Here is a 55,021-nt window from a genome sequence, read left to right on the forward strand (position 1 = left end):
ACCTGAGCGTGGTGCCGCGCAACAGCCCGGCGCAGGTCGAACGCGCGATGGCGCGCTTCGGCTTCGACCGCACGGCCCATGTGCGGTTGCACGCGGCCACGGGCCGCAAGGCGGCGCTGCCGGTGGAGCAGGTGATCGCGGTAGACCGCCTGCTGGGCGACTATGTCGAGCTGCAGGACGTGGCCACGCGCAAGCAGATCGCCACGCTGGCGGCGTACACCGAGTGCCCTTTCACGAAACCCAGGCTGGAGGCCCTCTCGGGCAGCGACGAGGCCTCGCAGGCCGCATACAAGGCCGAGGTACTGCACAAGCGCAAGTCGCTGCTCGACCTGCTGGAAGAGCACCGCGCCTGCCAGGTGCCGTTTGCCGTGTTCCTGGAGATGCTGTCGCCGCTCTCGCCGCGCTACTACTCGATCTCGTCCTCGCCCGCAATGACGCCGGGCCGCTGCAGCGTGACGGTGGGCGTGGTGAGCGGGCCCGCCAAGTCTGGCATCGGCACCTTCGAGGGCGTGTGCTCCAACTTCCTGGCGCGCACCGAGGCCGGCGACACGGTGCACGGCGTGGTGCGCGAGACCACGGCCGAAGGCTTCAGGCTGCCGGAGGACGCGACCCGGCCGCTCATCATGATCGGCCCCGGCACCGGGCTCGCCCCGTTCCGCGGCTTCCTGCAGGAGCGCGCGGCGCAGGCCGAGGCGGGCACCGCGCTCGGCGAGGCGCTGCTTTTCTTCGGCTGCCGCCATCCCGAGCAGGACTTCATCTATGCCGACGAACTGCAGGCCTGGGCGCATCGCGGCCTGATGAAGCTGCACACCGCCTTCTCACGCGCGGGCGAGCGCAAGGTCTACGTGCAGGACCTGATCCGCGAGCAGGCCGCACACGTGTGGAAGCTGCTGGAAGCCGGCGCGGTGGTCTACGTGTGCGGCGACGGCTCGCGCATGGAGCCCGATGTGCGTCGCACGCTGAGCGACCTTGCGCGCGAGCACGGGCACGACAGCACCACGTGGATGGACAAAATGATCGCGGACCAGCGCTACGTGCTGGACGTGTGGGCGGGGAACTGAGGCGGCGGCGGAAGCTCAGGCTTCCAGCTCTGGGGCGAAGGCGTCGAGCGTGCCGCGCACGCACCAGCCGTCGGCGGTCAGCGCCATCACCCTGTCGGAGAGCCCTTCGGACCCGGCAGCCGCCCTGAGCTTTTCGGCGGCAGCGCACATGCGGCCCAACGCTTCGGCGCCGCCGCGGCTCTCGGCGAAGTAGACGACGTCGCGACTCGGCACCACCGCGATCAGCTCGCCCTCGAAGCCCTGCGCAAGCTGCTGCCAGAGATCGGGCAGCAGCAGCATGCAGGCCTCGAAGCCGTCGCCCGCGACGAGTGCCCTGTAGCAGCCGAAATCCCGCGTGCGGACGTTGGGCGCCACGAGCCGCAGCATGTTGTCGATGGCCAGTTCGTACATCGACTGCGTGTCGAGTCCTGTCTCCAGCAGCCCCTCGCGGGTCAGCGTGACGAACCGCGCCGAAGTGTCGACCACGAAGCTCACCAGCAGGTCGGAATCCGCGGCAAGGGGAAAGGCCACCGGTTCGTGCGCTTCGCGGTTGCCTCCGAGCGTCTCGATCAGGTCCAGCACCGGCCGCATCGCCTGCTCCACGAAGCCGGCATGCCTGATGCGAGGGTAGATGGGCGGGAGGCTGTGCATGGTGCGCCATTGTTTTGGGCGGACCAGCGGCGCCACAAGTGACGGAAGTCATGGCTCGCCGCAATCTTGCGCACACGAACGCAAGAACGCCGGAAATGCCCGATCTGTAGCAATCTATCGTCTTACTGGTGTTTCAGGCTCGAATTGCTACGATTTGCTTCGTCAGCCAAGAACCCAAGAACTCCAGGGAGATTCCATGTCTGTCGGCGCAGCGCAGCTTGCGCGTGTCCTTACCGCTTCCTCGTCCGCCATGCCTACGCTCGGCAATGCGCCGGCGCTGGAACCCATCGCCATCGCGGGCGACGAGGGCCTGAGCAGCCTGTTTCGCTACACGCTGACGCTGGCCACGCCCGAGCAGCAGGGCTACAACGAGCGGCAGGCGGCCAACGTCGCCATCAAGCAGCTTGTGGGCGAAATGCTGGCCGCGCACATCGTGCTCGACGGCCGCCCGGGCTCCGGGCCGCAGCAGCGCCACATCTCGGGCCTGGTCACACGCGTACGCTTCCTGCGGCTGGAGAACCGGCGCGCGCTCTACGAAGCCGTGATCGAGCCCTGGCTCACGCTTGCCACGCGCACGAGCGACTACCGCATCTTCCAGAACCAGAACGTGCTGGACATCGTCAGGACGGTGCTCGGCAAGTACAGCCTGCCCTTCGAAGTCCGGGCAACGCGCAGCTATCCGCCGCGCGAGTTTCAGGTGCAGTACGGCGAGAGCGACCACGACTTCATCGCCCGACTGCTGCACGAATGGGGCCTGTACTACTACTTCGAGCACGAGGAGAGCAGCCACAGGCTGGTCATCGTGGACGAGATGGCCTCGCACCAGCCCTTCGCCCACGAGGGCTACCAGAGCATCCCCTTCCACCCTGCGGACGCGACCGTGCGCGAGGAGCACTGCGACCGCTTCAACGCCTGCGAGGAGCTGCAAAGCGGCCGCTGGGTGACGGACGACTTCGACTTCAAGCGCCCCAAGGCCGAGCTGCAGCAGATCAGCGCCATGCCGCGCAAGACCGCGCAGAACACCTGGGAGCGCTATGGCTGGCCGGGCGACTACGTCGTCGAGTCCGAAGGCGAGCAGCTGGTGCGCACGCGCATGGAGGAGACCGGCAGCCAGGGCGAGCTCGCCAGCGGCTCGGGCAACCTGCGTGCCGTGGTGCCGGGCTGCCTCATGACGCTGGAGCGGCATCCGCAGAACGAATCGAACCGGCAGTACCTGGTCACGCATGCCCATCTGCGGCTGCAGGACGTGGGCGACGCGAGTTCGCAGCAGGAGTTCGAGTGCCGCGTCGACTTCGACGTGATTCCGTCGAACAAGGTCTTCCGCGCGCCGGCGCCGCCGGTGCCCAGGCCGCGCACAACCGGGCCGCAGACCGCCATCGTCACCGGCCCCGCGGGCCGCGAGATCTGGACCGACGAGTACGGCCGCGTGAAGCTCAGCTTCCACTGGAACCGCTACTGCACGAAGGACGAGAACAGCTCGTGCTGGGTGCGCGTGTCATCGCCCTGGGCTGGCACCAACTTCGGCGGCATCCAGATCCCGCGCATCGGGCAGGAGGTGATCGTCGACTTCGAGAACGGCGACCCCGACCGGCCCATCGTGACCGGCCGCGTCTACAACGCCGACAACATGCCGCCGTGGACGCTGCCCGACAACGCCACGCAGAGCGGCCTGCTCACGCGCAGCTCCGAGGGCGGCAGCGAGGCCAATGCCAATGCCTTGCGCTTCGAGGACAAGAAGGGTGCCGAGCAGGTGTGGCTGCACGCGGAGCGCAACCAGGACATCGAGGTCGAGCACGACGAGACCCATTCAGTGGGTCGCGACCGCAGCAAGAAGGTGGGCCGCAACCAGATGGCCACCATCGGCATGGCCTACATGCACAACGTGGGGCTGGCCAAGATGGTGAACATCGGCCTGGCCTACTCCTTCAACGTCGGCATGCTGCGCAACACCGTGGTCGGCATGATGGACAACACCATGGTCGGAAAGACGCAGACCACCAACGTCGGCGAGAAGTACCTGCTGTCCGTGGGCGGCGACAAGGGCAGCCACATCGAGATGGACGGCAAGACCATCTCGCTGCGCGTGGGTGCATCGGTGCTGCAGCTCAAGGCCGACGGCTCCATCGCGGTCACGGGCAAGAAGATCAATATCACGGCGCAGGGCGACGACGTGACCGTCAACGGCGAGCACATCTGGCTCAACCCGAAGGGCGGTGGCGCAGCGCTGCAGCCGAACGCGGTGCCCACCCCGCCGCCGGCCGAGCCTCCGGGCAGCCCGCTCGCGAGCCTGGGCGCGCTGATGGGCGGCAACCCGGCCGACCTGCTGGGCAAGGCGGGGCAGCTCGCGTCGATCGCTCAGCAGGTGGCCGGAGGCGGAGGCGGTGGTGGCGGCGCGGCGAGCCAGGTGACGCAGGTGCTGGGCACCGTCTCCACGGCCGTCTCCGCAGGTGTCGGGAAGATGGCGGCGGACGAGGGCGGCACCCGTGGCTGAGCCCGCGCCGCCCATACCCGCGCCGCGCCTCACGCAGCTGCGCAACGCGACGCCCTTTCCGCACTTCCAGTTCGACAAGATGGGCAAGGGCCGGCGCTTCCACGACGTGGTGGTGGTGTGCGCGAGCTTCGTTCTCGCGCCCGGGCGCCTGGAGCCGGCAGCGTTCCACCGCGGACCGGTCTTCGCCGACGAGCCTTGGGACGCCGACCATGCCACGCTGTCGAGCCTGCGCGCCGCCACCGACGTGCTGCTGCGCAAGCCCGGTGCCGACATCTACGTGACGGGCACCGCGCACGCCCTCGGCTGGACGCCGTCGAGCGAGTGGCATGCGCAGCTGCTGGTGCGCCGGCAGGAGGAAACGCTGCTGCACAAGGCGCTGCGCCTGACGGGTCCGCGGCACTGGAGCTGGCACGAGGACACCGCACAGCGCGGCCTGTCCGATCCGCAACCCACGCTCGCCGTGCCTCTGCGCTATGAACTCGCCTACGGCGGATGGGGCTTCGACCAGGGAGACGATGAAGCAGCCCAGCCTCGCACGCACGCAGCCAATCCCTGCGGCACCGGATGGTTCGGCAGCGCAGCCCGCGAAGACCACCCCGGAGCGCGCCATGCCGCCGGACTGCCGTTCTTCGGACCGCAGATCGAATACGCCGGCGCACCGCTGCAGCACGCCAACCAGGAGGACGCGCAGCCCGCCGGCTTCGGCCCCATCGCGCGCTTCTGGCAGCCGCGTTTGGCGCTGGCCGGCACCTACGACGACGCCTGGCTCCAGCGTCATGCCGGACAGCCGTACATGGACTACGCCGACGATTTCGACGAGCGCTTTTTCCAGTACGCGCCCGCCGACCAGGTCGTGGCCGGCGGCCTGCGAGGCGACGAGTCGGTGCGCATGAGCGGCTTCTTCGCCTCCGCGCCGCATATCGAGTTCCAGCTGCCGCAGCTGTGGATCGAGGCGCTGTGCAGGGACGGCGATGGCACGGAGCGCAGCGAAGCAATGCGGCTCGACACGGTGCACGTCGACCTCGACGAGATGCTCGTGCACCTGACCTGGCGGCTCACGCTGGACCAGGCGCTCGATACGGTAGCGGTCGACCTCTTCCACCGGCAGCTTGCCGAAGTCATCGCAACCGATGGCAATGCCCGCCAGGAAGAGGTGTCGGCATGAGCACCGAAAAACACATCGCCGACGCCGAGTCGGGCTTCATGGTGGTCAACGTCGTGCCCGACTTCTGCATCGTCGGCAAGCAGGTCGTTCCCTTCGATATCGTGTCGATCCTCCCTCCGGAGAAGGCCGCCTACTCGCACACAGTGTTCGCGCGCAGCGAAAAGGTGCTCATGGTCGACAGCATCGTCAAGGGCGTGGCAGGCAATGCGGGCAGTGGCGTGCGCTCGGGCGTCTCGCTCGGCGCGGGCAACGTGAAGATCATCTCGGGCTCGCAGACGGTCTTCGTCGAAAGCCGTGCCGTTGCCCGCCATGGCGATCTTTGCGAGATGAACGGATCGGCCTGATGAGTTCGACCCCCGACGACAAGAAGACGCTGGGACAGGTGCTGTCCACCTCCTCTTCGTCTTCGTCCCCCTTTTCGACCCCGGCCTTCAACAGCAACGGCACCCTCGGCAGGGTGCTGACCTTCGAGGTGCCCAAGGGGCCGATGCTGCGGCGCCGACCCGGCATCTGCAGCGAGCGGTACGAACGGGAAAAGGCGGAGTTCGAAAAGATTCCGTGGTACGAGCGGATGTGGATCGGCACCGGCCGCGACGCGCGCCTGGAGCCGACCGACGCACTGCAATCGGCCAAGACGTTCCAGCGGGCATGCGAACAGATGCCCGACGAGATCCCGAAGTCGGCACTGGACGAGAAGCTCCAGCAATTGAACGACCACTACAGCGGCAAGAATCCCCTGCCGCCCGAACAGTCTCTGGAGCTGAAAAGAAGGACATCCTTCTTGCAGGACGTCTATACGCCGGGGCCGCGCTGGGAGAACAGCATTTCCGGCGCCGAGAGTGCCTGGCTGAGCGAGCAGAACCTGCGCTTCGGCAATACGCTGGGCATTGCCCTGCTGGGGCCGATCTTCGGTGCGCCTGGTGCAGCAACACGTGTACTCGGAGGAAGCGAGGAGCAGGTGGCAGCGGCCAATCAGGTCGGCGCGGCCGCATTCGATGCGGCCGCTGCGCACGTGGGGCTTGGGGGCGGAAAGCGTGGTTCCGAGCCTCTGCCAAGACCCGGGGAAAGCGCTCGCGGCGCTCCCCTCGAACCAGTAGGCCGGCCCGTCGGAGGAAAGTCTTCGACGCAGAGTCCGCCACCAGAGCCCCCTGCGCAGGGCACTGTTGTTCGACGCCTTCCTCCCCCGGCACCGCCGCCCAGGCCCACGGTTCAATACGACAAGAAGCAGCTACAAGCCAAATACAAACATGCCAGAGACTTCGGCGTGAACGATCCTTGGGGCAAGAATGCTGCCGCAAACTATCAGTCGGCCCTCGATGCACACGTGCAGGGTCCGGGCACGCAGATGATCAGCGGAACGTATCGTGGCGATCCTGTCATCCACTACCTCAACCCCTCCACGGGCTTGAACGTCATGACAGATACTTCGCACAACTTTCTTTCCGGATGGCGGCTCAATCCGGCCCAGATCACCAACGTCCAAACAAGAGGCAGCCTGTGACGAACGACAAGTACGACTTCGACAAGGAAGTAAACATCACCCTGTCGCAAGCCAAGATGGCCATCCTGATGGAGATTTGCACCAAGATTGCCCGGTTCGGGCTCGCCCCGGAAGAGGAGCACGTCCTGAGGGAGATCGAATCTGCAGCCGAGTCGGAGATCGACTTCATCTTCGACCCGGACTACAAGTCGATGATGGAAAGTATCAGGAGCAAGCTCCGAGCCGAGCTAGACCTTTAGAGCTCGGACATCGGCCGCGCTGGGCCGAGTGGCAGCGGCATAGTTCGGACCGGATGGATTTTGAAGACGGGTTCGGATGTTCCCGAACTCGCAACCCTGTTCGTAAAGTAACGCCATGAAGTTCCGTATCAACGAGTCAATTCGATTGACCGCGCCGATCCACTCGGCATTGCTGGAAGCTGGCGCGATCGGCTTGATCGTCGAGATTTTTCTCGAACCTGAAGAAACATACGAAATCGAGTTCTCCGATGAACGCGGTGCGACCACCCACCAGCTGCTGCTTCATCCTCATGAAATCCAGCGCCTCGAATCCTGATGTGATTTTGCAATGACCTGATCAAAATCGGTCGCACGCTATTCCACCGGTCATGCCGCACAAAACGTCCACGGCCCATGGCTAACGCGGACTCGCTCGGATGCAAACAGGGCCTTGAGTATCTGGAGACTTGGACAATGATCTGGTTTGACGCTGCGCTGGAACAGGATGTTGGCGCAGAACCCCTGCGCCGCGGTCTGTCGACCCTCCTTGAGGTCAATTGCGACGCCGTGAAGGTGGTGCACGACATCACCGAGATGAGAAGTGATGATCCTGCTACGTGCCTGGTCGATTCGCGATCAGGAGAAGCGTTCTCCCAGATCATTTCTATCTATCTGACGATCCCCATCCCCGAGCGCGGCATTCTGGATGGTGCCAGTCGTCTGGCGAAACTGCTTCAGGTCCGACTGCTGCTGGCCGATGACGAGAGCCAGGATCCGTACGCGTTCATCCTCGTGTCAACGGCAGGATCGATGACCAAGGTTGAAGTGGATGCAGAGGAACTGGATTTGAACAACCGCTACGCCCAATGGCAATTCAGCCAGCACGTGACAGCGCAGTCATTGGCCGCACGTCCCGAACCTGACAAGAGCCACCAGCCAGGTCTTGTCAGGCGTCCCGATCCGGATCCGGATAAACCAGCGGCCCCAGCACCCCGCGATTGAACGGCTTCCACTGCCCCTCCGGCTGCGCCAGCCGGTCCGCCACCGCATAGAGCACCGCCGGGTGCGCGCCCAGCCCCAGGTGGCTGGCGATGACTTCGATGTTCTCCGACCGCGGGCCGGTCTTCTCGATGCTGCAGCGCCATGCGACGACGCCGTCGGTGCGGCTGAAGATCGAGGTGGTGGGCACGGGCGGCGTGGGCTGCACGAACTTCATGCGGCGCGGGTCGTGCGAACTCTGGCCGCTCACGCCTTCGTACACGCGCCATGCGTTGGTGGCGCGCGGGCTGCCCGAGAAGGGGCTGCCCAGGGTGATGACGTCGCGGATCATGTGCGAGTAGGACGAGGCCAGCATGCGTGCATACACGCCGCCGAGGCTCCAGCCGATGATGCTGACCTTCTGGCCGCTCTCACCGTGCAGCTTCTTCAGCAGCTCGACCATGCCCTGCTCCACGCCGTCGCGCGGGCCGAAGTTGCGTCCCTGGCCCCATCCGTGGGCGTCGTAGCCGCGGCTGCACAGGTAGCGGCGCAGCAGCAGCGTGGAGCCGTCGCCGGCCACCAGGCCCGGCAGCACCAGCACCGGGTGCCCGTCGCCGCGCGGCGTGAGCTGCAGCAGCGGCCACATGGCGAGGCCCGCCCCGGTCTCCCACAGCGCGCGGCCCTCGGCCAGCAGCAGCAGGCGCGACGGCGGGGTGAGGTCTTCCTTGGCGTAGGTGGCGGTAGCGCTGGTCATGATGGATGGCTCCTTTGTGGTTCTTGTATCTGCTTCAGAACGAAGGTGAGGTCGGCAAAGCGAATGCCCCGTCGGACGGCAGCGACATTTATCCGAGGTATTTGGCCCTCAGGTAATCGAGGTAAGCCCTCGATTCGCCGGAAACATACGGGGAAACCAGCGTAAGCGTGTAGAAGGCCGCAAGGCCCGGGTCGGCCTGCGCCAGCGCCTCACGCCCAGGCACCAGCCGCTCGAACGAGAGCCAGCAGGTGGTGGTGAAGACCATCTGCAGCGCCAGGATGCGGGCCTGCTCGGCACTGGTCTCGATGACGCCCGAGGCCACGAGGCTCTCGCACAGCGTCTGCGCGGCCAGCAGGTTCTGCGCGGTGAGGGCCTGCGCGCGCTGGCCCAGGGCCGGGTATTCGCTGGCCAGGAAGGCCATGTCGCGGTAGATGAAGCGGTATTCGTCGATGGCCTCGAAGCGCAGGTGCAGCGCGAGCCAGAGGTCGTCGATGGCCGCGATGGAGGCCGACGAGCCGTTCAAGGCCTCCAGCCGCTGCTCGAAGCGCCGGAACAGCCATTCGACGATGAGCTGCTTGGCCTTGAAGTGGTAGTGCAGGTTGCCCGGGCTGATGCCCAACTCGGCCGCGATCTTGTGGGTCGACACGGCCGCGAGGCCTTGCGCATTGAAGAGCGCCAGGCTGGCCTGCAGGATGCGGTCGCGCGTGGTGTTGGAGCTGGCCACAGGCGGCTTGCTGCGTTGCCTGCCGTTCAGCGCTTGCCGCGCCCGCGGGATGTGCCTGCGCCCGCGCCCGTGCCGGTGCCGGCTTCGAGCTGCGCCACGCGCTCGCGCAGCCTGGCCACCTCGTCGCGCAGGGCCCGCACCTCGGCCGCGTCGGGCATGCCCAGGCGTTGCATGGCGGTGGCGACGCGCTGGTCGAACACGTCCTCGAACTTGCGGATGCCGAAGCTGTCGAGGCCCAGGCTCGGCACCTTGCCCTGGCCGATGCCGAGCAGGCCTTCGATCACGTTGGCCTGGCGCTTGGCGACGTCGTTGCGCACGTTGTCCAGCGCCTTGAGGCCGGCGCGCAGCAGGCCCTCGGCCTTGCTGCCCGTCTGCTCCGCCGCCTTCTTCGCGGCGGGGGCCTTCTTCTTCGCGGCCGGTGCCTTCCTGGCCGCCTTCGCGGGCGCCGCCCTCTTCTTCAACCTTGCAGTTTCGTCGGGACGGTTGGCCATTCGGTGCTCCAGATGCCGGAAGAAAAATGAAAAGGGGCGCCAGGCGCCCCAGGATCAGGCCGCCTTGCGGGCAGCAGCGCGGCGAACCGGCTTCTTGGCGGCGGCGGCCTTGGCCTTCACCGTGCGGACCGGCCTGGCGGCTTCTTCGGCGCCGTTCACGCGGGCTTCGATCTGCCTGGTGCCGGCGGCGATGCGGTCGGCGATCTGCACCGAGACGGTGGCCAGCGGCTGGTTCAGCGCGCCGAGGGCGTTGATCACCGAGGTGGCGACCGGCGATTCGACGCGGGCCACGCGGCCGGCGACGGCTTCGATGCCGCTGGTGGTGCCGGCGGCGACGCGGTCCATCACCGAGACGATGCGGCCGGTGTCGATATCCACGCGGTTGGCCAGGAAGCCATTTATCTTCTCCTGCGCGCCGATCAGGTTGGCCTTGACCTGCTCGCTCACCAGCGGAAGCTGGCGGCTGCCGAGGAATTCGCTGTAGCGCGAAGCGGCGCCGCCCAGCAGGCGGTGCACGCCGGCGCGATAGGCGCCGACCAGGGTCTTGCCCGCGTCGTTGTACTGGCCGACGACGTGGACGGCAGCGGAGGCGATGGAGGTTTGCGTGGACATGATGAAGATTTCCTTGAAGTTGATGGGCTTCGCGAAGGAAACAGAGGGACTGGATCAGTCGCGATGGGCCTATCTTCTTCCAGGGAGCCTAGGCCTGGAAAACTAGAACAGTCGGAAAACTAGTCCAACTGCCCCAATTTTCTTTCCGGGCCTGCCCTTGTGCCGGTCAGGCCGCGGCGGCCCTGGGCGCGGAGCCCGAAGAACGCTTGGCCGGGGCGGCCTTGCGGGCCGGAGCCTTGGGCGCGGCCTTCTTGGCAGGGGCCTTGACCGGTGGCTTGGCGGCCGCCTTGGCAGCCGCTTTCACGGGTGCCTTCTTCGCCGCGACCTTGACCAGGGCCCTCTTGCGAGCGGCTGGCTTCTTCTTTGCGGCGGCAACGGGCATGGCTTCGGCCTCGTCGTCCGAGGGCTCCGCCACCGTCTTCGGCGGCACCGGAGCGGGCGCGGCGCCGGCTGCGGCCGGGTGCTTCTGCGTGAGCTCCATCAGCAGCTTGTGCTCGGCCAGCATGTAGTCGCCGATCTCCGTGATGTCGGGCACGGCGCGGCGGCAGGCGATCAGGCCGTAGTCCATGCGGCCGTTGTAGCTCTGCACCGTGACGTTGAGGGCCGTGCCGTGGCTGGCGATGGACACCGGGTAGTAGCAGGTGACCAGCGCGCCCGCGAAGTACATCGGGAAGGGCGCGCCCGCCACGTTGGAGATGGCGACGTTGGCCGCCGGCGGCAGCAGGTTGACGATGCCCGAGCGCCCCACCATCGACGCGATGCCCGACACCAGCCAGGGCGCGGCGAAGGTCGGAAAGTCGTCGAGGATCACCGCCTTGAAGCGGTTCATGGTCGACTTGGAGCTGGTCGACGAGGCGTTGATGGCCTTCAGCCGCTGGATCGGGTCGGTGATGTCGCTGGCCAGGCTCACCAGGATCATGCTGGCCTGGTTGTTCGCCGTGTCGTCGCCCGCCTCGCGCAGGCTCACCGGCACGCCGGCCACCAGGGGCTTGGCCGGCAGCTCGTTGTTGTCGGCCAGGTAGTGGCGCAGCGCGCCCGACACGGTGGCCAGCACCACGTCGTTGAGCGACACGCCGAAGTGCTTGGCGATGTACTTGGTCTCGGCCAGCGAGATGGTGCGCCCGGCGAAGGTGCGCTGGTTGGTGATCGACACGTTGAGCGAGGTGCGCGGCGCGAAGAGATTGAACTTCTTCGGCGCGGCGGCCGCATCCTTCTCGGCCGCCTTCTCGTCGGGCTTCGCAAGCCCGCTGATGGCCCGCGCGATGGCGGGCGCCATCTTGAAGAGCTTCACGTACTGCTGCGCGGTGTTGCGCAGCGCCGCGGTAGCGAGTTCGGCCATGCCCAGCTGGTAGTTGTTGCCGCGCGGGCGCGAGCGCGGCGGCTTCACCACCCGGCCCGTGGCCTCGAGGTCGAAGATGGCCTTGCCCACTTCCACGCCGGCCTGCCCGTCGATGCCCGCGTGGTGCACCTTGGTGTAGAGCGCCACCTGGCCGCTCTTGAGGCCGTCGATGATGTAGAACTCCCACATCGGGCGGCTGCGGTCGATGAGCGACGAATGCAGCCGCGCCACGTACTGCTGCAACTGCCGGTTGGTTCCGGGCTTGGGCAGCGTGATGTGACGCACGTGGTAGTCGAGGTCGATGTCGTTGTCTTCCACCCAGACCGGATTGGTCATGTCGAAGGGCATCAGCGCGAGCTTGCGCGTGAACACGTCGGCCAGGTGGATGCGGCTGGCCATGAACTTCTTGGCGTCCTCGTAGAAGTCGCCCGTGTAGCCCTTGGGCAGGTCGAGCACGTTGAGCGAACCCACGTGCATCGGCATTTCCGGCGTTTCCAGGTGCAGGAAGGTGGCATCAAGACCGCTCAGGTGTTTCATGTGTAGTGTCTCCTTGGTGGGGCATGAGCCGCTTGGCAGGATACCGTGCGCATCGCGTTCCCGGGCCCTCGCTTATTCAGTGTTTCCACCGAGGGCAGGCACCGGCGCGACAGGGGTTTGCCCCAGTAATTCCAAAGTACGGATACTGAAAAAGGCACCGCAACAACTGCTCACAAGACGCGGTGTCTTTCACGGCGCCTCCGTACACTGGGGCCATGACATCCAGCCTCCCCCCGCAGCAGCATCAGCAACAGGACGAAGACGAGAACCTCTGGCTAGAGGACATCGATGGCGAGAAGCAACTGGCCTGGGCGCGTGCCCAGAACGCCATCACGGTTCAGGCCTACGCGCAGTCGCCCGCGTTCGAGGCGCTCCAGCAGGGCATCCTCGAGGTGCTCGACTCCGACGAGCGCATTCCGATGGTCCGCAAGATCGGCCCGCGCTTCTTCTACAACTTCTGGCGCGACAAGGAAAATCCGAAGGGCATCTGGCGCCGCACCACGCTCGACGAGTACCGCAAGCCCCGGCCCGAATGGGAGACCGTGCTCGACATCGACGCGCTGGCAGCGGCCGACGGCGAGAACTGGGTCTGGCACGGCGCCGACTGCCTGGAGCCCGAGTACAGGCGCTGCCTGATCTCGCTGTCGCGCGGCGGCGCCGACGCCGACGTGGTGCGCGAGTTCGACCTGGAGGCCAAGCAGTTCGTCGAAGGCGGCTTCTCGCTTCCGGAGGCCAAGAACCATGTCGGCTGGAAAGACATCGACCACCTCTACGTGGCCACCGACTTCGGCCCCGGCTCGATGACCAGCTCCAGCTACCCGCGCATCGTGAAGGAGTGGCGGCGCGGCACGCCGCTCGAAGGCGCGGTGACGGTGTACGAAGGCCTGCACGAGGACATGTCCGTCAGCGCCTGGCGCGACAACACGCCCGGCTTCGAGCGCGACTTCGTCTCGCGCCAGATGGACTTCTACGAAAGCGAGACCTGGCTGCGCGGCGCCGACGGCAAGCTGGTGAAGATCGACGTGCCCGACGATTCCAACTCCGACATCACGCGCGAGTGGATGCTCGTCGAGCCGCGAGAAGACTGGACCGTGGGCGGCGCCACCTACAGGTCGGGCTCGCTGCTGGCCGCGAAGTTCGACGACTACATGGCCGGGCGGCGCGAGCTCACGGTGCTGTTCGAGCCCGACGACACCACCGCGCTCGACGACTATTCGTGGACGCGCAACCATCTGGTCCTCAACGTGATGCACGACGTGGTGAACCAGCTCGAGGTGCTCACGCCGCCCGCGGACGGCAAGGGCCCGTGGAAGCGCGAGAGACTGGGCGGCGCGCCCGCGCTCTCGACCATCGCGGCGGGCGGCATCGACGAGGACGAGAACGACGACTACTTCCTCACCGTGAGCGGCTTCCTGCAGCCGACCACGCTCTACATCGGCACCATCGGGCAGGGAGAGCCGCAGGTGATCAAGGACAGCCCCTCCTTCTTCGACGCCTCGCGCCATCGCGTAAGCCAGCACTTCGCCACCTCGAAGGACGGCACGCGCGTGCCCTACTTCGAGATCGCGCCGAAGGACCTGAAGGCCGACGGCACCAACCCCACGCTGCAGTACGCCTACGGCGGCTTCGAGATTCCGCTGCAGCCCGCCTACAGCGGCAGCATCGGCCGCGCATGGCTGGACCAGGGCGGCGTGTACGTCGTCGCCAACATCCGCGGCGGCGGCGAGTACGGCCCGCGCTGGCACCAGGCCGCGCTGCAGGAGAACCGGCTGCGCACCTGCGAGGACTTCGCGGCCGTCTCCGAAGACCTCATCGCCCGCGGGATCACCTCGCCCGCGCACCTGGGCGCCATGGGCGGCAGCAACGGCGGCCTGCTGATGGGCAACATGCTCACGCTGTACCCGCACCTGTACGACGCCATCGTGAGCGAGGTGGCGCTGCTGGACATGCGCCGCTACACGCACCTGTCGGCGGGCGCCTCATGGATCGCGGAGTACGGCGACCCCGACCAGCCCGAGGAGTGGGAGTTCATCCGCACCTTCTCGCCCTACGAGAACGCGAAGCCAGGGCTGGCCTGTCCGCCGGTGCTCTTCACCACGTCCACGCGCGACGACCGCGTGGGCCCGGTGCATGCACGCAAGATGCACGCGAGGATGAAGGCGCTGGGCTACGACAGCAGCTTCTACGAGAACCTGGAAGGCGGCCACAGCGCGGCCACGGACAACAAGGAGTCCGCCTTCATGGACGCGCTGGGCTACGCCTACCTGTGGCGACACCTGAGGAATTGAAATGAGCAATGCCAACGTCACCCTCGAACTGATCGGCGCGCCCACCGACGTAGGCGCCAGCGTGCGCGGCGCGGGCATGGGCCCCGACGCGCTGCGCGTGGCGGGCCTGCCCGAGGCGCTCGCGCGGCAGGGCTATGCGGTCGTCGACCGCGGCAACCTCGCGGGGCCGGCCACGCCCTGGACGCAGCCGCCGAGCGGGCTGCGGCATCTCGACGAGGTGATCGCCTGGAACCGCTCGGTCTACCAGGCCATCGACACGGCGCTGGGCGCCGGCCACGTGCCGCTGATGATGGGCGGCGACCACTGCCTGGCCATCGGCTCGATCAGCGCGGTGGCATGGCATGCGCGCAAGCGCGGCAAAAAGCTGCGCGTGCTGTGGCTCGATGCGCATTCCGACGTCAACACCGAGACCACCAGCCCCAGCGGCAACCTGCACGGCATGCCGGTGTCATGCCTGCTGGGCCACGGGCCGGCGGTGCTCACGGGCTGGAGCGGCGAGCGCGCGGCGCTGCAGCACGACGCGATCCGTTTCATCGGCATCCGCAGCGTGGACGGCGACGAGAAGGAAGCCATCCGCACGCTGGGCCTGAACGTGTTCGACATGCGCCACATCGACGAGCACGGCATGCGCACCACCATGACCGAGGCGCTGCAGGACGTCGACGAGGACACCCACCTGCACGTGAGCTTCGACCTCGACTGCCTCGACCCCGCCGACGCGCCCGGCGTGGGCACCGGCGTGCGCGGCGGGCCCACCTACCGCGAGATGCAGCTGTGCATGGAAATGATCGCCGACACCGGGCGGCTCGGTTCGCTCGACGTGGTGGAGCTGAACCCGGCGCTCGACGTGCGCAACCAGACGGCCGAGGTGGCCGTGGAGCTCATCGAGAGCCTGTTCGGCAAGTCGACGCTGGTGAGGTAGAAAAGCTCAGGGCCGCTCGACCTGCGCCGCCTTGGCGCGCGTGGTGTAGCCCTGGTAGGCCGGCAGCGCGACGGCAGCGAGGATGCCGAGCACCGTGATCACCGGCAGCAGCCATGCGCCGATCAGCACGCCGATGCCGTTGGGCGGCGGCGGCGCGCCGAAGCGGTTGCGGCCCTTGGTGCCCGACTTGAAGACCCAGATCAGGGCGACGAACGGAATCAGCGCCAGGAACAGCATCCAGCCCGACCAGTCCATGTCGTGCGAGCGCTGGATGCCGGTCAGCACGTAGAAGACCAGGTACGGAATCGCCAGCAGGAAGGTCAGCCCGCCGATCACGCCCTCGGAGCGCGCGAGGCCGGTGAAGCCGAGGATGCCGCCCATCACCGCGGCTGCGATGATGAAGATGATGTACGAAAAAAGCGTGTACGCCAGGAAGCGTGCCCGGCCGATGCGGCCCTTGGCGGACCACAGCTTCACGGGCTGCACGGCATCGGAGCCGCCCTCGTACACGTCGGCCACCGTGGAGCGGGGCGCGGCGTACGGATTGGGATTGGTGAAATCGGTCGTCATGTGCTTCTCTCTCCTCTGATTTATGAAGAACCCATTGTGGGCAAAGACCTTTACAAAAGGCCAGCCCTTTTGACCGCGTGGTAACGATTCACCAGCGCCACCGCAAGGTCGGCCGGCTCCACGTCGACCGACAGCGGGTCGTTGCCCACAACGCGCGCGAAGGCGTCGCGGCGCGACTGCTCGAACAGGTGCGCCGCCGCCACGTCGACCGCGTCGCGCGCATGCACCAGCGGCTGGCTGGCGATGCGGCCGAGCACGCGCTCGCGCAGGCTCGCGACCAGCACGAGATGCTTGCGGCGCAGCAGCTTGATGGCGGGGCGCAGTTCGGCCGCGTCCTCGTCGCGGAAGTTGGTGAGCACTATGACCAGCGCGCGCCGCTTCTGCACGCGCAGCAGCTCCTGCGCGGCCAGCAGGTAGTCGGAATGGGTGGCGCCGGGCTGGATGTCGTGCAGCCGGTTCATCAGCGCGTTGAGCGTGGCGCTGCCCTTGCGCGGGGCGAAGTCGCGGCGCTCTTCGGGCGGGCAGCCGAAAGTCATGGCGCCGACTTCGTCGCCCTCCTTCAGCGCGACGTAGCTCAGCAGCATCAGCGCGTTGAGGGCTTCGTCGAAGTGGCTGTTGCTGCTGCTGTTGCTATCGGCCTGCTGCGCCGGCGCGCCTTCGTCGGCGCGCATGCGACGGCCGCAGTCGAGCAGGAACAGCACGCACTGGTCGCGGTCGTCCTGGAACTCGCGCACGATGGGCCGGCGCTGGCGCTGCGTGGCCTTCCAGTCGATGTGGCGCAGCGAGTCGCCGGTCTTGTAGTCGGCCAGCTGCCGGAAGTCGGTGCCCAGCCCGCGCTGCGCATAGGTCTTGATGCCGATCTGCGCCAGCCGCCGGTCGCCCGAGAGCCACGCATAGCGCGCGAGCGCGGCGAAGTTCGGGTACACGCGCAGCCGGCGCGGCTCGCCGAGCGTCTGCCGCACTTCGAAGCAGCCGAGGCGGGTACGCCAGCGCAGCTGGGTGGCGCCGAACTGCGCCACGCCGCGCTGCGTGGCGGTGGCCGTGTAGCGGATCGCGACGCGCGAGACCGCCGGCACCGCGTGCTCCTGCGGCAGGCCCTCGAAGGCGAAGTGCGTGTCGAGCTCGTCGAACACCGACACCCGCCAGGCCTGCGCGCCTTCGTTCACCAGCGTGAGGGTGAGCACCGTGGGCACGCCCAGCGAGAACGCGCCCGGCAGGTTGCGCTCGATGCGCAGCGGCGCGGCGCGCCAAAGCCGCAGGCTCTGCCAGAGATCGGCGCCCGCCAGCACGAAGCCGAGCGCCAGCAGCACGCCCGCCACGACGGCGACGTAGTCCACCGGCACGCCCAGCAGCAGCGCCACCGTGGCGGCGACACCGAGGCCGGCCAGCGCCAGCACGGGCGCGCGCGCGGGGATCGGAATGGCAGCTCGCATCCGCGCTGGGCTTACAGCCTTGGAGCTTCCACGCTGTCTCGCGCGGCACGCAGCAGCGTGTCGACGCTCAGGCCTTCGAGCTGCGCATCGGGCGAGATCATCACGCGGTGCCGCAGCGCCGGCAGCGCCTGGCGCGCCACGTCGTCAGGCGTGATGAAGTCGCGCCCGGCCATCAGCGCGGCGGCGCGGGCGGCGCGCACCAGCGCCATGGTGCCGCGCGGGCCGGCACCCGACGAAAGCCCCGGCCAGTCGCGCGTGGCGCGCGCGATGCGCACCGCGTAGTCGATCACGCGCTCGTCGGCCTGCACCAGGCAGGCCAGCCGCTGCAGCTCGAGCACCTGCGCCTCGTCGAGGCAGGGGCGCACGGCTTCCAGCGGAAACTGGTTGCCCGCGCGCTGCCGCGTGGTGAGCTGCACGATGGCGTTCTCTTCGCTGTGGCTCGGAAAGCCGATGTCGATCTTCAGCAGGAAGCGGTCGAGCTGCGCTTCCGGCAGCGGATAGGTGCCCTCGGTGTCGATCGGGTTCTGCGTGGCCATCACCATGAAAGGGCGCGGCAGCGCCATGGCCTTGCCTTCGAGCGTGACCTGGTACTCCTGCATGACTTCGAGCAATGCGCTCTGGGTCTTGGCCGGGGCGCGGTTGATTTCGTCCGCCAGCAGCAGGTTGGTGAACACCGGGCCCTGGTGCACGCGCAGGGTGCCGAGGCTGCCGTCGCCGCGCGATGCGATGTCGAGCACCGCGTGGCCGGTGACGTCGGAGGGCATCAGGTCGGGCGTGAACTGCACGCGCGAGTAGCGCAGCGTCATGGCCTGCGCGAGCGCCCGCGCGAGCAGGGTCTTGCCCAGCCCCGGCACGCCCTCGATCAGCACGTGGCCCGAGGCCACCAGCGCGACCAGCGTCTGGTCGACCGCCTCGAGCTGGCCGACCACGGCCTGGCCGACCTCGGCGCGCAGAGTCTGCAGCCATTGGGCCGCACGCGTCAGTTCTTCGGGTTGGATGGCTTGCATGGGCGTCTCTCGGTTCAGGATGAGGATGAGGAGGAGGAAGAAGAAGGTGATGAAGAAGAAGTCCGCGGCGTGAACGGCCCGTTCGCGTCGAGCCGGCGGCGCGCGGTCTCGAGCACTTCCAGGTCGATCGCCATCGCGCTGGCGTGGCGGGTGCGGGCCCCATCCATCGCGCGCAACAGCATCGCCGGCTCCAGCCCCGTTGCCTGCGCGATGGCGGCTGCTCGCGCCGTTGCATCGCGAAACGCGTAGCCGCGCAGCTGCCGGCGAGCCGATTCGTCGAGCGCGCGCAGCTGCGCAACGTGCAGCGCGCCCGGGCCGTGCGCATGCAGGAAACCGGCGGTGCCGCGCACCTGCTCGGCCATGGAGCGCCGGTGCGTGCCGGCCGAAGGCGCCAGCGGCCCGAAGCGCACGGCCGCGCGCCAGAGCGCGGCGAGCAGCGCCAGCAGCCCCACGACCATTGCCACCCAGCCCTTCTGCCAGAGCCACAGCATGAAGGGCTCGCGCGCCTCCTCGGCGACGAACCAGATCTCGGCACCGCCGCGCGCCTGCACCGCCGCGGCGGCGAACAGCGCGTTGTCGCCGCGCAGGAGGCTGTCGTTGTGCCAGAGGCCCCAGGGCATCACGGTGACGGTGCCGCGCCCGACACCGACGCGGATCGCCTCGGTGCCGCGCGAGCCGGTCGCGGTCCACAGCGCGGGCGGCTGCCTGTCGGCGGGCCGGTAGCGCGAGGGCGACCACCATGTGCAGAGCCGGTAGCTGCGTCCGCCGGCGAAGCTCGCGGGAACCGTTGCGGGCTCGTTCACCGCGTGGCAGTCCGCGTCCCTGGCGGACGGGTCGGGAATGCGCGGGATGCCCGATTTCCGCCTCTTCTTCGGCTCGGGCGTTTCCTTCTCGTTCTTTTCTTCCGATGCAGGCGGCTTCTCGCGCACCAGCGGCAGCCAGTCTTCGAGCTGATCGCCGCCGACCAGGTAGCCCGGCATCACGAGGTGCCCGCCCTGCTCGACCCACTGGCGCAGGCGCTGCCCGCGCTCGGGAAACATGTCCCAGTGGCTGGAGCCGAGCACCAGCCGCGCCTGCGCGGGCGGCATGGCGTCGAGGCTGTCGCGCTTGACCACCTTCATGCCGAGCTCGCGCAGCATCGCCTGCGCACCGTAGAAGCGGTTCGTCCTGGCCTCTCCGCTCGCGGGCGTCGACACCTCGGTGTCGGCCCATTCGGTGGCGGAGACCAGCCAGAAGCCGGCCAGCGCCAGCACGAGAACCGTGAGGATGCGGGCCACCCATGCGTTCATGCGGCCGCGCCTTTCATCAGGCTGTCGTCCAGCTCGGCAGCGGCCGCCTTGGCGGACAGGTGCAGGTCGAACTCGCCGCAGATCGCCAGCACCTGCGCGGTGGACGGCAGCCGGCCGCCGTACGCCGCCAGTTGCCACGCCTCGATCAGCCGCACGAAGAAAGCCTGCGCGTCCGGCGACAGCCGGGTCGAGGCCAGCACCACGCACTCGCCCTCGGTGCTCGCGGCGCGCACCGGCACCGCATGCGCATGCACAAGCCGCGACAGGGCGCCGCGGTACAGCAGCGACAGCGCGGGCCGGTGCTGGCCACGCTGCCAGAGGCCGGCGGCGGCATTGCCGATGTCGTCGGGCAGGCTCTCGGGCCGGATGTCGAGGCTGCCCACGTGGCTGGGCAGCAACGCCTTGCCGGGCCGCGCGCCGCCGGCGCGCACCCTGATCCATCGATGCAAGCGCACCGCCAGCCAGGCCAGCGCCAATGCGGCCAACCCCCAGATCAGCCAGCGCGCCCCCTCGGCCACGGCCCGCACGAAGTCGCGCAGCCAGTCGAGGCTGTCGGTCTTCTTCTCGGGCTCTTCCTCTTCCTCGTCGCGCTCCTTGAAGCGCAGCTTCTTCTCGGTCCTGGTGCCGGGCATGTTCGGGTCGGCTCGGACCTTGTCGGCGGCGGCCTGCACCTGCTCGCGCGTCAGCACCGTCTCGGCCGCGGTGGCAGTCGCCGGCAGCATCAGGCTGGCAGCCCACACGGCCAGCACCGCTACCGCGACGCGAAGCCCGCGGATATCAACGGAATCCACGACGGAACTCCTGTTCGATGTCCCAAGCTTCCAGCTCGACCCGGCGGTTCAGGTACATCGCGAACCCCGCCGCCACATAGAACGGCTCCAGCACGCCGACGACCAGCGCATACGCGCCTGCCGTCAGCAGGCTCTGCACCGTCGAGTCCGACTGCGTGAGCCAGTTGAAGAGATCGCGCGAGCTGCCTTCAGGCGCGAACCAGAACAGCAGCGACAGCAGGCAGATGTCGAGCGCCATCTCGACGTTGGCGAACACCAGCTGCATGCCGGTGGCCGAACCGCGCCGTCCGCTCAGCAGTTGCGCGCGCCGCTTGCGCCGTGCGCTTCCGCGCTGGCCCTCGAGTTGCTCGATGGCCTGGGTGAACGAGCGCCAGGGCGAGAAGCGCCGCCACAGCAGCGTGCGCAGCAGCTGCCCGCCCCACACGGCTCGCCGGTTGGCCCAGAGGTCGGACCAGCGCGTCTCCTGCCCGAACACGGCGCGCGAATGCACGAAGAGCAGGCTGCGGTCGAGCCAGGGCTTGAGCCAGAAGATCAGCAGGCTGGGCAGCCAGCCGGCGATCTCGACCGTGCCAAGGGCCAGCAGCACCATGACGATGTGCACCGGCAGGAAGGTGCGCCACACCGAGCGCGCGTGGCTGCGCACCAGCTGCGCGCCGAGATCGGCGGCCTCGGCCATGGGCCGCGGCCGCAGCGCGATGGCGAGGCCGTCAACCCGCATGTTCGTCCCCTGTCTTCGCGGCGGCGCTCGGCCGGCCCTGCCAGCCCAGGTAGGCCAGCACCAGCACCCAGCAGGCTCCGCCCACGCCGTACTTCACGGCCGGCGCGATCCAGCGCGCCGACGACCAGAAGGCTTCGACCGCGGCGGCGATCAGCAGCAGCCCGATCACCCCGTAGACGATCACCACCGCGTGGCGCGCCGCCAGCCGCAGCGCCTCGAGCCGCGTGTGCCGTCCGGGCGCCACCCACGAATAGCCGAGCCGCAGGCCCGCCGCGCCCGCCAGCACGATGGCGGTGAGCTCGAAGGCCGAGTGCGTGACGACGAAGGAAAGGAAGTTCTGGGCATGCCCCGCCGCGATGAGGTAGCCGCCCACGGCCCCGATCTGCACGCCGTTGAACACCACCACCGCCGCGCTGCCCACGCCGGCGAAGATGCCCGCCGCGAAGCAGCGGAACCCGATGCCGATGTTGTTCATGATGTAGTAGCCGAACATCTGCCAGTCGTCGTCCGCGCTGCGCGTGCGGCCCAGCGACTCGGCGCTGTCGCCGTACATGGAGTCGAACTCCTGCACCGAGCTGGCGTCGAGCAGGTGCAGGATGAAGCCCGGGTCGCGCCAGGCGGCCCAGCCCGCTATCAGCAGCGGCAGCATGAACATCAGCGCCGACACCAGCAGGTAGATGCGGTGCGCGCGCACCGCCTCGGGAAAGTCGACCAGCGCGAGCCGCGCGAAGCGGGCGAGGCCGTAGTCGTGGCGGCGGTAGATCAGCCGGTGCGCGCTCTGCGTGAGGCCCTCCAGGCGCTGCGTGAGATGGATCGGATAGGCGCGCGCCTGCGCCAGCGCGAGGTGTTCGCACACGCGGCGGTACAGCGTGGCGAGCCGGGCGCCGTCGAACTTGCGCTTGGTCTCGGCCGTGCGGATGACGGCTTCGAGCTCGGCCCACAGGGGTGCGTAGGCGGCCTCGAAATCGAGCGGGGTCATCGCACCGCCCTTCCCTGCGCATCGGCACCGGAGCGCCGGCCCAGCACCCACTGCGCCACGCCGAGCAGGCGCTGCGAGGCCGAGGCGCCGGTGGTGTCGGGCCCGAGCACCGGTTCCGCGACGCGGGCAAGCTCGTCGAAGCGCTCGGGCGTGAGGCGGGTGGCGCGCCCGGCCCACGAGACGATGGCCATCTGCTCGCGCGCCGACAGCGGCCGCGCGGGCGCCTGCGGCTCGGCCGGGGGCACGCTGCCGTGCAGGCTCACCTGGTCGCTGAACACCACCAGCGTGCCGGCGGCGAGGTCGCCCAGGCGCTTGCTGTCGTGGCGCCACAGCATCGACACGATGCCCGCGCCGTAGAACGAAGGCACGAAGTCGGCCGCGCGCAGCAGGTTGCGCGTGAGCGCGGCGGCGGGCGTGACGGGCAGGCCCGAGTCCATCACCACGCGCAGGCCCATCACGCGCTTGCCGGGCGTGGCGGCCGCGCGCGTCAGCTCGAAGACCACAGGGTAGAACCACTCCAGGCAGAAGTAGGCGATCAGCAGGATGCCGAAGCCCATCTTGCCCAGCATGCCGACGCCGATGGAGATCGCGACGAAGATGCCGAGCCGGATCGCGAAGTCGATGAGGTAGGCCAGCCCGCGCGCGACCAGCCCGGCCGGGCGCAGCGAGAGCGCGATGCCTTCAGGGGTCTCGGCGGTGTAGAGCGTGTCGAGGCGCACTGGCGTCGCGCCCGGCTCAGGCTTGCAGCACGACGGTGTCGGCGATCTGGTCGTGCAGGCAGCGGCGCGACGCGCGGAAGATGAAGAGGCAGTCGATCAGCACGTAGATCGGCCCGAGCAGCGGCCAGATGCTGGTGAAGAACATCGGCCCGTCGCGCAGCGCGAGGATGCGGCCGATCTGCGCCTGCGAGCCGTCGGGCCGCGCGATGCGAATCCTGAAAAGCGCCTTGCCGATGGTCTGGCCGCGGGTGGCCAGCAGATAGCCGTGCAGCACGAGATAGAGGACGACGCCGGAGGCCGCGCTGGAGATGCGGGGCTCCCACATGCCGAGGCCATCGTCTTCCCAGAGATTGATGGGCGTGAACTTCGCGAGGAGCCAGATCGCCACGATGGAGATGCCCGCGTCGAGCATCGCGGCGAGAAAACGCGTGCCGCGCGATGCGAGCTCGCCCGACTGGCCCCCGCCCGGCTGCACCACGTCTTCCACATGGGATTGCGGAGGCGCGTAGCGCGCGTCCTGCGACTGGTCTTCCATGCCCGTCCCTCTCCGAAACGAATGAATTTTCGGAAGATTCTAGGGCGGTTCGATGCCCGCTCCGGCGGGCCGGCTAGGCCGGCGGGCGCGCGGCGAGCGTGGTTTGCAGGCGCCGCAGGTCGTCGAGCAGCAGGTTCAGCGGCGCCGCCAGCAGCGCGTTCGAGGCGCCTTCGCCCGACGAAGCCTGTGCTGCGCAGCGGGCCAGTTCGTCCAGGTCGGACGGCGCGGGCTTGCCTTCGAGTGCGTCGGCCATGCCCGCGATGGCCGCGCCGGCCGCCTGCGCGGCTTCGGCCCGCGTGCCGGGCGCCAGGCGGAACACGCGGTCGAGCACCGTGGCGTCCTGGAAGATGCGCGCCGCCAGCCGGGCCTTGTCGCGATAGCTGCCGCTCGTGCCGCCCCGGCGCCACCATCGCGCTTCGAGGTCGGCGCTGCCGGCGAGCGCCCCCAGGCGGACCAGCGCGGCGCGCGTACCTGCCTGGATGCGCTCGATCTCCCCGGCATCGGTGGGACGGCGCGAGGCAGACATGCGCCTAGCGATGCCGCGCAGCAGCGCCGCGCAGCCCTCGTCGAAACGCGCGCCCGCGTGGTACTCCGACATCACCGTCGAGACCACCAGCGCCACGCCCACGCCGATGCCGATCTGCACCATGCGCAGCAGCGCCACCTGCAGCGGCGAATGGCCGGGAATGCCGCCGGCAGACAGGATGATGAGCGCCGCCACCGGCGCGCTGCGCATGCCCGGCACCGAGGCGCTGGCGAAAGCGAGCAGTACGACGAGGGCCAGCGTGGTCGCGATCGGCTGTGCGCCGTGATGCTGCAGCCAGACGCCCGCCATGCCGACCAGCGCGCCAGCCGCGGTGCCGCGCACGCGGTCCCAGCCGGCGTCGAGCGTGGAACCGGCGCTCGGGCGCATGACGATCAGCACGCTCATCACGGCCCAGAAGCTCTCGGGCAGATGCAGCGCGGTAGCGACGCACCATGAAATGGCCACCGCCGCGGCGAGCTGCACGCCGGGACGCCAGCGGCCGTTGCGCCAGGGGTCGGCGAGGCGTTGCAGCGCGCGCGTGCCGTTCATGGCCCGGGAGGCTTCGCGCCGCCGTCGAGCGCGGCCGAAATGCCGTCGATCAGCCCGCAGGCTTCGAGCAGCAGGGCGCGCTGGCATTCATCGAGCGTGGCTCCGATCGCCTCGGCCAGCGCCGCCTCGCGCGTGCGCACGATCGCCTTCAGCCGTCGCATGCCCTCGGGGGTGAGCGACAGCAGCCACTGGCGCCCGTCGGCCGGATGCGGCGCGCGGCCGATCCAGCCCTCGGCTTCCAGCTCGGCCAGCAGCCGGGTCAGCGACTGGAGCTTGACGCGCTCGAACCCCGCCAGCGCGGTGGGCGTGCACGGCCCGTGCCGGTGGAGCTGGCCCAGCACGCTGAGCTTGGCCACGCTCGGCCCCTCCGGCGTGGCACTGCCGCCGCGAAGCTGGCGGGAGAGCAACGACACCGAGGAGCGAAGACGCGAGGCGCATTGCGCCGTATCTGGGACGGTGGAAGCCATGCCCAGATTGTAAGACGCGTCTTGGTATCCAGGCTTTTCGGCGTCAGCCCCGGTTGGGCGATGAAGTCACAGGGTAGGTGACGGCCGGCGCCGACTCGGAGGCCGGAGCGATGGCGGGCGCAGGCGCAGGCACAGAGATGGGCACCGGGGCCGGCGATGCGACCGGTGTTTCCTCGGGCTTGGTCGCGGCCTCGTCCTCGGCTTCTGCCTCCGGGCCTTCCAGGAAGCGGTCGAGCAGCGCGAAGAAGCGGTCGTAGAAGCGCTCGTCGGTCAGCGTCTCGCTCGCCACTTTCACCATCGCGTCGTCGCTGCCCGAGAACGGCAGCGAGAGCGAGCCGATAGCGCCCACGCCGAGGCTCGCCGAGTTGTTCACCTTCTTGAGCCCGTAGCGGTCCTGCAGCGCGGTGGCGAAGGCCACGGTGCTCCTGCTCGTCTTGCCGCCGCGGGTGCTCTCGCGCGCGCAGACCACGCGGAACTCGACTTCCACATGCACCTCGGCCGCCGGCTGGAAGCTCTTGCGCCCGGTCACGAGGTCGGAGTTGGCGGCCGTGATCATGTAGCCCTGGCTCAACAGCGCACGGCGCGCAGCCTCGCAGGTCTGGGCCTCGGTGGCCTCGTAGTCGCGGGTGTGGGTGGTGGTGGAGCCGAAGGCCTCGGGTTCGTAGTTGACCCGGCGGGAGCTACTGCCGCAACCGGCGAGCACGAGAACGGCGCAGAGCAGGCCCAGGGCGAGAACCGGTTTACGGACCGGGGCACGGATGGCGAACAGGGAATTGGAGTGCATGGACGGCATGAAGCGGCGAATGCTAACCGGCGGCCTTGCCGGCAAGCCTTCGAGCGCGCCCGTGCAAGCGCGTTCCCGCCGCAATGCCGAAATTTTCAGGACCAGGGCAGCACGTGATGCGCGCGCACCCGCGTCGCCGCGATCAGCCGCGCGTTCGGCGCATCGGTGCTCTCCACCCAGGCGCGCGCTTCTTCGGCGCTGCGGCCGAACTGCTGGTGGCGGCGCACCAGCCGCGCCTCGCGCACCGCGTCGTCGATGTCCACGTACCAGACCTCGTCCAGCATCGCCGCCGCGCCGGCCCATGGGCCCACGTCGTGCAGCAGGTAGTTGCCTTCGGTGATGACGAGCTGCGTCGAAGGCAGCACCGCGATCGCGCCGGCGATCGGCTCCTCGATCTCGCGGCGGAACTCGGGCGCGTAGACGATGCCCCCGTCGGGCCGCTGCTCGCGCAGGCGCTGCAGCAGCGCGACGTAACCGGCGCTGTCGAAGGTGTCGGGAGCACCCTTGCGGCCGGCGCGGCCGAGCCGTTGCAGCTCGACGTTGGCCAGATGGAAGCCGTCCATGGGAACGACCTGGGCACGCTCCGCGCCCACCGCCTGCAGGAGCGCCGCCGCGAGCGTCGACTTGCCCGCGCCGGGCGCGCCGACAAGCCCCAGCAGCCGCCGCTGCCCGCTGGCCATCAGGGCCTGCAGGCGGGCGGCGCTTTCAGGGGGAAGTGCTGGAAGCGGGGGAAGGTTCTGCGCGGGGGAAGTGGTCATCCCCCGAGCGTAGCTTTTCCTTCCGTCAAAAAAGCATCAGGGATACAGGCCGCGCTCCTGGCGAGCCATCAGGATGCGCTCGCAGGCCACCGCGTAAGTTGCGGTGCGCAGCGTGATCTTGTGCTTGTCGGCCGTGTCCCAGATGTGGTTGAGCGCGTTCATCATGATGCGGTCGAGGCGCACGTTGATCTCGTCCTCGTCCCAGAAGAAGGACGAGAAGTCCTGCACCCATTCGAAGTAGCTGACCGTCACGCCGCCGGCGTTGCAGATCACGTCGGGCACCACCAGCACGCCGCGCTCGGCGAGGATGTCGTCGGCCTGCGGCACGGTGGGGCCGTTGGCGCCTTCGAGCACCAGCTTGGCGGTGGTCTTCTGCGCGCGTTCGGCAGTGAGCTGGCCTTCGAGGGCAGCCGGAATGAGGATGTCGCAGGGCGTGTTCCAGAAGTCCTCGTTCGGCACGATGTCGCCGCCGGCCTTGAAGCCGACCACGCCGTCAGTGCGCGAGATGGGCACGAGCTTGGCGAGGTCGAGGCCGTTGCTGTTGACGATGGTGCCGGTGTGGTCCTGCACGGCGACGATCTTGGCGCCGGCTTCGGCGAAGAGTTCGGCCGCAACGGAGCCCACGTTGCCGAAGCCCTGCACCGCGATGCGCGCGCCGCGCAGGTCCATGCCGAGGCGGCGCGCGGCTTCGCGGCCGGTGACGAACACGCCGCGGCCGGTGGCCTTCACGCGGCCCAGCGAGCCACCCAGGTGCAGGGGCTTTCCGGTGACGACGCCGGTGGCGGTGCCGCCGACGTTCATCGAGTAGGTGTCCATCATCCACGCCATGATCTGCGCGTTGGTGTTGACGTCGGGCGCGGGGATGTCGGTGTGCGGGCCGATGATGATGCCGATCTCGCTGGTGTAGCGGCGGGTGACTTTCTCGAGCTCCTGCAGCGAGAGTTTCTTCGGGTCGACGCGGATGCCGCCCTTGGCGCCGCCGTACGGCAGGTTCACGGCAGCCGTCTTGATGGTCATCCAGGCCGACAGGGCCATCACTTCTTCGAGCGTGACGTCGGGATGGAAGCGGATGCCGCCCTTGCCCGGGCCGCGGCTCATGTTGTGCTGCACGCGGTAGCCCTCGAAGTGGGCGATGGTGCCGTCGTCCATCTCGATGGGCACGTCGACGATAAGCGCGCGCTTGGGGCGCTTGAGGGTTTCGACCCAGCGGGCCAGCGGGCCGAGGTACGGCACGACGCGGTCGACCTGCGAGAGATAGGTGCCCCACGGGCTGTTGGCTGTAGGACTGACGAAGGAGAGTTGTTCGCTCATATGAGTTCCCTTGCTTGGTTTGTTAGGGTGGCTGCAACGATAGACCTCCGCCGCGCGTTGCGCCATGGCTTATGCGCGCCGCGGAGGCGGTTATGCAAGAGAGGTTGGCTGGCCTGCCGGGTCGACATTGCGCCGATGTAATCGCGGCGTGCGGAGGTTGACCGGCTCGCTTCCTAGATTGGCATGGTCGCGCCATCCCGGCGACGACGGACAACCAACCAGGAGATACCGACCATGCCGCATCGCAAGCTTCTTGTTTCTTCTTCCCTTCTCGCCGCCGTCGCGCTGACTCCGCTGGCAGCGTCCGCCGCGGGCGAATACCACTTCGCCCCCAACGAGGCCGGCGTGACGCGCTATCCCGATCACGCGAAGCAGGATCCGTCGCGCGACAGGGTGGTCGCCGAACTGGCAACGGCGCAGAAGCAGCCCGCCTGGAACAACGTGAGCCGCGGCGCGCCCTGGCCCGCCGCGCGCACCGGCCAGCCCGCCACGCGCGAAGCGGTGGAGGCCGAGGCCATCAAGGAGATGCGGGCGGGAACGATCCCCTCGGGCGAGCGATAGGCATGCGCCACATCCGTAGATGACAGAAACGTCATCGACGGGTTATCGACCCAGCAGATCCGCTTCGTAGAGTTGGCTTCACCAACCAAGGCAAACCAACCGACATCACACATCAAGGAGTAACGAATGAGCAAGCAAGCTTCCGCCACCCGTCTGATCGGCACCGCCGCCCTCGCCGCCCTCGCCGCCCTCCTGGGCACGATCGCCGCGCCGAGCTTCGCCGGCAACTACGCCGAGGGCGATCCGCGTCCCGCGCCGCTGGTCTCCTCGACCACGCGCGCCGCCGTGACCGCCGACGCGGTGCAGTGGCTGAAGACCGCGCCCACGCAGGGCTACACCAGCGGCTACGAGCAGCAGGCGGTGGTGGTGTCGGCCAACTCCCGCGCCGCGGTGGCTGCCGACACGCAGCTGTGGATCCGCTCGGGCCTGGCGGCCAGGCAGAGCGGCGAGGCCGGTGCCGACACGATGAGGCCCGGCTACCGCGAGGCCGCCGCCGAGTACGCACGACTGCGCGCGAGCCCTGCCTACAGCGCGCTCGTCGACCAACTGAAGAACCAGCAAGCGGCCGCGCAACCGCAGACCCAGCTCCGCTGACGGGGACGGAATGCCTCGGCCCCCTCGCTCGTTGGGTAAGCGAGGGTAGGCCGGCGGCAGTTCCTTGGTTCTATCTCCTATAGCCTGCCTCCATAACCCGCATCTTTTGCCACGAATCGATGCCCGAGCCGGATAATCCTCCGATGCTCGACCTGGACCGCATCGATCTGCGTCTGCTGAAGATCCTTCAGGAAGACGGCCGCATCACCAACCTCAAGCTCGCCGAGGCGGTGGCGCTTTCGCCCACGGCTGTGCTGGCGCGGGTGCAGCGGCTCACGCGCGACGGGTTCATCCAGGGCTATGAGGCGCGGCTCGATCCGCACAAGCTGGGCCGCGGCTTCACCGTCTTCGTCGAGGTGCTGCTGGACCGCACCACGCCCAACGTGTTCGACCAGTTCAAGGCGGCCGTGCAGGTGCGCGACGAGATCATGGAATGCCACATGGTCGCCGGCGGCTTCGACTACCTGCTCAAGACCCGCATGGCCGACATGGCCGCCTACCGCGAGTTCGCGGGCACCGTGCTGTGGCAACTGCCCGGCGTGCGCGAAACGCGGACCTACGCGGTGATGGAAGAAGTGAAGAACAGCGCGCGGCTGCCGCTGGGGGTGTGAGCCGGGCCCGTCAGGCCGGCTTGGCGTAGTCGCGGCCGCCGAAGATCGCGGTGCCTACCCGCACCATCGTGCTGCCGGCGCTGATGGCCGCTTCGAGATCGCCGCTCATGCCCAGCGAGAGTGTGTCGAGCGCGATGCCCGCGTCGCGGATCGACTGGTACACCGCATGCGCACGCAGGCACAGTTCGCGCTGCGCCTCGAAGCCGGTCGCCGGCTCGGGAATCGCCATGAGCCCGCGCAGTCGGAGTTGTGGCAAAGCCGCCACAGCGCGCGCCAGCGCGAGCGCCTCTTCCGGAGGCACGCCGGACTTGTTCGTTCCGCCGTCCACATTAACCTGAAGGCATACATGCAGCGGCGGCAGGTAAGCCGGGCGCTGGGCCGAAAGACGCTCGGCGATCTTCAATCTGTCGATGCTGTGGACCCAGTCGAAGTGCTCGGCCACGGGCCGCGTCTTGTTGCTCTGGAGCGGCCCGATGCAGTGCCATTCGAGGGAAGAACGCAGGTCGGCGAGTGCTTCGATCTTGTCCAGCCCCTCCTGCACGTAGTTCTCGCCGAAGGCCGACTGGCCCGCCGCATGCGCCTCGCGCACGGCCTCGGGGCCGAAGGTCTTGGACACCGCCAGAAGGCGCACTCCGGCCGGGTCGCGGCCGGCCGTTACACATGCCTTCGCGATCCGGTTGTTTACTTGCTGGAGGTCGTCGCCAATCATCGTCATAATCGTCCAAAATCGTATCAAAACGTCACGAAACCCGAGCCGAGGAGCCCCGTGGACATCACCCAACTGCTGGCGTTCAGCGTCAAGAACAAAGCCTCCGACCTGCACCTTTCCGCGGGCCTGCCGCCCATGATCCGCGTCAACGGCGACGTGCGCCGCATCAACGTCGACGCGCTCGACCACAAGGGCGTGCACGCCATGGTGTACGACATCATGAGCGACACGCACCGCAAGCACTACGAAGAGTTCCTGGAGGTCGACTTCTCCTTCGAGATCGACGGCCTCGCGCGCTTCCGCGTGAACGCCTTCAACCAGGCGCGCGGCGCGGCCGCGGTGTTCCGGACCATTCCGTCCAAGATCCTCACGCTCGAGCAGCTGAACGCGCCGAAGATTTTCGGTGAACTGGCGCTCAAGCCGCGCGGGCTGGTGCTGGTGACGGGCCCCACGGGCTCGGGCAAGTCGACCACGCTGGCGGCGATGATCAACTACCTCAACGAGAACGAGTACGGCCACATCCTCACGGTGGAAGACCCGATCGAATTCGTGCACGAGTCGAAGAAGTGCCTGATCAACCAGCGCGAGGTGGGACCGATGACACTGTCGTTCTCCAACGCCCTGCGCTCCGCGCTGCGCGAAGACCCCGACGCCATCCTGGTGGGCGAGCTGCGCGACCTCGAAACCATCCGCCTGGCCATGACCGCCGCCGAAACGGGCCACCTGGTGTTCGGCACGCTGCACACCTCCTCGGCCGCCAAGACCATCGACCGGATCATCGACGTGTTCCCGGGCGAAGAGAAGGAAATGATCCGCGCCATGCTCTCGGAGTCGCTGCAGGCCGTGATCTCGCAGACGCTGTGCAAGACAAAGGACGGCCAGAGCCGCGTGGCGGCGCACGAAATCATGCTGGGCACCCCGGCCATCCGCAACCTGATCCGCGAGGCCAAGGTGGCGCAGATGTACTCCACCATCCAGACCGGCCAGGGCTCGGGCATGCAGACGCTGGACCAGAACCTGACGGAACTGGTGCGCCGCAATACCATCTCGGCAGCGGAAGCCCGCGGGAAAGCCAAGATCCCCGAGAACTTCCCCGGCTAGTCATGAGGCCCCCCGGCTTTTCACTTCGCTGCGCTGCGTGTAACTCCACCCCCCATGGGGGAGGCGCGGCCGCCTTGGGGCGGCCCGGCGGTCGGCCGCCAGCAGGTTCTATCTAAACAGATCAAGGAGCGCTCTCATGGAACGCGATCAAGCCAGCCAGTTCATCAACGACCTGCTCAAGCTCATGGTGAGCCGCAACGGCAGCGACCTGTTCATCACCGCCGACTTCCCGCCGGCCATCAAGGTCGACGGCAAGGTCACCAAGGTTTCGCAGCAGGCGCTGGGCGCGCCGCACACGCTGGCGCTGACCCGCTCGATCATGAACGACCGCCAGACGGCGGAGTTCGAGCGCACCAAGGAATGCAACTTCGCGATCTCGCCCACCGGCATCGGCCGCTTCCGCGTGAACGCGTTCGTGCAGCAGGGCAAGGTCGGCATGGTGCTGCGGACCATTCCCGCCAAGCTGCCGACCATCGACGGCCTGGGCATGCCGCAGGTGCTGAAGGACGTGTCGATGACCAAGCGCGGCCTGTGCATCCTGGTGGGCGCCACGGGCTCGGGCAAGTCGACCACGCTGGCGGCGATGATCGACTGGCGCAACGAGAACTCCTACGGCCACATCGTGACGGTGGAAGACCCGGTCGAATTCGTGCATCCGCACAAGAACTGCGTGGTGACGCAGCGCGAAGTGGGCATCGACACCGACAGCTGGGAAGCCGCGCTGAAGAACACGCTGCGCCAGGCGCCGGACGTCATTCTGATGGGCGAAATCCGCGACCGCGAAACCATGGAGCACGCCGTGGCTTTCGCCGAAACGGGCCACCTGTGCATGGCCACGCTGCACGCCAACAGCGCCAACCAGGCGCTGGACCGGATCATCAACTTCTTCCCCGAAGAACGCCGCGCGCAGCTGCTGATGGACCTGTCGCTGAACCTGCGCTCGCTGGTTTCGCAACGGCTGGTGCCAACGGAAGACGGCCTGGGCCGCGTGGCCGCGGTGGAAGTGCTGCTGAACACGCCGCTGATTTCCGACCTGATCTTCAAGGGCGAGGTGGGCGAGATCAAGGAAATCATGCGCAAGAGCCGCAACCTGGGCATGCAGACCTTCGACCAGGCGCTGTTCGACCTGTTCGAGAGCCACTCGATCAGCTTCGAGGACGCCATCCGCAACGCCGACTCGGCCAACGACCTGCGGCTGCAGATCAAGCTCAACAGCCAGCGCGCGCGCAGCACCGACCTGGCGGCGGGCACGGAGCACTTCGCGATCGTCTGAGGCCGCGGGAGGCCGGCCTCCGCCGCACGGCGCCTGCGGCGGAATGGCCTTAAGCTGTCGCCCCATGAGCAGCATCAACCCCCGCACCTACGAATCCATCCCCGCGCGGACCGTGGCCTTCCTCGGCCTCGGCGTCATGGGCGGCCCGATGGCCGGCCACCTGGCCAGGGCCGGCCACAGCGTCACGGTCTACAACCGCACCGCCGCCAAGGCGCAGGCCTGGGCCGAGGAATTCGGCCCGCCCGGCCGCCACGCCGCCACCCCGCGCGAAGCGGCCGCCGGCGCCGACATCGTGTTCTGCTGCGTAGGCAACGACGACGATCTGCGCTCGGTGGTGCTGGGCGACGACGGCGCCTTCGCCGGCATGAAGAAAGGCGCGGCACTGGTCGACCACACCACCGCCTCGGCCGACGTGGCGCGTGAGCTCTCCAAGGCAGCGCAGGCGCTGGGCCTGCACTTCATCGACGCCCCCGTCTCGGGCGGTCAGGCCGGCGCGCAGAACGGCGCGCTCACCGTGATGTGCGGCGGCGACGCGGCAGTCTTCGAGCGCATCAAGCCGGTGGCTATGGCGTTCTCGCGCGCGGTCACGCTGCTGGGCGAGAGCGGTGCCGGCCAGCTCGCGAAGATGGTGAACCAGATCGCCATCGCGGGGCTGGTGCAGGGCCTGTCGGAAGCCATCGCCTTCGGGCTGCGCGCCGGTCTCGACATGGAGGCCGTGCTCGGCGTCATCAGCAAGGGCGCGGCCCAGAGCTGGCAAATGGAGAACCGCGGCAAGACCATGATCGAAGGCAAGTTCGACTACGGCTTCGCGGTCGACTGGATGCGCAAGGACCTGGGCCTGGTGCTCGACGAGGCCAAGCGCAACGGCGCGCGCGTGCCGGTGACGGCGCTGGTCGACCAGTTCTACGCCGACGTGCAGCAGGCCGGTGGCCGGCGCTGGGACACCTCGAGCCTCATCACGCGACTCAAGTGACGCAATGAAGAAAGCCCGCATCAGCGGGCTTTCCTGTCTTGGCGTGCCGGATCTTCAGCGCACCGGCGAGGTCGTCACGCCGTTCGAGGAAGGCGCCGGCGTCGACGAGCCCGCGGGGGGCAACGGCTCCATCGGCGGCAGCGGCACGCGCGAGGTGGACGACGACGAGGGCGCGGACGGCGTTGCCGAAGTCACCGGCGCCGGCCCCGTGCCACCGCGCTGCGCGGCAGCCTGATTCGCCGCCTGGCTGGCCGCCAGATCGGCTTCGCTCACGACCTCGACCACGCGCACCACCTTCACCACGCCCGACACGCCGCGCGTGATCTCGGTCGCGCGATCGGTCTCGCGCCGCGTGGCGATGCCCATCAGGTAGACCACGCCGCGCTCGGTCACCACCTTGAAGGAATTGGCGAAGATGTCCTTGGCGTCGAGCAGCGAGGCCTTCACCTTGCCGGTGATGTAGAGGTCGTTCGAACGGTCCTGGAAGGTGCTGGAGGAACCGACGGTCAGTTCGTTGACCACCGAGCGCACGTTCACGATGCGGCTCACCTCGTCTTCGACGCGGCGGCGGTCGGCATCGCTGCCCACGGCGCCGGTCAGCAGCACCTGGCGGTTGTAGCTGGTCACGCTGACGTACATCTGGTCGTTGGCGATGTCGCGCACGCGGGCCGCGGCACGCAGCTCGATGCCCTGGTCGTCGAGCTGGGCGCCCGAGCTGCGGCGGTCGGTGGCCACCATGCCCACGCCCACCACGGCCGCGCCGCCCACGACGAGCGGCACGCAGGCGGAGAGGCCGGCAACCATTGCGGCGCCCAGTGTCAGGGCGAGAGCGAAACGCTGGGTCGATGTCGTCGTCATGGTCGTCAAGGTCATGAGGAAGCTTCCTGTTCTCCGAGTAACTGGGCGTCCACGCCGTCGCACAGGCAATGCAGCGCGATCTGGTGGATCTCGTGGATGCGCGCCGCACGCTCGTGCGGCACGCTGATCTGGACGTCGGTCTCGCGCAGCGCGCGGCCGATGGCGCCGCCGGCGCCCGATGCCGCGTTGCCCAGCAGCGCGACCACGGTCATGTCGCGCTCGTGCGCCGCGGTCACCGCCGCCAGCACCGGGGCCGACTGGCCACTGACGCTCAACGCGAGCAGCACGTCGCCGGCCTGGCCGAGCGCGCGCACCTGGCGGGCGAAGCGGTCGGCATCAGCCGCGTCGGCACTGTCGGCGGCGGGGTCGGTGGCATCGCCGGGCAGCGCGATGGCGCCGAGCTCGGGCCGCTCGCGTTCGAAGCGGCCCACGAACTGCGCGGCGAACTGGGCCGCCAGCAGGCCCGACACGCCTGCGCCGCAGGCGAGCACCTTGCCGCCGCTGGTCACGCAGGCGAGGATGGCCTGCATCGCTTGGGAGATGGGTTTGCTGAGGACCGGCCCGGTCTGGTACTTGAGGTCGGCACTGTCGATGAAGTGCTGCTGAATCCGTTGCTCGAGCATGGGGCGGGATGATAACTGGGGGCTGTGAAACAAGACGTTCGAGATGTGGAGCACTCATCGAGGCTTCAGTTCCTCGAACTGTTCGTCAACCGGCGTCGAAGGCTGCCCGCAGCCACGTGATCTTCTCTTCGAACAGCACCACGTCGAAGCGGCACGGCGGCACCGTGCGCAGCCGGCTCAGGTAGTGCTGCGCGGCGAACACGATGCGCCGCTGCTTCGGCCCGGTGATGCTGCCGCCCGCGCCGCCGTGCGTGCCGGAGCTGCGATGGCGCACTTCCACGAACACCAGCGTGCCCGTGGGCGAGGGACGCGGATCGCGCATGATCAGGTCGATCTCGCCGCCGCCGCGCCCGGGCGTCCGATAATTGCGGGCGAGCAGCACGAGGCCCGCGTCCCGCAGGTGGTCGAGCGCGGCGTCTTCCGCCGCATCGCCCCGATGCTTCGTTGTGGTGTCGGTCTTCATGGCCCTCCCTGGCCGGCTCTCGAGAGTCTTCTTTTTCTGCTTGCTGCCTGTTCGTTCCGACGGAGAAACCCCTTGGCTTCACTCGCTCCCGCCTCTTTCGGCGCAGCCCTCGCGGCAGCTCATGACGCCGCGGGTGCGCAGCATTATCCGCAGGGCACGCTCTATGTCGTCGCCACGCCCATCGGCAACCTGGCCGACATCACGCTGCGCGCGCTGCATGTGCTGCAACTGGTGGACGCCATCGCCTGCGAGGACACGCGCCACACGCAGAGCCTGCTGCGCGCCTATGGCATCGACCGCCCTGGCTCCCGGTTGCTGGCGGTGCACCAGCACAACGAGGCCGAGGCGGCGCAGGCGGTTGTCGCGCGGCTCGCGCAGGGCGAGCGCATCGCCTACGTCAGCGACGCCGGCACGCCCGGCGTGAGCGACCCCGGCGCGCGGCTCGCGGCCGCGGTGCGCGCCGCCGGACAACGCGTGCTGCCGCTGCCGGGCGCCAGCAGCGTGACCACGCTGGTCGGCGCGGCGGGGCTGGTGGCCGAGGGCGGCCACGACGGCAATGCCAGCAGCGCTTTCGTCTTCGCGGGCTTCCTGCCGAGCAAGGCCGGCGAGCGCGATGCGGCCGTGCAGGCGCTGTCGAAGGAACCGCGCGCGGTCGTGCTGCTGGAGGCACCGCACCGCATCGAGAACCTCGCACGCGCGTTGGCCACGCTGGGCGAGCGCCACGTCACCGTGGGCCGCGAGCTCACCAAGCAGTTCGAGGAAATCGCCACCGTCGCCGCGGATGCCCTGCCCGACTGGTTCGCCGCCGACCGCGACCGCACGCGCGGCGAGTTCGCGCTGGTGCTGCACCCCGTGGCCGTGAGCGGTGACGGCGGGGCCGAAGGCGAGCGCGTGCTGCGCCTGCTTCTGGCGGAGCTGCCCGTGAAGACGGCCGTGAAGCTGGCGGCGGAGATCAGCGGCGCCCCGCGCAATACGCTGTATGACGCCGCGCTGCGCATCCGCGACGAGGCGGAGCAGAACTAGCCGTCCAGTTCGGCGTAACGCCTGAAGATGCCATCTTCGTTGAACGCGATACGGCGCGGACTCTGCAGATAGTCATGCACGCGCTGGCGTCGCTTGACGTTGGCATGCAGCCTCTCCACCGCGGGCGTGGCGGCGAGTGCCCGCGCCGATGCCTTCGGAAACGCGTAGCGCAAACCGTCCACAAGCTGGAACAGCGACAGGTCGGCGTAGGTCAGCGTGTCGCCCACCAGATGCTGGCTGCCCGCAGGGTTGCGCTGCAGCACGCGCTCGAACCAGCCGAGGAACTTCGGTATGCGCTCCTCGCGAAAGGCCTTCGCGCGCTGCACGGCCGCGTCGCGCTGGTCTTCGTAATAGGCGCCGACCGAGATCGGATGGTGCGTGTCGTGCGCCTCGGCCACCGCATCGGCGATGGTGAGCTGCAGCTGGTGCGTCCAAAGCCCGTCCGATTCGCCGACGCCCGACAGGCCGAGCCTGGGGCCCAGATACAGCAGGATCGCAGCCGTCTGCCCGACCACGATGTCGCCATCGACGAGGAACGGCGGCGCGAAGGCAGGGCGCGCGGCCTCCGGGTCGTCCAGCCGCTCACCCAGAGCGGATCCGCCACCGCCCTCGCCCTCGGGCAAACGCGCCACGTCGACATAGTCCGCGCCGGCAGCTTCGAGCGCGAGCCGGACGAATTCACCTCGGCCCTGGATGGTGGGCCAGTAATGGAGTTGGTAGGGCATGCGGAAGATGGTGGCATGGGTGTGGCGATCCCCGCAATAGCATGAAGCGCAAGATACCCATTCATGGAAGCTCCGCAAATCCAAGGTCTCAACGGGCGAGCAAAAGGATGAACCTAAGGCGCACGCGTAACGGGCGGCAGGAGCACGCAGAACGCATCTTCAATATCTCGGGCGGATGGTGACGCGTCACCCGGCCTCATTTCAAAAGTCTTGATCTTTTTCCTGCCGGTTACGAAATTCATCATTTTCGGACCATTCTTTTTGGAGTACACAATGACTCCATCCAGACCTTCGTCGATCTCTCTATCGGCGTCCCTGAAAGACTTCAAAAATCGATTCAAATACTGAAGAGATTTTCGATCTTTTTCGATAAACACTTTTCTAATCAACTCATCAGTTATTCCGGGGGGACGCTTTTTCATGTAGAGCACCGACCCCCATTCATGCCAGGAAACACCGCACTCAGCATCGACCCTTCCTGACTCCACAAAATCCTTGACCATCTTATTGATCAACTCCCGGCCCGGGCTTTCATCCAAATTCACCCAGACAACGAGTCTATCGTCTCTATATCCGGCGAAGGATTGCGAAGAAGACCCCCAGAGAAGGAAAGCAGCCAAAAACGAAACGAACAGTTTATTAAAACCAAACATCGACCACCCTTTCAAGAAATGTCTTCACTCAAACCTCCCTTCCTTCTTCCAGGCTTTTCCGGAGGAATTCCCAAGATTAAATTCAGCGACACAACATTTGCCTCGCTCAACCCGGGCTCTACCAGATCCTTTTTCGCTTGCTCATAGTAAGCAATGGGAATGAAATATTTCAAATAACTCGAGCTTCCGGATTTTCTTATTTCCGCTTTTCCATTTTTATTTCTCACCATTACCTGAGTTCGTAAATTTTTGGCAAAAGCGGAAAATCTGATCTGACTCCGCTGATTGCCTCCAAGAAGGATCAAGTCCTCGTCACCGCTTTTTGCATAGACAAACCCGACGTGCCGGCCATGCCCCTGTCTCGATGTGACCATGGCGATGGCGCCATAGATCGGCCTATCCAATTCAACGAACAAGGGATTTCTGACTTTGGGCGGTGTCTTCTCCAATTTCTCTTTTGGCCCGTCGACTTCATAAAACCCATGCGCGCGTGCTTTCGCCACCTTGCGATTGGGATAGCCAAGGTTTTCAATTGGATATTTCGCCTGCATCAGGCACCAGTTCACAAACGCGGCGCACCACGCATTGCTGGGGCCGTCCATGGCCTTGAGTCCGTCGTCCACCTCGACGTGGTAATTGATCTTGTCTTGGAGCGTGATTTCGAGTTCGCCCCGCCTGAGCTTCGCTTCCGCAATCGCGACGGGCATCCACGGAGCCCGCCCCGGCACCGGATTGATCAGCGCCAGAACCTTCCCCTCGCCCTCCTTCGACCGCTCCGAGTCCGATGGCCTGATTCCGGATGGAGCGGGAGGCGGCGGAGGAGAGACCACTTTTGGCCTCGACAGCGCTGCCGGGCTTGGCGGCGCACTCGCAGCCGGTGGCTTGGCGGCGGCCATGCCGGGAGGAGGAGCAGTTGAAGGCCTGTGACCCGACTTGGTCTTACCGCTCCCCGCAATCAACAGCACCTCACCGGGATAGATCCTGTCGTGCCCCCGCTCGTTGGCCTCCCTGATGGCTTCCACGCTGGTGCGATACAGCTTCGCGATCTTCCAGAGGCTGTCGCCCGGCTGGACGACATAGCTCATGGGCTTTCTCTGCCCAAGGGTCGAGCTGTTGATCTTTTCCGAGCCGGCGACGCCCTTCCACCTCTTGAATCTCGCCAGCAGGTTGAAATCCTTTCCGACGTCGCCCTCGATGGTTCCGACCGTCACGGCCTCCCTGCTCTTCGGATCCGCCACCTTGACGTGCACGGCCGACTTGTCGGCGGGGTGAATCACAGGAGGGAATCGCCCTGCGGCATCGGACTTGACGGTTTCCTCCTTGCCTCCTCTTTGCAGAATGATCTCCGTGCCGGGCAATGGCTGGCTGCCGTCGGTCGCGTTGATCCTGCTCACGGCAACCCAAGTTTCCTTCCGCGTGTCGGCGTTGGCGTGGTAGCCCTCGATCTCGGCGATGCTGTTCACGATCTTTTCGAGTTCGGCGTCGCTGCACTCGCCGATCTTTCTGCCGGCCGGAATGCCGCTGGTCTTGAGCAGATCGCGTATGTATTTTTCCGTGTCGTTTTCGTTCTTCGGGGCATAGACGGGAATGGCTTCGGAGATCGTCCTGTCGCCATGCAGGCGCTTCAAGTTGGCCTTCAATTCCTCTCGCCCCGCGTCTTCGTCGGGAAAGATCAGGAAGGTCCTGCCCGATCTGGTGGTGGCGAATCCGATGTAGCCCTTTGCTTTCCTGGGTGCAGGCACGCCGTCGACCTTCCTGGCAGTCAGGTCGCCGGGATTGTTGATGCGCCACGGCAGCGTTCCGCCCGAGCGCAGCAGGTGACGGCCGTCTTCGCAGATGAATTCGGCGACTTCGATGTTGGGGTGGTAGGTTGCAGATATCAGTCTGGACATGCGGGTGTTTCCCTAGCTCAAGCCAAGCCGTTCAGGTGGGCTTCGATGGCGGACTCGGAAAGAAAGTGGCCGGGGTCGAAAGCGCCTGCAGCCGCTGCATACATGGAGCCTTCCGCTCCCGGCGATTCGGTCTCGCCGCCGTCATCGGCCCGGTCATCGTCTTCCGCGCTGTCTGGCTCGGAGCGGATCGTCGGAACGGGCGTCCAGTCCCACGCTTCCTCGCCCACCACCAGCACTGCCTCGTCCGGCGTTTCGAACGCGACGCGGGGCAGCCGTCCGTCGTCGGGAATGACGCCTTCGGCCAGCGTTTGGCGCTTCTCGCCGAGGATCCGGTAGGGCAGCCCCGACATGCCCGCGTGCTTGAAGATCTCGTCGCTGCCAAGGGGCGCGAAGCGCACGCTGTACCTGTCGTCGTGGCTCACGCCTTCCATGCGACGGCGCTTGGCCATGTCCATCGGCCCTGCATAGCTGTGGATGGCCGCGTGCTCGCGCCAAAGGCCCTGGGTGCCGTGCACGATGCCGGAGGCACTCCACCTGGAAAAGCTGCCGCCGCCGTTGATGACTACCTCTTCCTTGGCGCTGATGCTGATCCTGTCGGACTCCATCTTGATGTCGAGCCTCGCCAGCAGGTTGATGCTGTTCTGCAGGGCGACGATGTCGATGCCCGCCGTGGCTGCGGTCAGGCGGATGGCCTTGTATGCGAAAAGGCGTACGGCTTCTTTCACGCTCACCAGAAAGCTCCTGCCGGCGCTGATGCTGGTGTGCCCGCCGCTGCTCAGCGCGTTGTGCGTGATGCTGGCGATGTGGGTGGCGCCCGCCGCCGTGCTCTGGATGCCTGCCGCACTGGCGAGCACGAGGTGCGGTTCGCGGAGTTCAGGGAAATCTCCCTGCCGCGAATGGCGGCCCTTGATCGCATCGTTCTGTTCCTTGAGGGCCTGGGTGACCGCGTCCTGGTCGCCCGCTTCGTGCGCCTTCGCTTCCTGCGCGGTCCGGCTCTGCCGTTCATGCAGGTCGCGCGCGGCCGTCAGGCGTGCGATTGTTTCCCCAAGATCGGTGATGTGCGCATCGGCTCCGGGCCTCGGCTCGGTGCTGAGCAGCAAGCCCCTTGCTGCGCGCACCGCGGCATGGCCATCGGTACGCAACTCGGCGCCCTCGCCTCGGTCGTCCTTGCGGCCTGCCGTGTCGTCGATGCGCCCGATGTGGCCGAGGCTCAGGCTGCTGCTGAGATGGTCGCTCTTGAGCTGTGCCTGGATCTTTCCGGGTTGATCGTCCAGCACCAGGTGGTTGCCGCGCGATCCGCCTGCTGCACCCGCATTCAATTCACGGCTGCGCAGGCCCGATAGGTTCTGCTGGTCGGGCAGCCGCCACGCGGGCATGTTCTCGGCATTGAACACACGGCCGGTGATGATGGGACAGTCCGGGTCGCCGCCGAGGAAATCGACGACCACCTCCTGGCCGACGCGCGGCAGCGCAGCCGCCCCGAACGTCTCTCCGGCCCAGGCCATGGACACGCGGATCCAGCAGCTGGAGTTCTCGTTGCGCTGCCCGATACGGTCCCAGTGGAACTGCACCTTCACGCGGCCGTACTGGTCGACCCAGATCTCTTCGTTCTTCGGTCCGACAACGATGGCCGTCTGCGGTCCGCGGGTGCGCGGCTTCGGCGTGGTGCGTGGCGTGCGCCACGCGTGGCTCACGGGCTGTGCCTCGAAGACGAAGCGCTGGACGGAGCCTTCGCCGGCATCGGCGCCTTCGGTGGCCCGGAGGTTCTCCCGCAGCTCGTAGTCAACGGCAGTCAGAAGGTGCTTGCGGTTCTGATCGTCCCTCGGATGGCCCGCCAGCTCGAAGATGCAGCCCGGCGCGAGTTCTCGCCTGTTTGAACGGCCGCTTGCAACGCTGCCACCGCTCAGTTGCTCTTCGATGCGGGTGCGCGCATAGGCCTCGCCGTCGTCGTAATGCCTGTACCCACCGGGCCATTCGTACAGCTCGAGCTCGTCGTGCGCGTGGCCGGTGCGCAGCTCCCGCCGGCTGGAGAGGTCGGCCTTTGGCTTGAGCGGGTCGTAGTCGTTGGTGAAGTGCAGGCCGGAACGGACTTCTTCGCTCGTGCGCCACTCATGGATGCGTTCGTTCGAACCATCGCCCCCGCCGGTCATCCCCGCCTTCTCCAACGGATGAAACCGCACCGTCTCCCCTCCGGGCATCGGATCGTGCGAGCCCAGCACGTCATCCGCAAACACCAGCACCTGCCGCTGAGCCTCATGCCGGAAGTAGTAGTAGATGCCTTCCAGCTCGCACAGCCGCGAGACAAAAGAGAATTCGCTCTCGCCGTACTGCACGCAGTACTCCCACACGCGGTAATCGCGGGCCAGCCGCTTCTCCATGGGGTAGCCGTAGGCTTCGAGCACGTCGGCGACGATGTCCGGAACGGTCCTGCCCTGGAAGATTCGGAAGTCGCTGCGTCGCGTCGCGAGCCACAGCCATGGGCGCAGCTTCATTCGGTAGAAGCTATGGCGTGCGTCCTCTCCGGCCAGGCCGAAGGACGCGACGACGCCGCCCAGGTAGCGCGTGCCGCCGCTCTCGGTCTGCATCGCCAGGGTAACGGTCTTGCCGAGCAGCATCTTCGGATCGACGCTGTTGCTGCTGCCCAGCAGTTCCACATCGAAGTCGTGGAGCCGGCTCAGCGCCTCGCGGCCGGTCAGCCAATGGAATTGCAGCGCTTCCCCCAACGGGGTCTGAATGGAAACCCGGCGCGTCATCGCACCACCGCTGACGCAACGGCGCACGGCGCCGGGCGAACATGCCGGCGCGTGCCATCGAAGATGGACATGGATCCTCCCTGAAATCATTCGTTGCCGCTCTGTTCGGCGGCATGTTTCGTCGGAGTATCCAAGTGCGCGGCGTCTTTCGTTCGACGCCGGCGAATGCTTCAGCGGATTCGTGAACGAATGCGCGCAGCGGCGGCGGCGCCTCTGTGTGCGCCGGATCGCAGGTGTCGAATGTTCACAAGCCGCATGGGCCGCGGCCTATGCGGATCACGCGTTCGCGAACCTGTCCGCATACGCGCGGAACATCGCGTTGCGCTCGTCGAGCGCCTCCTGCGTCGCGGGCACCATGATCGGCGCGCCTTCGCTCGCGAAGGCCTGGCACTGCTCGACATACGGCCGCAGCTTCTCGTGATAGACCGGCGACGCCGCCGCCATGTCGCCGCCGTGCTCGGTCCAGGTGTTCGCCAGGAGTTCCGCCGAGACCATCGCCAGCGTCGTGCCCATGCCCGACAGCAGCGCGGCGCAATGCCCCGCATCGCCGATGACCGCGACATTGCCCTTGATCCAGCCCGGCATGCGCGTCTGGCTCACCGAGTCGAAGTAGAAGCCCTTGGCATCGGGGTCGATGAAGGCCGCGCGCATCGCAGGCACCTGCCAGGCATCCACGCGCGAGAGGAACCGGCCGAGCAGCCTGCGCTGCGCATCGAGGTCGCGGTAGTCGTAGTCGATCTCGGGGCTGGCGACGATCATCATTCCCTGCGGCCCGTCGCCGGCGTCGCGCACGGCGATGGTGAGGCCGGGCACGTTGAGCATCGCCCGGCGCCATGGCTGGCCGGGCGGCAGATCGACGAGCGCGACGTAGTGGCCGAAGTGCCGCACGTAGTCCCTCTCAGGCCCGAAGGCCAGCCTGCGCACGTTGGAGTGCAGGCCGTCGGCGCCGACGACCAGGTCGTAGCGGCCCCTCGCGCCGTCGGTGAAGCCGATGTCCACTCCGCCCGCTCGATCGTCGAGCGACACGATCGAAGTCCTGAAGCGGAACTCCACGCCCGACGGAATGGCGTCCAGCAGGATCCGGTTGAGGCGGTCGCGCGTGATCTCGATGTCCTCGTCGGTCTCGTTGGCGAACCAGCGCAGGTCGAGCGAAGCGACCTGCGTTCCGCTGCCGTCGAGCACCGGCGCCGGCTCGACGATGGCGACCTGCTCCTCGGCGATTCTCTGCAGGATGCCCATGCGCTGCGCGGTGCCGAGCGCGCGGCCACGAACGTCGATGGGTGCGCCGCCCGGGCGCAGCCCGTCGGCGCGCTCGACCACGGTGACCCGGTGGCCCAGGCGGGCGAACCAGCAGGCGGCCGACAGGCCGGCCATGCTGGCGCCGGAAACGAGTACGTCCATGGGCTGATCCTCCTTCTGCGGCTAAAGCTTGAATTCCCGGGCCATCTGGATCACCGCCTGCTTGTCGAAGGCGTTGATCTCGTCGATCAGCTCGTTGGTGAACAGCCGGTTCGGGTCGCCGAGTTCGCTCGCGAGCTTGGGGTTCTTGCTGGCCTCGGCGGCCATCTCGACGTTGGCCTTCCATTCGGCCGTCGACGATGCGCCCATGCGCTGGTCGGGGTCGTCGGGGCAGCGCATCCAGCTGTTCTTGCGGTCCTTCAGGATGAAGGCGAGCTCCTTGCGTGCGTCGTCCTCGCTTCGGCCCTTGGGCCGGCTCTCGGGATAGACCGCCCAGTGCAGGTCGATCGCGGCTTCGAGATTCGCGTTCGAGAACAGGGTCGACTTCGCGATGCCGCGGAACAGCGCCACCAGCGACTTGCGGTCCTCCTTGAGCATCTTGCGCGGCACGCACATCCAGCCCGAGCCCACCTGCGCGAACCTGGGCGTGAGCGGCACGTAGCGCAGCTTCGTCCCCACCAACTCGATGCGGGCGGCTGCGGTGTCGAAGGCCACCATCGCGTCCACGCGGTCGTTGTCGATCGCCGCGCCGGCCGGCGCGCCGTCGCCGATGGCGATGTACTCGCAGCCGTCATCCTTCAGGCCCAGCTCGGCCAGCATGGTCCTGGTAATGACGATGCCGGTGTCGCCCTGGCTGCGCACGCCGATGCGCTTGCCAGCGAGGTCGGCGGCCGACCTGATCGGGCTGCCGGGCTTCACCACGATGACGTTTGCGTTGCGCGGCAGCCACTTGTAGACGCTCACCAGGTCGAGCGACGGGTCCTTCGCCATCGCGGGCAGCAGGATGCCCGGCACCGCCGGCCCGAAGTCGACGTGGCCGGCGCGCAGGCTCTGCAGCGCCTGCGTCATGCTCGACATGTTGACGTACTCCACGTCCACGCCTCCGGGCTTGTAGAAGTTCAGCTTCGGGTGCTGGCCCGCGGTGCAGAAGCACTGCTGCGGATCGTTCACCGCCGCGGTGTTCGCCACCTTCATCACCCTCACACTCTGTGCCAGCGCCGGCAGGCTCCCGGCCAGGCCCAGGGCGCCGAGGCCCAGGCCGAAATCACGTCGCGTCAACATGGCTCGCTCCTTCATACGGAAAAACGGGAATCCAGGAATCCGGGGATGCAGCGCTCAGACGTTCACCGTCCGCTGCGAGGCGTCGACAGGCATCCAGTGCAGCACGCGGCGCTGGATGCGGCGCAGGAGGTCGGTCATCACGATGCCGATCACCGACAGCACCACGCACACCGCGAAGCTGCCGCCGGTGTCGGCCTGCGCTTCCATCTGCAGGATGAGCACGCCCAGCCCAGCCTGCGCACCGACGAACTCGCCCACCACCGCGCCGACCACGCTGAAGGCCGCGGCCATGTTCAGCCCCGCGAAGATGTAGGGCAGCGCGCTCGGGAACTTGGCCTTGCGGAAGATCTGCCACTGCGTGGCCGAGAGGGAGCGCAGCAGGTCTATGCGGTCGGGGTCCACCGCCTTGAAGCCCGCGATGCTGGTCACCAGCACGGGAAAGAAGGTGAGCAGGCAGATGATCATCACCTTCGAGCCGATGCCGAAGCCCAGCCACACCACGATGATCGGCGCGACCGCCACCTTGGGCACGCTCTGCAGCGCGGCGACGTAGGGCTCCAGCAGCGCCTCGACCCGCGGCATCTGCGACACCACGATGCCGATCGCGAGACCGACGCCGCTGCCGACGAGAAAGCCCAGCAGGATCTCGGTCACGGTCACGCCGCCGTGGTACCAGAAGCCGTCCTTCGCAAGCGGCCCGGTGGCGAGGCCGCGCCACAGCGCGACCAGGATGTCGCTGACCGGCGGCACGAGGTGCTGCGGCACCTTGAAGAGCCGCACCCCCGCTTCCCACGATCCGAGCAGCGCGGCGAGCAGCAGGATCGACTGCACCCGCGTCGAGGCGAGCGGATTGGCGCGGCGACGCGGCCTGGGGCCGGCGGCGGGGGCCGGCGCGCGGTCGCCGGATAGCGCAGGAGGGTCGGACTTGGCGAGCATGGCGGTGGTCATCTGGTGGCCTCTTTGAATCGAACGGACGGAATCAGTCGAACGAAGCCGCATGCGAGAAGCGTTCGCGGATCGACGCGGATGCGGCAGCGAAGGCGGGGTGCGACATCACGTCCATCGAGCGCGGACGCGGCAGGTCCACCGGCAGCACGCGCTCCAGCGTGCCGGGGCGCGGCGACATCACGAAGACCCTGTCGCCGAGGAACACCGCCTCGGGAATCGAGTGCGTGATCAGCACGACCGTCTTGCCGCTTTCCATCCAGATGCGCTGCAGTTCCAGGTTCATGCGCTCGCGCGTCATGGCGTCGAGCGCGCCGAAGGGCTCGTCCATCAGCAGGATCTTGGGGTCGTGCAGCAACGCCCGCGCGATGGAGGCACGCTGCTGCATGCCGCCGCTCAACTGGCGCGGCAGCTTGTGCTCGAAGCCTTCGAGCCGGACCATGTGCAGCAGCTGCATCGCGCGCTCGCGCGCCTGCTTCGTGGGAATGCCGAGCACCTCGGCGGGCAGCATCACGTTCTCTAGGATGGTTCGCCAGGGCAGCAGAATCGAGCTCTGGAACACCACGCCCACGTCGCGCCGCGTGCCGCGGATGGGCTGGCCGTCGAGCACGACGCGGCCCATGCCGTAGTCGAGCAGGCCCGCGAGGATGCGCAGCAGCGTGCTCTTGCCGCAGCCGCTGGGCCCGACGATGGTCACGAAGCTGCCCTGCTCGATGCTGCAGTCGATGTCCTTCAGCGCGAGCACGCCTTCGCTTGCGTCGCCGAAGTGCTTGGATAGCCCTTCGATGCGGATGTAGTCGGCGCGGCCGCGCGCGCGGTCGTGGTTCGTGCTCATGGCCTGGCTCCTTCGGGTTTCAGTTCTTGAGGAAGCGCACGATGTGCTGCGCCAGCATCTGTGGCGCCTGCATCGCGGTGACGTGGCCGATGCCGGGCAGCAGCACCGCATCGGCGCCACGGATGCGGCCGGCCATCGATAGCGTCACGCTCGGGGGCACCACGCGGTCGAGTTCGCCGGCCAGCACCAGCGTGGGCGCGACGATGTCGGCCACGCCCCGCTCGATGGCGGTCAGCGCCGTCGCCATCCGCCGCGCGGAACGCGCCGAACCGGGCCGTGCGCTCGCGAAGATGCTCCGCAGTTCGGGCCGCTGCTGCAGGAAGGCTTCGGGGAAGAACCATGTCGCCAGCTCTTGCGCCGTGGCCGGCAGCCCGCTGCGCAGCTCGGCCAGGCGCTTCGCGTCGGGGCACAGTTCTTCGTAGGGCCTCGGCAGCGGCCAGGTGCTGCCGAGCACGAGGTGGTCGACCGAGCGCGGATGCAGCAGCGCCAGCGCCTGCGCCACACGCCCGCCGAAGGACGAGCCGAACACGTGCGCGCGCTTGAAGCCCAGCGCCTTGATGAGCCGCTGTGCGTCGTCGGCAAGATCGGCCAGGGTCGATGCGCGCTGCGGCCCTTCGGTCTCGCCGCAGTCGCGCTGGTCGTAGGCGATCACGGTGAAGTGCTTCGACAGATGCGGCACCAGCGCCGAGAACATCTGGCGCGAGGCCTCGGCGCCATGCATGAGCACCAGCGGCGGGCCTTCGCCCTCGCGCTCGAAGGCGACGCGCAGTTCGCCGGCCTGCAGGAAGCCGGTCATGCCGTGCCCCCCTTCCCGCCCTGCCGATCTTCCTGGTCCATCCAGAAAGTCATCTCGATCTTCAGGCCGCGCGGGTCGTGCAGAAAGAGCTGGTGGATTGGCCAGCCCGGAATCGGCGCCTCGGCGAACGCGACGCCGTGTGCGCGAAGGTGCGCGCGCATCTCGGCGAGCCCATGGGCGCGGAACGAGATGTGGTCGACGTGGCCGGTGACGGGCTCGACCGGCTCGTCGGGCGTCGAGAGATGCGCGTAGAGGTGCACGATCGGCTGGCCGTCCGCATAGAGCCAGGCGCCGGGCGCGGGGATCTCCGGCCGCGCGCCGGCGGTGAGGCGCATCACGCGGGTGTAGAAGTCCAGCAGCGGCGGCAGCTCGTGCGGCGCGCAGCGGATCGTGAAGTGGTGCAGGGCGGTCACGGGCATGGCGTTTCCTCGAAGCTGTAGGCCAGTCGGGGCGCGACGGGCACCCAGCGCGCGGCGGCGAGCGCCAGCATGCGGATGCCCAGCACTTCCTGCGGCAGCCAGTGCTCGCGCGTGCCGAAGACGTTGAAGGTGGCGAAGCAGGTCCGCCCTTGCATCAGCGGCACGTTGACCACGCTGCGCAGGCGGTATTCGCGCATCTGCTCGAAGTCGTCGAAGTTGCTCGCGAGCACGTGCTCGCCCTCGCCGACGAACACACGGCCGCGCACGAAGAGGCATTCGCTCCAGGGCGTGAGCGTCTTGCGCTTCGCGCCGTTCACCGGAAAGCTCGACGCCTCCGACGAATAGAAGCGGCGCAGCAGGACCTGGCCTGCGGCGTCGCCGTCGGTCGTCACGTTCTGCTGGATGCTGAAGATGCTGCCGGGCGCGACCTGCAGCCGGCGCTGGTCGATCAGCCGCATCGCCTCGCCGGCGTCCTGCGTCTCGGCCAGGGAGTCCAGGAAGGCAGCCGTGATGGCGGTGGCGGAGGTCGCGGAGATGGCTGGCGGTGCGGTGGTCGGGTCCATGCAAAAAGTCTAGGACCCTCGATTCACCAAAGTGAAATAATTTCTGATAGCCCGATAACCGTGGAGTTATGGCCTTGCCCACCGCCCGCGACCCCGCCGCCGAACTGCAGCGCACGCTGCTGTCCCGCCTCAAGCTGCGCCAGCTTTCGCTGCTGCAGGCCATCGACCGGCACCGCACGCTCGGCCGCGTCGCCGCCGAGATGCAGCTGAGCCAGCCCGCGATCACCAAGGCACTGCACGAGGTGGAAGACATCTTCGGCAGCACGCTCTTCGAGCGGACCAGCAGGGGGCTGGTGCCCACGGCCGCGGGCGAGGCGGTGCTGCGCTATGCGCGGCGCTGGCTGGCCGAGCTCGAGGCCACCGCGCGCGTGCTCACCTCGCTCGAGGCGGGCCGCGCCGGGCGGCTGCGGCTGGGGTTCACGCAGCAGGTGCCGCAGCAGCTGATGTCGGCTGCACTCACCCACCTGCTCGACCGCACGCCGCGCATTTCGGTGATGGCGCGCGAAGGCACCACCGACGAACTGGTCGCGAGCCTCGTCGCGCGCGAACTCGACTGCGCCATCGGCCGCTCCTACGACGGCGACGCGACCGGGCTGGTGCAGGAGGCGATCCACGAGCAGGAGCCCTGCCTCGTGGTCGGCGCGAAGAACGTGCGGCGCCTCTCGCGCGGCCCGCTCGACTGGGCCAGGCTCGCGCAGCTCGACTGGATCCTGCCGCCGCCCAACACGCCGATGCGCAGGACCTACAACGCGATCTTCGTCGGCGCGGGCGTGCAGCCACCGCTGCCGATCCTGGAGACCACGTCGATCCGCAGCATCGAGACGGCGCTGCGCCAGGAGCCCAACGCGATCACCATCTTCGCGCGCGACGTCGTGGCCGGCATGGAAGGCACGGGCCACCTGGCGGCGCTGCCCCACCGGCTGAGCTGGAACCTGCCGCCGGTGAGCTTCTTCACGCTGAAGGAACTGGAGGCGCACCCGACGGTGCAATCGCTGCGCGCCGCGGTCGTCGAGACCGCGCGGCGCATGAAGCGCGCGGCGGGCTGAGCGCCGACACCGTGGCCGGCGAACACGGCGACCCGGCGTTCCCTTTTTGTCTTTCTCTGTCCCGCCTTTCTTCTCTACTTTCTTTCTTATTTAAAGATAGTAGTAGTAGATAAGGGTAAACCCTGTCTGTGGAAAGTACCGCTTTTTCCTTGCGCGACAGGGACTTGCGGTCGCCGTACCGCTGTGAGCGCGCGTGCTTCGGTGCTGCATCGGAAATGGGAACAACATCCGGCAAGCGGCTGCGACTGTGGATAACGCATGACTTGTACCGGGACTGTCCCCAGGTTTTCTGTCGGTGGCCTCCCCTCGTCCGGATCGCGCTGACCGCGAACGAGGGACCGGAAAACAAAAAAACCGGACACCTTTTGAAAGTGTCCGGCTTGGTAGCTGGTCCCGCCGCCAGGAATCGAACCTGGATCTCAGCCTTCGGAGGGCCGAATTCTATCCGTTGAAATACAGCGAGAAATTGGGATCCGGTTTGCACCGGAGTCCGACATTATCGCCTATCAGACGACGACAGTTTCGGCCTCCGCCGCAGCCGCGGCTCCCAGTTGCGGCCGGGCGAAGCCGAGACCCGCCAGATAGACCCTGAAGGTGCGCCTTCCCGTCGGCACGAGGTCGAAAGCTTCCGGATCGAGCAGCCAGTTCTGGATGAGCCCGCTGATCAGCGCGTGCAGCCCCTGCGCCGCCACATGGCCCGGCACCGGCAGCTTGATGCGGCCTCGGCGCGCGGCCATGCGCAGAGCCTTCTCGAAATCGGCGACGCAGGCGTTGCGCGCATCCAGGTGGCGCTGCTGCACCGAGGCCATGTCGTGCGTGTATTCGACCTTGTGGGTCGCGATGTCAAACACGCGGCGCACCTGCAGGTCGGTGGTCATGAGGTTGAGCGCGTGGACCATTCCTTCCTCGATCTCGGCGAGCGGGTCCTCGACGTTGGGCGCGGTGGCGGCCGCCCTCGGCGTGGTTTCCAGCGGCAGGATGACGCGCTCCATCATCGCGTTGAAGAGATCGGCCTTGTCCTTGAAGTGCCAGTAGATGGCGCCACGCGTCGCGCCGGCCTGCTGCGCTATCTGCTGCAGCGTGGTCTGCGAGACGCCTTGCGCCTGAAACAGCAGCTCCGCGGCGTCGAGCAGACGATGCCGCGTGGCCAATGCTTCTTCCTTCGTACGACGTGCCACCAAGTCTCCTGATTTGTAAAGACAACGCCCTCTATGTATCGTGGGGCCATTGCTCGGCTGTCACTATACATCCATGAATGTATGTAAACTAGCCGGCTTCCCCGATGGCCCACCTGGCCGTACAGGTTTCCGGTTCGCCCCGCGAACGCGCCATCTCCCGTCTTCGCTTCAAAGGAATCGCATGCCTCTCTTGCATGTTTCGCGCCAATCGTCCTTTTCGCCGCGCCTCGCGACCGTGGCCGCCGTCGTCCTGCTGGTCCTCGCGGGCTGTGGCAAGAGCGACGCACCTGGAGGTCCGGGCGGCGGAGGCGGTGGTGGTGGCGGTCATCCCGCGCCCGAAGTTGGCGTGGTCGTGGCCGCGCCGACCGACGTCGGACTTGTTACCGAACTGCCCGGTCGCCTCGAAGCCTCCCGCGTCGCCCAGGTCCGCGCCCGCGCATCGGGCATCCTGCTGAAACGTGAATTCCGTGAGGGCAGCGACGTGAAGGCCGGCCAGTTGCTGTTCCGCATCGATCCGGCGCCGCTGGTGGCCGCCGCCCAGAACGCCCAGGCCACGCTCGCACGCGCCGAAGCCAACGCCGTGCAGGCCAAGGCCCTGGCCGACCGCTACAAGCCGCTGGTCGAGGCCAACGCGGTGAGCAAGCAGGAATACGCGACCGCCGTCGCATCGCAGAAAACCGCCGAAGCCGACGTGGCCGCCGGCCGCGCAGCGGTGCAGACGGCCAAGATCAACCTCGGCTATGCCGACGTGACCTCGCCCATCGCCGGTCGCATCGGCCGCGCCCTCGTCACCGAAGGCGCGCTGGTGGGCCAGGGCGACGCCACCGAGCTCGCCGTGGTGCAGCAGATCAACCCGCTGTACGTGAACTTCACGCAGTCGGCCTCCGACGTGCTGAAGCTGCGCAAGGCCGTGGCCGACGGACAGTACAAGCGCGCCAGCGGCGACGAAGCCGCGAGCATCCGCGTGGTGCTGGAAGACGGCACCGACTACCCGCTCGAGGGCAAGCTGCTGTTCTCCGACCTCACGGTCGATTCCACCACCGGCCAGGTCACGCTGCGCGCCGAAGTGCCCAACCCCAAGGGCGAGCTGCTGCCTGGCCTGTACGTGCGCGTGAAGCTCGAGCAGGCCCAGGCCACCAACGCGATCACGGTGCCGCAGCAGGCCGTCACGCGCACCCAGCAGGGCGACACGGTGTCGGTGGTCGACAAGGACGGCAAGATCAGCAAGCGCACCGTCAAGATCAGCGCCGCAAAGGACAACCAGTGGGTCGTGCTCGATGGCCTGAAGGCCGGCGAGCAGGTGATGGTCGACGGCTTCCAGAAGCTGCAGATGATGCCGCCCGGCACGCCGGTGAAGGCCGTGCCCTGGACCAAGCCCAACCCGAATGGCGGCGGCGCAGCGGCCAAGCCCGCCGCCGAGGCAGCCTCGCCCGCGGCACCCGCCGCGGCTGAGAAGGCTCCGGCCGACAAGGCCCCGGCCGAAAAGAAGTAATCAGGAGCGCGCCCGCAAATGGCCAAATTCTTCATCGACCGACCGATCTTCGCCTGGGTGATCGCACTGTTCATCCTGGTGGTGGGCGGCGTGTCAATCACCCAGCTGCCGATCTCGCAGTACCCGCCGGTGGCGCCGCCCGCCATCGTCATCAACGTCGCCTACCCGGGCGCCTCGGCACAGACGCTCGAGGACAGCGTGCTGTCCGTCATCGAGCGTGAAATGAACGGCTCGCCGGGCCTGATCTACATGGAATCGGTGGCCCAGGCCGACGGCACCGGCTCCATCACGATCAGCTTCGAGCCCGGCACCAACGACGACCTCGCGCAGGTGGACGTGCAGAACCGGCTGTCGCGCGCGACGCCGCGCCTGCCCTCCGCCGTGACGCAGCAGGGCGTGCGCGTGGACAAGTCGCGCAACAACTTCCTCATGTTCGTGATGCTGTCCTCGGACAACCCGAACTTCGACCCTGTGGCGCTCGGCGATTACGCCGCGCGCAACGTCGTGCCCGAACTCCAGCGCGTGGTCGGCGTGGGCCAGGCGCAGCTCTTCGGCTCCGAGAACGCGATGCGCGTGTGGATCGACCCGGCCAAGCTGCAGGGCTTCAACCTGTCGGCCACCGACGTCAACAACGCCATCCGCGCGCAGAACGCGCAGGTGTCCTCGGGCACGCTGGGCGACCTGCCCAACATTCCCGGCCAGGCCATCGCGGCCACGGTGACGGTGAACGGCCAGTTGGTCAACGTGGAGCAGTTCAAGAACATCGTGCTGCGCGCCAACACCGACGGCTCGACCGTGCGGCTGAAGGACGTGGCGCGCGTGGAACTCGGCGGCCAGTCGTACGCCACCTCGGCGCGCCTGAACGGCGTGCCCGCGGTCGGTGTCGGCGTGCAGCCCACGCCCAACGGCAACGCGCTGCAGTCGGCCAAGGCGATCCGCGCCAAGATGGCCGAGCTCGAGCGCTACTTCCCGCAGGGCGTGAAGTGGGCCATTCCGTACGACAGCTCGCGCTTCGTGCAGATCTCGATCAGCGAAGTGGTCAAGACGCTGCTGGAAGCCGTGGCGCTGGTGTTCCTCGTGATGTTCCTGTTCCTGCAGAACTGGCGCTATACGATCATCCCGACCATCGTGGTGCCGGTGGCGCTGCTGGGCACCTTCGCCTCGCTGCTGGCGCTGGGCTTCTCGATCAACGTGCTGACCATGTTCGGCATGGTGCTGGTGATCGGTATCGTGGTGGACGACGCCATCGTGGTGGTGGAGAACGTCGAGCGCATCATGAGCGAGGAGGGGCTCTCGCCGCTCGAGGCCACGCGCAAGGCGATGCGGCAGATCTCCGGCGCCATCATCGGCGTGACGGTGGTGCTGATCTCGGTGTTCGTGCCGCTGGCCTTCTTCGCGGGCTCGACCGGCAACATCTACCGCCAGTTCTCCGCGGTGATGGTGGCCTCGATCGCCTTCTCGGCCTTCATGGCGCTGTCGCTCACGCCGGCGCTGTGCGCCACGCTGCTCAAGCCGGTGGAAGCCGGCCATCACCATGAGAAGACCGGCTTCTTCGGCTGGTTCAACCGCGGCTTCGCACGCACGGCCAAGGGCTACGAAGGCATCGTCGCGCGCATCCTGCGCCGCGCCGCGCGCTACCTGGTGATCTACGTCGCCATCATCGGCGCCGTGGCGTTCACCTACAGCCGCCTGCCGAGTTCGTTCCTGCCGCAGGAAGACCAGGGCAACATCATCGTGAACGTGCAGCTGCCGCCCGGCGCCACGCAGGAGCGTGCGCTGTCGGTCATGCAGCAGGTCGAGGGCTTCATCCTGAAGCAGCCCGAAGTGCAGAGCATGGTGGGCGTGATGGGCTTCAGCTTCTCGGGCCAGGGCCAGAACGCGGGCCTCGCCTTCGTGACGCTGAAGGACTGGGAAGAACGCAAGGACCCGGCCCACTCGGCCAGCGCGCTGGCCGGCCGTGCCTTCGGTGCGCTCTCGGGCATCCGCGACGCCTTCATCTACCCGCTGAGCCCGCCGCCCATTCCCGAACTGGGCAACGCCAGCGGCTTCAGCTTCCGCCTGCAGGACCGCTCCGGCGCGGGCCATGATGCGCTGATCAATGCGCGCAACCAGCTGCTGGGCATGGCCTCGCAGAGCAAGGTGCTGGCGCAGGTCCGTCCCGACGGCCTTGAAGACGCGCCGCAGCTGCAGATCGACATCGACCGCGACAAGGCGAACGCGCTGGGCGTGAGCTTCGACGCGATCAACGCGACGCTGTCGACCGCGCTG

General features: G+C 67.7%; 56 protein-coding genes and 1 tRNA gene (2 of these 57 only partly in view). 20 read left to right on the forward strand and 37 right to left on the reverse strand.

The window, feature by feature from the left end; genetic code table 11:
* Positions 1-1,061, forward strand: the 3' end of a protein-coding gene (locus ABL843_RS28145; protein WP_369660648.1) for a bifunctional cytochrome P450/NADPH--P450 reductase. Its footprint begins 2,158 nt before the window's first position; 1,061 of the gene's 3,219 nt are visible here — the last part of the coding sequence; the start codon falls outside the window, past its left edge; the stop codon is at positions 1,059-1,061.
* Between the two features lie 15 nt (positions 1,062-1,076).
* On the opposite strand, the gene ABL843_RS28150 is transcribed toward ABL843_RS28145, so the two are convergent.
* Positions 1,077-1,691 (reverse strand): hypothetical protein, encoded by a 615-nt coding sequence (locus tag ABL843_RS28150; RefSeq protein WP_418118114.1) that lies wholly within the window; start codon positions 1,689-1,691, stop codon positions 1,077-1,079.
* A gap of 196 nt (positions 1,692-1,887) precedes the next feature.
* On the opposite strand from ABL843_RS28150, the gene ABL843_RS28155 reads away from it, so the two are divergent.
* The 7 genes from ABL843_RS28155 to ABL843_RS28185 all read left to right on the forward strand — a co-directional run bounded on the left by ABL843_RS28155 (position 1,888) and on the right by ABL843_RS28185 (position 8,068).
* Complete coding sequence (locus ABL843_RS28155; protein WP_418118115.1) at positions 1,888-4,182, forward strand: type VI secretion system Vgr family protein; 2,295 nt, start codon at positions 1,888-1,890, stop codon at positions 4,180-4,182.
* Complete coding sequence (locus ABL843_RS28160; RefSeq protein WP_418118117.1) at positions 4,175-5,347, forward strand: DUF2169 family type VI secretion system accessory protein; 1,173 nt, start codon at positions 4,175-4,177, stop codon at positions 5,345-5,347. Before ABL843_RS28155 ends, ABL843_RS28160 begins: the two co-directional genes overlap by 8 nt.
* A complete protein-coding gene (locus ABL843_RS28165) occupies positions 5,344-5,691 on the forward strand; it encodes a PAAR-like domain-containing protein (RefSeq protein ID WP_354325294.1) in 348 nt (115 codons plus the stop codon). The genes ABL843_RS28160 and ABL843_RS28165 overlap by 4 nt, the downstream gene beginning before the upstream one ends.
* Complete coding sequence (locus ABL843_RS28170; RefSeq protein WP_418118118.1) at positions 5,691-6,848, forward strand: colicin D domain-containing protein; 1,158 nt, start codon at positions 5,691-5,693, stop codon at positions 6,846-6,848. Before ABL843_RS28165 ends, ABL843_RS28170 begins: the two co-directional genes overlap by 1 nt.
* A complete protein-coding gene (locus tag ABL843_RS28175; protein ID WP_184642057.1) occupies positions 6,845-7,087 on the forward strand; it encodes a hypothetical protein in 243 nt (80 codons plus the stop codon). Before ABL843_RS28170 ends, ABL843_RS28175 begins: the two co-directional genes overlap by 4 nt.
* Positions 7,088-7,202: 115 nt before the next feature.
* Complete coding sequence (locus ABL843_RS28180; RefSeq protein WP_184642058.1) at positions 7,203-7,403, forward strand: DUF4926 domain-containing protein; 201 nt, start codon at positions 7,203-7,205, stop codon at positions 7,401-7,403.
* Between the two features lie 137 nt (positions 7,404-7,540).
* Positions 7,541-8,068, forward strand: coding sequence for a hypothetical protein (locus ABL843_RS28185; RefSeq protein WP_418118119.1), 528 nt, complete (start codon positions 7,541-7,543; stop codon positions 8,066-8,068).
* Here the strand turns inward: ABL843_RS28185 and ABL843_RS28190 are convergent.
* The 5 genes from ABL843_RS28190 to ABL843_RS28210 all read right to left on the reverse strand — a co-directional run bounded on the left by ABL843_RS28190 (position 8,013) and on the right by ABL843_RS28210 (position 12,501).
* A complete protein-coding gene (locus tag ABL843_RS28190; protein WP_418118120.1) occupies positions 8,013-8,798 on the reverse strand; it encodes an esterase/lipase family protein in 786 nt (261 codons plus the stop codon). The genes ABL843_RS28185 and ABL843_RS28190 overlap by 56 nt on opposite strands.
* An 88-nt stretch (positions 8,799-8,886) precedes the next feature.
* A complete protein-coding gene (locus ABL843_RS28195; protein WP_126025804.1) occupies positions 8,887-9,522 on the reverse strand; it encodes a TetR/AcrR family transcriptional regulator in 636 nt (211 codons plus the stop codon).
* Positions 9,523-9,548: 26 nt separating this feature from the next.
* A complete protein-coding gene (locus ABL843_RS28200; protein ID WP_418118121.1) occupies positions 9,549-10,013 on the reverse strand; it encodes a phasin family protein in 465 nt (154 codons plus the stop codon).
* Positions 10,014-10,067: 54 nt separating this feature from the next.
* The gene (locus ABL843_RS28205) at positions 10,068-10,625 is read right to left on the reverse strand and encodes a hypothetical protein (RefSeq protein ID WP_184642062.1); all 558 of its coding nucleotides are present in this window, start codon (positions 10,623-10,625) and stop codon (positions 10,068-10,070) included.
* A gap of 166 nt (positions 10,626-10,791) precedes the next feature.
* Positions 10,792-12,501: a WS/DGAT/MGAT family O-acyltransferase gene (locus ABL843_RS28210; protein WP_418118122.1), complete on the reverse strand. Its 1,710-nt coding sequence runs from the start codon at positions 12,499-12,501 to the stop codon at positions 10,792-10,794.
* Positions 12,502-12,716: 215 nt separating this feature from the next.
* Here ABL843_RS28210 and ABL843_RS28215 point away from each other — a divergent pair, with 215 nt between their 5' ends.
* The gene (locus ABL843_RS28215; RefSeq protein ID WP_418118123.1) at positions 12,717-14,789 is read left to right on the forward strand and encodes a prolyl oligopeptidase family serine peptidase; all 2,073 of its coding nucleotides are present in this window, start codon (positions 12,717-12,719) and stop codon (positions 14,787-14,789) included.
* A gap of 1 nt (position 14,790) precedes the next feature.
* Complete coding sequence (gene rocF, locus ABL843_RS28220) at positions 14,791-15,711, forward strand: arginase (protein ID WP_418118124.1); 921 nt, start codon at positions 14,791-14,793, stop codon at positions 15,709-15,711.
* A 6-nt stretch (positions 15,712-15,717) separates the two neighbouring features.
* Here the strand turns inward: rocF and ABL843_RS28225 are convergent, their stop codons facing one another.
* The 14 genes from ABL843_RS28225 to ABL843_RS28290 all read right to left on the reverse strand — a co-directional run bounded on the left by ABL843_RS28225 (position 15,718) and on the right by ABL843_RS28290 (position 28,147).
* Positions 15,718-16,281 carry a DUF805 domain-containing protein gene (locus ABL843_RS28225; protein ID WP_126025798.1) on the reverse strand — a complete coding sequence of 188 codons (564 nt, stop codon included), beginning with the start codon at positions 16,279-16,281 and terminating at the stop codon, positions 15,718-15,720.
* Positions 16,282-16,331: 50 nt separating this feature from the next.
* A complete protein-coding gene (locus ABL843_RS28230) occupies positions 16,332-17,714 on the reverse strand; it encodes a DUF58 domain-containing protein (protein ID WP_418118125.1) in 1,383 nt (460 codons plus the stop codon).
* An 11-nt stretch (positions 17,715-17,725) separates the two neighbouring features.
* On the reverse strand, positions 17,726-18,721 hold the full coding sequence (locus tag ABL843_RS28235) for an AAA family ATPase (protein ID WP_019657549.1): 996 nt from the start codon (positions 18,719-18,721) through the stop codon (positions 17,726-17,728).
* A gap of 14 nt (positions 18,722-18,735) precedes the next feature.
* Positions 18,736-20,010: a DUF4350 domain-containing protein gene (locus ABL843_RS28240; protein WP_418118126.1), complete on the reverse strand. Its 1,275-nt coding sequence runs from the start codon at positions 20,008-20,010 to the stop codon at positions 18,736-18,738.
* The gene (locus ABL843_RS28245; RefSeq protein WP_418118127.1) at positions 20,007-20,801 is read right to left on the reverse strand and encodes a DUF4129 domain-containing protein; all 795 of its coding nucleotides are present in this window, start codon (positions 20,799-20,801) and stop codon (positions 20,007-20,009) included. Before ABL843_RS28245 ends, ABL843_RS28240 begins: the two co-directional genes overlap by 4 nt.
* Positions 20,788-21,519 (reverse strand): hypothetical protein, encoded by a 732-nt coding sequence (locus tag ABL843_RS28250; protein WP_369660634.1) that lies wholly within the window; start codon positions 21,517-21,519, stop codon positions 20,788-20,790. The genes ABL843_RS28245 and ABL843_RS28250 overlap by 14 nt, the downstream gene beginning before the upstream one ends.
* A complete protein-coding gene (locus ABL843_RS28255) occupies positions 21,509-22,498 on the reverse strand; it encodes a stage II sporulation protein M (protein ID WP_418118128.1) in 990 nt (329 codons plus the stop codon). Before ABL843_RS28255 ends, ABL843_RS28250 begins: the two co-directional genes overlap by 11 nt.
* A complete protein-coding gene (locus ABL843_RS28260) occupies positions 22,495-23,217 on the reverse strand; it encodes an RDD family protein (protein ID WP_126025793.1) in 723 nt (240 codons plus the stop codon). Before ABL843_RS28260 ends, ABL843_RS28255 begins: the two co-directional genes overlap by 4 nt.
* 16 nt (positions 23,218-23,233) lie before the next feature.
* Positions 23,234-23,752 (reverse strand): RDD family protein, encoded by a 519-nt coding sequence (locus ABL843_RS28265; RefSeq protein ID WP_126025792.1) that lies wholly within the window; start codon positions 23,750-23,752, stop codon positions 23,234-23,236.
* A 73-nt stretch (positions 23,753-23,825) separates the two neighbouring features.
* Positions 23,826-24,827, reverse strand: coding sequence for an FUSC family protein (locus ABL843_RS28270; RefSeq protein ID WP_418118129.1), 1,002 nt, complete (start codon positions 24,825-24,827; stop codon positions 23,826-23,828).
* Positions 24,824-25,294, reverse strand: coding sequence for a MarR family winged helix-turn-helix transcriptional regulator (locus ABL843_RS28275; RefSeq protein ID WP_418118131.1), 471 nt, complete (start codon positions 25,292-25,294; stop codon positions 24,824-24,826). Before ABL843_RS28275 ends, ABL843_RS28270 begins: the two co-directional genes overlap by 4 nt.
* Before the next feature lie 43 nt (positions 25,295-25,337).
* Positions 25,338-26,087, reverse strand: coding sequence for a DUF2242 domain-containing protein (locus tag ABL843_RS28280; protein ID WP_418118132.1), 750 nt, complete (start codon positions 26,085-26,087; stop codon positions 25,338-25,340).
* Positions 26,088-26,173: 86 nt separating this feature from the next.
* The gene (locus ABL843_RS28285; RefSeq protein WP_418118133.1) at positions 26,174-26,836 is read right to left on the reverse strand and encodes a nucleoside/nucleotide kinase family protein; all 663 of its coding nucleotides are present in this window, start codon (positions 26,834-26,836) and stop codon (positions 26,174-26,176) included.
* 36 nt (positions 26,837-26,872) lie between these two features.
* The gene (locus ABL843_RS28290; protein ID WP_418118134.1) at positions 26,873-28,147 is read right to left on the reverse strand and encodes a Glu/Leu/Phe/Val family dehydrogenase; all 1,275 of its coding nucleotides are present in this window, start codon (positions 28,145-28,147) and stop codon (positions 26,873-26,875) included.
* 234 nt (positions 28,148-28,381) lie between these two features.
* Here ABL843_RS28290 and ABL843_RS28295 point away from each other — a divergent pair, with 234 nt between their 5' ends.
* From ABL843_RS28295 to ABL843_RS28305, 3 genes are all read left to right on the forward strand, one after another.
* The gene (locus tag ABL843_RS28295) at positions 28,382-28,708 is read left to right on the forward strand and encodes a DUF4148 domain-containing protein (RefSeq protein WP_418118136.1); all 327 of its coding nucleotides are present in this window, start codon (positions 28,382-28,384) and stop codon (positions 28,706-28,708) included.
* Between the two features lie 126 nt (positions 28,709-28,834).
* Positions 28,835-29,302, forward strand: coding sequence for a hypothetical protein (locus ABL843_RS28300; RefSeq protein WP_418118138.1), 468 nt, complete (start codon positions 28,835-28,837; stop codon positions 29,300-29,302).
* A 143-nt stretch (positions 29,303-29,445) separates the two neighbouring features.
* Complete coding sequence (locus tag ABL843_RS28305) at positions 29,446-29,913, forward strand: Lrp/AsnC ligand binding domain-containing protein (RefSeq protein WP_019657564.1); 468 nt, start codon at positions 29,446-29,448, stop codon at positions 29,911-29,913.
* 10 nt (positions 29,914-29,923) lie between these two features.
* On the opposite strand, the gene ABL843_RS28310 is transcribed toward ABL843_RS28305, so the two are convergent.
* On the reverse strand, positions 29,924-30,628 hold the full coding sequence (locus ABL843_RS28310) for a YggS family pyridoxal phosphate-dependent enzyme (protein ID WP_418118139.1): 705 nt from the start codon (positions 30,626-30,628) through the stop codon (positions 29,924-29,926).
* Between the two features lie 51 nt (positions 30,629-30,679).
* On the opposite strand from ABL843_RS28310, the gene ABL843_RS28315 reads away from it, so the two are divergent.
* From ABL843_RS28315 to ABL843_RS28325, 3 genes are all read left to right on the forward strand, one after another.
* Positions 30,680-31,723, forward strand: coding sequence for a type IV pilus twitching motility protein PilT (locus ABL843_RS28315; protein WP_126025783.1), 1,044 nt, complete (start codon positions 30,680-30,682; stop codon positions 31,721-31,723).
* 136 nt (positions 31,724-31,859) lie between these two features.
* Positions 31,860-32,996: a PilT/PilU family type 4a pilus ATPase gene (locus ABL843_RS28320; protein ID WP_126025782.1), complete on the forward strand. Its 1,137-nt coding sequence runs from the start codon at positions 31,860-31,862 to the stop codon at positions 32,994-32,996.
* Positions 32,997-33,060: 64 nt separating this feature from the next.
* A complete protein-coding gene (locus tag ABL843_RS28325; protein WP_418118140.1) occupies positions 33,061-33,969 on the forward strand; it encodes an NAD(P)-dependent oxidoreductase in 909 nt (302 codons plus the stop codon).
* A gap of 54 nt (positions 33,970-34,023) precedes the next feature.
* On the opposite strand, the gene ABL843_RS28330 is transcribed toward ABL843_RS28325, so the two are convergent.
* The 3 genes from ABL843_RS28330 to ABL843_RS28340 form a co-directional block, all read right to left on the reverse strand.
* Entirely contained in the window at positions 34,024-34,842 is an 819-nt protein-coding gene (locus ABL843_RS28330; protein ID WP_126025780.1) for a BON domain-containing protein, read from the reverse strand.
* Complete coding sequence (locus ABL843_RS28335) at positions 34,839-35,450, reverse strand: SIS domain-containing protein (RefSeq protein WP_126025779.1); 612 nt, start codon at positions 35,448-35,450, stop codon at positions 34,839-34,841. The genes ABL843_RS28330 and ABL843_RS28335 overlap by 4 nt, the downstream gene beginning before the upstream one ends.
* 85 nt (positions 35,451-35,535) lie before the next feature.
* A complete protein-coding gene (locus ABL843_RS28340) occupies positions 35,536-35,913 on the reverse strand; it encodes a YraN family protein (protein WP_418118142.1) in 378 nt (125 codons plus the stop codon).
* 72 nt (positions 35,914-35,985) lie between these two features.
* Between ABL843_RS28340 and rsmI the strand changes: the two genes are divergently transcribed.
* Positions 35,986-36,936, forward strand: coding sequence for a 16S rRNA (cytidine(1402)-2'-O)-methyltransferase (rsmI, locus tag ABL843_RS28345; RefSeq protein ID WP_418118144.1), 951 nt, complete (start codon positions 35,986-35,988; stop codon positions 36,934-36,936).
* Here rsmI and ABL843_RS28350 read toward each other — a convergent pair.
* From ABL843_RS28350 to ABL843_RS28400, 11 genes are all read right to left on the reverse strand, one after another.
* Complete coding sequence (locus ABL843_RS28350; protein WP_184642083.1) at positions 36,933-37,661, reverse strand: glutathione S-transferase family protein; 729 nt, start codon at positions 37,659-37,661, stop codon at positions 36,933-36,935. The genes rsmI and ABL843_RS28350 overlap by 4 nt on opposite strands.
* Before the next feature lie 113 nt (positions 37,662-37,774).
* Entirely contained in the window at positions 37,775-38,329 is a 555-nt protein-coding gene (locus ABL843_RS28355) for a hypothetical protein (protein WP_418118145.1), read from the reverse strand.
* A complete protein-coding gene (locus tag ABL843_RS28360; RefSeq protein ID WP_418118146.1) occupies positions 38,326-40,206 on the reverse strand; it encodes a LysM peptidoglycan-binding domain-containing protein in 1,881 nt (626 codons plus the stop codon). The genes ABL843_RS28355 and ABL843_RS28360 overlap by 4 nt, the downstream gene beginning before the upstream one ends.
* 17 nt (positions 40,207-40,223) lie before the next feature.
* The gene (locus tag ABL843_RS28365; protein WP_418118147.1) at positions 40,224-42,959 is read right to left on the reverse strand and encodes a type VI secretion system Vgr family protein; all 2,736 of its coding nucleotides are present in this window, start codon (positions 42,957-42,959) and stop codon (positions 40,224-40,226) included.
* Between the two features lie 276 nt (positions 42,960-43,235).
* The gene (locus tag ABL843_RS28370) at positions 43,236-44,360 is read right to left on the reverse strand and encodes an FAD-dependent monooxygenase (protein ID WP_418118149.1); all 1,125 of its coding nucleotides are present in this window, start codon (positions 44,358-44,360) and stop codon (positions 43,236-43,238) included.
* A 21-nt stretch (positions 44,361-44,381) separates the two neighbouring features.
* Positions 44,382-45,479, reverse strand: a complete 1,098-nt coding sequence (locus ABL843_RS28375) for an ABC transporter substrate-binding protein (protein ID WP_418118150.1) — start codon at positions 45,477-45,479, stop codon at positions 44,382-44,384.
* A gap of 54 nt (positions 45,480-45,533) precedes the next feature.
* Complete coding sequence (locus ABL843_RS28380; protein WP_418118151.1) at positions 45,534-46,427, reverse strand: ABC transporter permease; 894 nt, start codon at positions 46,425-46,427, stop codon at positions 45,534-45,536.
* Between the two features lie 31 nt (positions 46,428-46,458).
* Positions 46,459-47,259 (reverse strand): ABC transporter ATP-binding protein, encoded by an 801-nt coding sequence (locus ABL843_RS28385; protein ID WP_418118152.1) that lies wholly within the window; start codon positions 47,257-47,259, stop codon positions 46,459-46,461.
* A gap of 19 nt (positions 47,260-47,278) precedes the next feature.
* Positions 47,279-48,055: an alpha/beta fold hydrolase gene (locus ABL843_RS28390; RefSeq protein ID WP_418118153.1), complete on the reverse strand. Its 777-nt coding sequence runs from the start codon at positions 48,053-48,055 to the stop codon at positions 47,279-47,281.
* Entirely contained in the window at positions 48,052-48,474 is a 423-nt protein-coding gene (locus tag ABL843_RS28395; RefSeq protein ID WP_418118155.1) for a VOC family protein, read from the reverse strand. Before ABL843_RS28395 ends, ABL843_RS28390 begins: the two co-directional genes overlap by 4 nt.
* Positions 48,465-49,037, reverse strand: a complete 573-nt coding sequence (locus tag ABL843_RS28400) for a GAF domain-containing protein (protein ID WP_418118156.1) — start codon at positions 49,035-49,037, stop codon at positions 48,465-48,467. Before ABL843_RS28400 ends, ABL843_RS28395 begins: the two co-directional genes overlap by 10 nt.
* A 74-nt stretch (positions 49,038-49,111) precedes the next feature.
* On the opposite strand from ABL843_RS28400, the gene ABL843_RS28405 reads away from it, so the two are divergent.
* Positions 49,112-50,083 (forward strand): LysR family transcriptional regulator, encoded by a 972-nt coding sequence (locus ABL843_RS28405; protein ID WP_418118157.1) that lies wholly within the window; start codon positions 49,112-49,114, stop codon positions 50,081-50,083.
* 388 nt (positions 50,084-50,471) lie between these two features.
* Here ABL843_RS28405 and ABL843_RS28410 read toward each other — a convergent pair.
* Together ABL843_RS28410 and ABL843_RS28415 are read right to left on the reverse strand one after the other, a co-directional pair.
* A tRNA-Arg gene (locus ABL843_RS28410) sits at positions 50,472-50,546 on the reverse strand.
* Positions 50,547-50,589: 43 nt separating this feature from the next.
* A complete protein-coding gene (locus ABL843_RS28415) occupies positions 50,590-51,264 on the reverse strand; it encodes a TetR family transcriptional regulator (RefSeq protein ID WP_184642088.1) in 675 nt (224 codons plus the stop codon).
* Positions 51,265-51,442: 178 nt separating this feature from the next.
* On the opposite strand from ABL843_RS28415, the gene ABL843_RS28420 reads away from it, so the two are divergent.
* Positions 51,443-52,753, forward strand: coding sequence for an efflux RND transporter periplasmic adaptor subunit (locus tag ABL843_RS28420; protein WP_126025097.1), 1,311 nt, complete (start codon positions 51,443-51,445; stop codon positions 52,751-52,753).
* Between the two features lie 18 nt (positions 52,754-52,771).
* Positions 52,772-55,021: the 5' portion of an efflux RND transporter permease subunit gene (locus ABL843_RS28425; RefSeq protein WP_126025098.1), read on the forward strand. It continues 918 nt past the right edge of the window; 2,250 of the gene's 3,168 nt are visible here — the first part of the coding sequence; the start codon lies at positions 52,772-52,774; its stop codon lies beyond the right edge, outside the window.

It is taken from the genome of Variovorax sp. 350MFTsu5.1 (genome assembly GCF_048302515.1).
Lineage (GTDB): Bacteria > Pseudomonadota > Gammaproteobacteria > Burkholderiales > Burkholderiaceae_C > Variovorax > Variovorax guangxiensis.

What these genes read in the sequence shown, in the direction of transcription:
- ABL843_RS28150 (WP_418118114.1), bottom strand. Translation starts at nt 1,691, where the DNA reads ATGCACAGCCTCCCGCCCATCTACCCTCGCATCAGGCATGCCGGCTTC.
- ABL843_RS28155 (WP_418118115.1), top strand. Translation starts at nt 1,888, where the DNA reads ATGTCTGTCGGCGCAGCGCAGCTTGCGCGTGTCCTTACCGCTTCCTCG.
- ABL843_RS28165 (WP_354325294.1), top strand. Translation starts at nt 5,344, where the DNA reads ATGAGCACCGAAAAACACATCGCCGACGCCGAGTCGGGCTTCATGGTG.
- ABL843_RS28170 (WP_418118118.1), top strand. Translation starts at nt 5,691, where the DNA reads ATGAGTTCGACCCCCGACGACAAGAAGACGCTGGGACAGGTGCTGTCC.
- ABL843_RS28180 (WP_184642058.1), top strand. Translation starts at nt 7,203, where the DNA reads ATGAAGTTCCGTATCAACGAGTCAATTCGATTGACCGCGCCGATCCAC.
- ABL843_RS28185 (WP_418118119.1), top strand. Translation starts at nt 7,541, where the DNA reads ATGATCTGGTTTGACGCTGCGCTGGAACAGGATGTTGGCGCAGAACCC.
- ABL843_RS28190 (WP_418118120.1), bottom strand. Translation starts at nt 8,798, where the DNA reads ATGACCAGCGCTACCGCCACCTACGCCAAGGAAGACCTCACCCCGCCG.
- ABL843_RS28200 (WP_418118121.1), bottom strand. Translation starts at nt 10,013, where the DNA reads ATGGCCAACCGTCCCGACGAAACTGCAAGGTTGAAGAAGAGGGCGGCG.
- ABL843_RS28205 (WP_184642062.1), bottom strand. Translation starts at nt 10,625, where the DNA reads ATGTCCACGCAAACCTCCATCGCCTCCGCTGCCGTCCACGTCGTCGGC.
- ABL843_RS28210 (WP_418118122.1), bottom strand. Translation starts at nt 12,501, where the DNA reads ATGAAACACCTGAGCGGTCTTGATGCCACCTTCCTGCACCTGGAAACG.
- ABL843_RS28215 (WP_418118123.1), top strand. Translation starts at nt 12,717, where the DNA reads ATGACATCCAGCCTCCCCCCGCAGCAGCATCAGCAACAGGACGAAGAC.
- rocF (WP_418118124.1), top strand. Translation starts at nt 14,791, where the DNA reads ATGAGCAATGCCAACGTCACCCTCGAACTGATCGGCGCGCCCACCGAC.
- ABL843_RS28225 (WP_126025798.1), bottom strand. Translation starts at nt 16,281, where the DNA reads ATGACGACCGATTTCACCAATCCCAATCCGTACGCCGCGCCCCGCTCC.
- ABL843_RS28230 (WP_418118125.1), bottom strand. Translation starts at nt 17,714, where the DNA reads ATGCGAGCTGCCATTCCGATCCCCGCGCGCGCGCCCGTGCTGGCGCTG.
- ABL843_RS28235 (WP_019657549.1), bottom strand. Translation starts at nt 18,721, where the DNA reads ATGCAAGCCATCCAACCCGAAGAACTGACGCGTGCGGCCCAATGGCTG.
- ABL843_RS28240 (WP_418118126.1), bottom strand. Translation starts at nt 20,010, where the DNA reads ATGAACGCATGGGTGGCCCGCATCCTCACGGTTCTCGTGCTGGCGCTG.
- ABL843_RS28250 (WP_369660634.1), bottom strand. Translation starts at nt 21,519, where the DNA reads ATGCGGGTTGACGGCCTCGCCATCGCGCTGCGGCCGCGGCCCATGGCC.
- ABL843_RS28255 (WP_418118128.1), bottom strand. Translation starts at nt 22,498, where the DNA reads ATGACCCCGCTCGATTTCGAGGCCGCCTACGCACCCCTGTGGGCCGAG.
- ABL843_RS28265 (WP_126025792.1), bottom strand. Translation starts at nt 23,752, where the DNA reads ATGGAAGACCAGTCGCAGGACGCGCGCTACGCGCCTCCGCAATCCCAT.
- ABL843_RS28270 (WP_418118129.1), bottom strand. Translation starts at nt 24,827, where the DNA reads ATGAACGGCACGCGCGCGCTGCAACGCCTCGCCGACCCCTGGCGCAAC.
- ABL843_RS28275 (WP_418118131.1), bottom strand. Translation starts at nt 25,294, where the DNA reads ATGGCTTCCACCGTCCCAGATACGGCGCAATGCGCCTCGCGTCTTCGC.
- ABL843_RS28280 (WP_418118132.1), bottom strand. Translation starts at nt 26,087, where the DNA reads ATGCCGTCCATGCACTCCAATTCCCTGTTCGCCATCCGTGCCCCGGTC.
- ABL843_RS28285 (WP_418118133.1), bottom strand. Translation starts at nt 26,836, where the DNA reads ATGACCACTTCCCCCGCGCAGAACCTTCCCCCGCTTCCAGCACTTCCC.
- ABL843_RS28290 (WP_418118134.1), bottom strand. Translation starts at nt 28,147, where the DNA reads ATGAGCGAACAACTCTCCTTCGTCAGTCCTACAGCCAACAGCCCGTGG.
- ABL843_RS28295 (WP_418118136.1), top strand. Translation starts at nt 28,382, where the DNA reads ATGCCGCATCGCAAGCTTCTTGTTTCTTCTTCCCTTCTCGCCGCCGTC.
- ABL843_RS28300 (WP_418118138.1), top strand. Translation starts at nt 28,835, where the DNA reads ATGAGCAAGCAAGCTTCCGCCACCCGTCTGATCGGCACCGCCGCCCTC.
- ABL843_RS28305 (WP_019657564.1), top strand. Translation starts at nt 29,446, where the DNA reads ATGCTCGACCTGGACCGCATCGATCTGCGTCTGCTGAAGATCCTTCAG.
- ABL843_RS28310 (WP_418118139.1), bottom strand. Translation starts at nt 30,628, where the DNA reads ATGACGATGATTGGCGACGACCTCCAGCAAGTAAACAACCGGATCGCG.
- ABL843_RS28320 (WP_126025782.1), top strand. Translation starts at nt 31,860, where the DNA reads ATGGAACGCGATCAAGCCAGCCAGTTCATCAACGACCTGCTCAAGCTC.
- ABL843_RS28325 (WP_418118140.1), top strand. Translation starts at nt 33,061, where the DNA reads ATGAGCAGCATCAACCCCCGCACCTACGAATCCATCCCCGCGCGGACC.
- ABL843_RS28330 (WP_126025780.1), bottom strand. Translation starts at nt 34,842, where the DNA reads ATGACCTTGACGACCATGACGACGACATCGACCCAGCGTTTCGCTCTC.
- ABL843_RS28335 (WP_126025779.1), bottom strand. Translation starts at nt 35,450, where the DNA reads ATGCTCGAGCAACGGATTCAGCAGCACTTCATCGACAGTGCCGACCTC.
- ABL843_RS28340 (WP_418118142.1), bottom strand. Translation starts at nt 35,913, where the DNA reads ATGAAGACCGACACCACAACGAAGCATCGGGGCGATGCGGCGGAAGAC.
- ABL843_RS28350 (WP_184642083.1), bottom strand. Translation starts at nt 37,661, where the DNA reads ATGCCCTACCAACTCCATTACTGGCCCACCATCCAGGGCCGAGGTGAA.
- ABL843_RS28360 (WP_418118146.1), bottom strand. Translation starts at nt 40,206, where the DNA reads ATGTCCAGACTGATATCTGCAACCTACCACCCCAACATCGAAGTCGCC.
- ABL843_RS28365 (WP_418118147.1), bottom strand. Translation starts at nt 42,959, where the DNA reads ATGACGCGCCGGGTTTCCATTCAGACCCCGTTGGGGGAAGCGCTGCAA.
- ABL843_RS28370 (WP_418118149.1), bottom strand. Translation starts at nt 44,360, where the DNA reads ATGGACGTACTCGTTTCCGGCGCCAGCATGGCCGGCCTGTCGGCCGCC.
- ABL843_RS28375 (WP_418118150.1), bottom strand. Translation starts at nt 45,479, where the DNA reads ATGTTGACGCGACGTGATTTCGGCCTGGGCCTCGGCGCCCTGGGCCTG.
- ABL843_RS28380 (WP_418118151.1), bottom strand. Translation starts at nt 46,427, where the DNA reads ATGACCACCGCCATGCTCGCCAAGTCCGACCCTCCTGCGCTATCCGGC.
- ABL843_RS28385 (WP_418118152.1), bottom strand. Translation starts at nt 47,259, where the DNA reads ATGAGCACGAACCACGACCGCGCGCGCGGCCGCGCCGACTACATCCGC.
- ABL843_RS28390 (WP_418118153.1), bottom strand. Translation starts at nt 48,055, where the DNA reads ATGACCGGCTTCCTGCAGGCCGGCGAACTGCGCGTCGCCTTCGAGCGC.
- ABL843_RS28395 (WP_418118155.1), bottom strand. Translation starts at nt 48,474, where the DNA reads ATGCCCGTGACCGCCCTGCACCACTTCACGATCCGCTGCGCGCCGCAC.
- ABL843_RS28400 (WP_418118156.1), bottom strand. Translation starts at nt 49,037, where the DNA reads ATGGACCCGACCACCGCACCGCCAGCCATCTCCGCGACCTCCGCCACC.
- ABL843_RS28420 (WP_126025097.1), top strand. Translation starts at nt 51,443, where the DNA reads ATGCCTCTCTTGCATGTTTCGCGCCAATCGTCCTTTTCGCCGCGCCTC.